The 57,117-nt window shown below is 50.0% G+C and carries 54 protein-coding genes and 2 pseudogenes (2 of these 56 only partly in view); 32 read left to right on the top strand and 24 right to left on the bottom strand.

Annotated features, from left to right (window positions below):
* Positions 1-4 carry the 5' end (the start) of a type II toxin-antitoxin system VapC family toxin gene (locus E3U44_RS01115; protein WP_134356275.1) on the bottom strand. 398 nt of this gene lie to the left of the window's left edge, so only the first 4 of its 402 coding nucleotides appear in the window; the start codon lies at positions 2-4; its stop codon lies beyond the left edge, outside the window.
* Entirely contained in the window at positions 1-270 is a 270-nt protein-coding gene (locus E3U44_RS01110) for an AbrB/MazE/SpoVT family DNA-binding domain-containing protein (RefSeq protein WP_134356274.1), read from the bottom strand. The genes E3U44_RS01115 and E3U44_RS01110 overlap by 4 nt, the downstream gene beginning before the upstream one ends.
* 308 nt (positions 271-578) lie before the next feature.
* On the opposite strand from E3U44_RS01110, the gene E3U44_RS01105 reads away from it, so the two are divergent.
* Complete coding sequence (locus E3U44_RS01105; RefSeq protein WP_134356273.1) at positions 579-842, top strand: type II toxin-antitoxin system ParD family antitoxin; 264 nt, start codon at positions 579-581, stop codon at positions 840-842.
* Positions 843-919: 77 nt separating this feature from the next.
* Here the strand turns inward: E3U44_RS01105 and E3U44_RS01100 are convergent, their stop codons facing one another.
* Positions 920-1,309, bottom strand: a complete 390-nt coding sequence (locus tag E3U44_RS01100; RefSeq protein WP_134356272.1) for a type II toxin-antitoxin system VapC family toxin — start codon at positions 1,307-1,309, stop codon at positions 920-922.
* Positions 1,309-1,533 carry a type II toxin-antitoxin system Phd/YefM family antitoxin gene (locus tag E3U44_RS01095; protein ID WP_134356271.1) on the bottom strand — a complete coding sequence of 75 codons (225 nt, stop codon included), beginning with the start codon at positions 1,531-1,533 and terminating at the stop codon, positions 1,309-1,311. The genes E3U44_RS01100 and E3U44_RS01095 overlap by 1 nt, the downstream gene beginning before the upstream one ends.
* 211 nt (positions 1,534-1,744) lie before the next feature.
* On the opposite strand from E3U44_RS01095, the gene E3U44_RS01090 reads away from it, so the two are divergent.
* Together E3U44_RS01090 and E3U44_RS01085 are read left to right on the top strand one after the other, a co-directional pair.
* A complete protein-coding gene (locus tag E3U44_RS01090) occupies positions 1,745-2,122 on the top strand; it encodes a YqaA family protein (RefSeq protein ID WP_338040771.1) in 378 nt (125 codons plus the stop codon).
* Between the two features lie 475 nt (positions 2,123-2,597).
* Entirely contained in the window at positions 2,598-2,894 is a 297-nt protein-coding gene (locus tag E3U44_RS01085; protein WP_166804978.1) for a PepSY domain-containing protein, read from the top strand.
* A gap of 58 nt (positions 2,895-2,952) precedes the next feature.
* Here E3U44_RS01085 and E3U44_RS01080 read toward each other — a convergent pair whose 3' ends face one another.
* The 4 genes from E3U44_RS01080 to E3U44_RS01065 form a co-directional block, all read right to left on the bottom strand.
* Positions 2,953-4,308 (bottom strand): MATE family efflux transporter, encoded by a 1,356-nt coding sequence (locus E3U44_RS01080; protein WP_134356268.1) that lies wholly within the window; start codon positions 4,306-4,308, stop codon positions 2,953-2,955.
* A gap of 172 nt (positions 4,309-4,480) precedes the next feature.
* On the bottom strand, positions 4,481-5,410 hold the full coding sequence (locus E3U44_RS01075; protein WP_134356267.1) for an OmpA family protein: 930 nt from the start codon (positions 5,408-5,410) through the stop codon (positions 4,481-4,483).
* Between the two features lie 542 nt (positions 5,411-5,952).
* Positions 5,953-6,336: a hypothetical protein gene (locus E3U44_RS01070; protein ID WP_134356266.1), complete on the bottom strand. Its 384-nt coding sequence runs from the start codon at positions 6,334-6,336 to the stop codon at positions 5,953-5,955.
* 179 nt (positions 6,337-6,515) lie between these two features.
* Positions 6,516-8,387, bottom strand: a complete 1,872-nt coding sequence (locus E3U44_RS01065; RefSeq protein WP_134356265.1) for a lytic transglycosylase domain-containing protein — start codon at positions 8,385-8,387, stop codon at positions 6,516-6,518.
* A gap of 362 nt (positions 8,388-8,749) precedes the next feature.
* On the opposite strand from E3U44_RS01065, the gene E3U44_RS01060 reads away from it, so the two are divergent.
* Positions 8,750-9,124: an exosortase system-associated protein, TIGR04073 family gene (locus E3U44_RS01060; RefSeq protein WP_134356264.1), complete on the top strand. Its 375-nt coding sequence runs from the start codon at positions 8,750-8,752 to the stop codon at positions 9,122-9,124.
* Positions 9,125-9,206: 82 nt separating this feature from the next.
* Here E3U44_RS01060 and E3U44_RS01055 read toward each other — a convergent pair whose 3' ends face one another.
* The 5 genes and pseudogenes from E3U44_RS01055 to E3U44_RS01035 form a co-directional block, all read right to left on the bottom strand.
* The gene (locus E3U44_RS01055; protein ID WP_134356263.1) at positions 9,207-9,848 is read right to left on the bottom strand and encodes an MT-A70 family methyltransferase; all 642 of its coding nucleotides are present in this window, start codon (positions 9,846-9,848) and stop codon (positions 9,207-9,209) included.
* 83 nt (positions 9,849-9,931) lie between these two features.
* Positions 9,932-11,017, bottom strand: a pseudogene (locus E3U44_RS01050) (ribonucleotide-diphosphate reductase subunit beta); the annotation flags it as partial.
* A gap of 251 nt (positions 11,018-11,268) precedes the next feature.
* Complete coding sequence (locus E3U44_RS01045; protein WP_134356261.1) at positions 11,269-14,145, bottom strand: ribonucleoside-diphosphate reductase subunit alpha; 2,877 nt, start codon at positions 14,143-14,145, stop codon at positions 11,269-11,271.
* 325 nt (positions 14,146-14,470) lie between these two features.
* Positions 14,471-14,938: a peroxiredoxin gene (locus E3U44_RS01040; RefSeq protein WP_134356260.1), complete on the bottom strand. Its 468-nt coding sequence runs from the start codon at positions 14,936-14,938 to the stop codon at positions 14,471-14,473.
* Positions 14,939-14,956: 18 nt separating this feature from the next.
* Entirely contained in the window at positions 14,957-15,490 is a 534-nt protein-coding gene (locus E3U44_RS01035; RefSeq protein WP_134356259.1) for a glycine cleavage system transcriptional repressor, read from the bottom strand.
* Positions 15,491-15,662: 172 nt separating this feature from the next.
* Between E3U44_RS01035 and dapA the strand changes: the two genes are divergently transcribed.
* Genes dapA through purC form a run of 3 tightly spaced genes read left to right on the top strand, consistent with a single transcriptional unit; the run spans position 15,663 to position 18,305 of the window.
* On the top strand, positions 15,663-16,541 hold the full coding sequence (dapA, locus tag E3U44_RS01030) for a 4-hydroxy-tetrahydrodipicolinate synthase (protein ID WP_134356258.1): 879 nt from the start codon (positions 15,663-15,665) through the stop codon (positions 16,539-16,541).
* 57 nt (positions 16,542-16,598) lie between these two features.
* The gene (bamC, locus tag E3U44_RS01025) at positions 16,599-17,576 is read left to right on the top strand and encodes an outer membrane protein assembly factor BamC (protein ID WP_240761849.1); all 978 of its coding nucleotides are present in this window, start codon (positions 16,599-16,601) and stop codon (positions 17,574-17,576) included.
* A gap of 12 nt (positions 17,577-17,588) precedes the next feature.
* Complete coding sequence (gene purC, locus E3U44_RS01020; RefSeq protein ID WP_134356256.1) at positions 17,589-18,305, top strand: phosphoribosylaminoimidazolesuccinocarboxamide synthase; 717 nt, start codon at positions 17,589-17,591, stop codon at positions 18,303-18,305.
* A gap of 48 nt (positions 18,306-18,353) precedes the next feature.
* Here purC and pyrC read toward each other — a convergent pair whose 3' ends face one another.
* On the bottom strand, positions 18,354-19,391 hold the full coding sequence (gene pyrC / locus E3U44_RS01015; protein WP_134356255.1) for a dihydroorotase: 1,038 nt from the start codon (positions 19,389-19,391) through the stop codon (positions 18,354-18,356).
* 363 nt (positions 19,392-19,754) lie between these two features.
* Between pyrC and E3U44_RS01010 the strand changes: the two genes are divergently transcribed.
* The 8 genes from E3U44_RS01010 (at position 19,755) to E3U44_RS00975 (ending at position 28,438) form a co-directional block, all read left to right on the top strand.
* The gene (locus E3U44_RS01010; RefSeq protein WP_134356254.1) at positions 19,755-21,503 is read left to right on the top strand and encodes an acetolactate synthase 3 large subunit; all 1,749 of its coding nucleotides are present in this window, start codon (positions 19,755-19,757) and stop codon (positions 21,501-21,503) included.
* A gap of 1 nt (position 21,504) precedes the next feature.
* On the top strand, positions 21,505-21,996 hold the full coding sequence (gene ilvN / locus E3U44_RS01005; RefSeq protein WP_134356253.1) for an acetolactate synthase small subunit: 492 nt from the start codon (positions 21,505-21,507) through the stop codon (positions 21,994-21,996).
* Positions 21,997-22,294: 298 nt separating this feature from the next.
* Positions 22,295-23,311, top strand: a complete 1,017-nt coding sequence (gene ilvC, locus E3U44_RS01000) for a ketol-acid reductoisomerase (RefSeq protein ID WP_134356252.1) — start codon at positions 22,295-22,297, stop codon at positions 23,309-23,311.
* A 5-nt stretch (positions 23,312-23,316) separates the two neighbouring features.
* Complete coding sequence (pssA, locus tag E3U44_RS00995; RefSeq protein WP_134356251.1) at positions 23,317-24,120, top strand: CDP-diacylglycerol--serine O-phosphatidyltransferase; 804 nt, start codon at positions 23,317-23,319, stop codon at positions 24,118-24,120.
* 243 nt (positions 24,121-24,363) lie between these two features.
* Positions 24,364-25,899: a 2-isopropylmalate synthase gene (locus tag E3U44_RS00990; RefSeq protein ID WP_134356250.1), complete on the top strand. Its 1,536-nt coding sequence runs from the start codon at positions 24,364-24,366 to the stop codon at positions 25,897-25,899.
* A gap of 10 nt (positions 25,900-25,909) precedes the next feature.
* Positions 25,910-26,602: a uracil-DNA glycosylase gene (locus E3U44_RS00985; RefSeq protein WP_134356249.1), complete on the top strand. Its 693-nt coding sequence runs from the start codon at positions 25,910-25,912 to the stop codon at positions 26,600-26,602.
* A gap of 45 nt (positions 26,603-26,647) precedes the next feature.
* Positions 26,648-27,133, top strand: coding sequence for a ribosomal protein S18-alanine N-acetyltransferase (rimI, locus tag E3U44_RS00980; protein WP_206054864.1), 486 nt, complete (start codon positions 26,648-26,650; stop codon positions 27,131-27,133).
* A gap of 36 nt (positions 27,134-27,169) precedes the next feature.
* Entirely contained in the window at positions 27,170-28,438 is a 1,269-nt protein-coding gene (locus E3U44_RS00975; RefSeq protein ID WP_134356248.1) for an MgtC/SapB family protein, read from the top strand.
* Here E3U44_RS00975 and E3U44_RS00970 read toward each other — a convergent pair.
* Entirely contained in the window at positions 28,430-28,954 is a 525-nt protein-coding gene (locus E3U44_RS00970; RefSeq protein WP_134356247.1) for an NUDIX hydrolase, read from the bottom strand. The two genes, E3U44_RS00975 and E3U44_RS00970, sit on opposite strands and share 9 nt — an antisense overlap.
* Positions 28,955-29,022: 68 nt before the next feature.
* Between E3U44_RS00970 and E3U44_RS00965 the strand changes: the two genes are divergently transcribed.
* Complete coding sequence (locus E3U44_RS00965; protein WP_134356246.1) at positions 29,023-29,844, top strand: sulfite exporter TauE/SafE family protein; 822 nt, start codon at positions 29,023-29,025, stop codon at positions 29,842-29,844.
* Here the strand turns inward: E3U44_RS00965 and E3U44_RS00960 are convergent.
* Positions 29,791-30,879, bottom strand: a complete 1,089-nt coding sequence (locus E3U44_RS00960; RefSeq protein WP_134356245.1) for a glycosyltransferase family 4 protein — start codon at positions 30,877-30,879, stop codon at positions 29,791-29,793. The genes E3U44_RS00965 and E3U44_RS00960 overlap by 54 nt on opposite strands.
* Before the next feature lie 656 nt (positions 30,880-31,535).
* Between E3U44_RS00960 and E3U44_RS00955 the strand changes: the two genes are divergently transcribed.
* From E3U44_RS00955 to E3U44_RS00935, 5 genes are all read left to right on the top strand, one after another.
* Entirely contained in the window at positions 31,536-33,467 is a 1,932-nt protein-coding gene (locus E3U44_RS00955; RefSeq protein WP_134356244.1) for a serine protein kinase, read from the top strand.
* A 63-nt stretch (positions 33,468-33,530) separates the two neighbouring features.
* Positions 33,531-34,712, top strand: coding sequence for a YeaH/YhbH family protein (locus E3U44_RS00950; RefSeq protein ID WP_134356243.1), 1,182 nt, complete (start codon positions 33,531-33,533; stop codon positions 34,710-34,712).
* A gap of 38 nt (positions 34,713-34,750) precedes the next feature.
* Positions 34,751-36,193 (top strand): SpoVR family protein, encoded by a 1,443-nt coding sequence (locus E3U44_RS00945; RefSeq protein WP_134356242.1) that lies wholly within the window; start codon positions 34,751-34,753, stop codon positions 36,191-36,193.
* Positions 36,194-36,994: 801 nt separating this feature from the next.
* Entirely contained in the window at positions 36,995-38,683 is a 1,689-nt protein-coding gene (locus tag E3U44_RS00940; RefSeq protein ID WP_134356241.1) for a multicopper oxidase domain-containing protein, read from the top strand.
* Between the two features lie 6 nt (positions 38,684-38,689).
* Entirely contained in the window at positions 38,690-39,733 is a 1,044-nt protein-coding gene (locus tag E3U44_RS00935; protein ID WP_134356240.1) for a cupredoxin domain-containing protein, read from the top strand.
* A gap of 133 nt (positions 39,734-39,866) precedes the next feature.
* Here E3U44_RS00935 and E3U44_RS00930 read toward each other — a convergent pair whose 3' ends face one another.
* Both E3U44_RS00930 and serB read right to left on the bottom strand, forming a co-directional pair.
* Positions 39,867-40,319, bottom strand: coding sequence for a CBS domain-containing protein (locus tag E3U44_RS00930; protein WP_134356239.1), 453 nt, complete (start codon positions 40,317-40,319; stop codon positions 39,867-39,869).
* A gap of 52 nt (positions 40,320-40,371) precedes the next feature.
* Positions 40,372-41,208 (bottom strand): phosphoserine phosphatase SerB, encoded by an 837-nt coding sequence (gene serB / locus E3U44_RS00925; RefSeq protein WP_134356238.1) that lies wholly within the window; start codon positions 41,206-41,208, stop codon positions 40,372-40,374.
* Between the two features lie 427 nt (positions 41,209-41,635).
* Between serB and E3U44_RS00920 the strand changes: the two genes are divergently transcribed.
* The 6 genes from E3U44_RS00920 to E3U44_RS00895 all read left to right on the top strand — a co-directional run bounded on the left by E3U44_RS00920 (position 41,636) and on the right by E3U44_RS00895 (position 46,871).
* Positions 41,636-42,412, top strand: coding sequence for a methane monooxygenase/ammonia monooxygenase subunit C (locus E3U44_RS00920; protein WP_134356237.1), 777 nt, complete (start codon positions 41,636-41,638; stop codon positions 42,410-42,412).
* Between the two features lie 352 nt (positions 42,413-42,764).
* Positions 42,765-43,508 carry a methane monooxygenase/ammonia monooxygenase subunit A gene (locus E3U44_RS00915; RefSeq protein WP_134356236.1) on the top strand — a complete coding sequence of 248 codons (744 nt, stop codon included), beginning with the start codon at positions 42,765-42,767 and terminating at the stop codon, positions 43,506-43,508.
* A gap of 48 nt (positions 43,509-43,556) precedes the next feature.
* Positions 43,557-44,804 carry a methane monooxygenase/ammonia monooxygenase subunit B gene (locus E3U44_RS00910; protein WP_134356235.1) on the top strand — a complete coding sequence of 416 codons (1,248 nt, stop codon included), beginning with the start codon at positions 43,557-43,559 and terminating at the stop codon, positions 44,802-44,804.
* A gap of 199 nt (positions 44,805-45,003) precedes the next feature.
* Entirely contained in the window at positions 45,004-45,564 is a 561-nt protein-coding gene (locus tag E3U44_RS00905; protein ID WP_134356234.1) for a hypothetical protein, read from the top strand.
* A gap of 280 nt (positions 45,565-45,844) precedes the next feature.
* Positions 45,845-46,354: a putative periplasmic lipoprotein gene (locus E3U44_RS00900; RefSeq protein WP_134356233.1), complete on the top strand. Its 510-nt coding sequence runs from the start codon at positions 45,845-45,847 to the stop codon at positions 46,352-46,354.
* Between the two features lie 85 nt (positions 46,355-46,439).
* Positions 46,440-46,871, top strand: coding sequence for a hypothetical protein (locus E3U44_RS00895; RefSeq protein ID WP_134356232.1), 432 nt, complete (start codon positions 46,440-46,442; stop codon positions 46,869-46,871).
* A gap of 73 nt (positions 46,872-46,944) precedes the next feature.
* Here E3U44_RS00895 and trpC read toward each other — a convergent pair whose 3' ends face one another.
* The 6 genes from trpC to rpe all read right to left on the bottom strand — a co-directional run bounded on the left by trpC (position 46,945) and on the right by rpe (position 52,641).
* Positions 46,945-47,754, bottom strand: a complete 810-nt coding sequence (gene trpC / locus E3U44_RS00890) for an indole-3-glycerol phosphate synthase TrpC (RefSeq protein WP_134356231.1) — start codon at positions 47,752-47,754, stop codon at positions 46,945-46,947.
* 49 nt (positions 47,755-47,803) lie between these two features.
* A complete protein-coding gene (gene trpD / locus E3U44_RS00885) occupies positions 47,804-48,820 on the bottom strand; it encodes an anthranilate phosphoribosyltransferase (protein ID WP_134356230.1) in 1,017 nt (338 codons plus the stop codon).
* A 57-nt stretch (positions 48,821-48,877) separates the two neighbouring features.
* Complete coding sequence (locus E3U44_RS00880) at positions 48,878-49,459, bottom strand: anthranilate synthase component II (protein ID WP_134356229.1); 582 nt, start codon at positions 49,457-49,459, stop codon at positions 48,878-48,880.
* Between the two features lie 9 nt (positions 49,460-49,468).
* Positions 49,469-50,947 (bottom strand): anthranilate synthase component I, encoded by a 1,479-nt coding sequence (trpE, locus tag E3U44_RS00875; RefSeq protein WP_134356228.1) that lies wholly within the window; start codon positions 50,945-50,947, stop codon positions 49,469-49,471.
* A gap of 114 nt (positions 50,948-51,061) precedes the next feature.
* The gene (locus E3U44_RS00870; protein ID WP_134356227.1) at positions 51,062-51,739 is read right to left on the bottom strand and encodes a phosphoglycolate phosphatase; all 678 of its coding nucleotides are present in this window, start codon (positions 51,737-51,739) and stop codon (positions 51,062-51,064) included.
* Positions 51,740-51,969: 230 nt separating this feature from the next.
* On the bottom strand, positions 51,970-52,641 hold the full coding sequence (gene rpe / locus E3U44_RS00865) for a ribulose-phosphate 3-epimerase (protein WP_134356226.1): 672 nt from the start codon (positions 52,639-52,641) through the stop codon (positions 51,970-51,972).
* A gap of 198 nt (positions 52,642-52,839) precedes the next feature.
* Here rpe and E3U44_RS00860 point away from each other — a divergent pair, with 198 nt between their 5' ends.
* The 5 genes and pseudogenes from E3U44_RS00860 to E3U44_RS00840 all read left to right on the top strand — a co-directional run.
* Positions 52,840-53,316, top strand: coding sequence for an SUF system Fe-S cluster assembly regulator (locus E3U44_RS00860; RefSeq protein ID WP_134356225.1), 477 nt, complete (start codon positions 52,840-52,842; stop codon positions 53,314-53,316).
* Between the two features lie 15 nt (positions 53,317-53,331).
* Entirely contained in the window at positions 53,332-54,780 is a 1,449-nt protein-coding gene (gene sufB, locus E3U44_RS00855; RefSeq protein ID WP_134356224.1) for a Fe-S cluster assembly protein SufB, read from the top strand.
* Between the two features lie 51 nt (positions 54,781-54,831).
* Positions 54,832-55,604: pseudogene (sufC, locus tag E3U44_RS00850) on the top strand (Fe-S cluster assembly ATPase SufC).
* Positions 55,601-56,941, top strand: a complete 1,341-nt coding sequence (gene sufD, locus E3U44_RS00845) for a Fe-S cluster assembly protein SufD (protein ID WP_134356223.1) — start codon at positions 55,601-55,603, stop codon at positions 56,939-56,941. Before sufC ends, sufD begins: the two are co-directional and overlap by 4 nt.
* Positions 56,938-57,117, top strand: the beginning of a protein-coding gene (locus E3U44_RS00840; protein ID WP_134356222.1) for a cysteine desulfurase. Its footprint extends 1,083 nt past the window's final position; 180 of the gene's 1,263 nt are visible here — the first part of the coding sequence; it begins with the start codon at positions 56,938-56,940; the stop codon falls past the right edge of the window. Before sufD ends, E3U44_RS00840 begins: the two co-directional genes overlap by 4 nt.

The following is a 57,117-nucleotide window of genomic DNA, read 5'->3' as shown; positions in this document are numbered from 1 at the left end:
TCATTTTAGGCCGGGGTCGTTGATGTCGGCATCGTAGCCACGCAGTAAGCGCATCAATTCATCGGTGGTCCTGCCGGTATTGAGCGTACCTCGCAGCTTGCCAAAGCGATCCTTGCGGTGTGTTGGTGCGGTATCTTCTGCCGGACGCACGATCACCTCGCCGTTCGGTCCCAATGAAAAATCGACCGCCGATCCGGGATGCAAGCCGAGATAGTCACGGATCTTCTTAGGTACCGTGACCTGGCCTTTACTGGTAAGTGTCGTTGCCATGGCAAATTCCCACAGGGTATTACTTAATTAAAAAATTGTAATACCTACAAGGTTACAGAGCAATCGATAGCCTTGGCTAAATGTCAGTTCGACATAAGGGAAGGGTTATTTCCGTTGCGCTGAATCGGGTATAGGATGAGTTTGTTCACAGGGTTATGTCGAACTGAGGTGCCATCCATATTTTGCCGGATACACTATGCTTAATCCGGCCTACGGCGCTTTTTGAAATGTCCCACGAGGCCATTTGCATCGAAATCCGAGAAGCTAGGATACAAGAGTTTGACCTTTGTTCTGTTTAAAGTTGAAAAATGGGAAAAAAGAAAACGACGGTTTACCTGGATGAAGATCTTCTGCGGGCGACCAAGGTCATCAAGAACGAAATGGCAAGCGGGCGCTACGGTTCCGCCAGTGAAGTCGTGCGCGATGCGCTGCGCTTGCTGGAAGAGAGGAGAAGCAAGCTGGACGCGCTGCGGGCATACTTAGGGCAAGGGGAGGCGCAGGCGCAGTGCGGTGAGTTTGTCGAAAACTATTCCATTGAGGCGGTAATCTCCGAGTTAGATCGGGAAATCTGATGTCCGGTTACAGGATTACACCACGGGCGAAAGCGGATTTGAAAAATATCGGGCGCTAGAGATGGAGAAAATGGAACTTATTGCCAGAACCGCTTGATAGGGTAAGCATCTAAGTGATTATCGGCGCTTAGGAGTGGCAGGTTTTCGGCTAGGCTTTGCGCAACCAGCAGCCTGTCGAAGGGGTCTCGGTGGTGAAAGGGAAGCCGTGCTAACTTCAATGCATGCCCTATTTCAATGGGTAGCAGGTGAATTCCATTTAATCTCAGTTCGCGGGGCAAGAGATCTTCAATGGGCTCCATGAACTCTAGACGCCCTAGGCTGGTTTTGATTGCTATTTCCCAGACGCTAGCCATACTCAGAAAAAGTTGGTTTTCTTCATCCAGAAAGAGGCGGCGTGCGGTTGGTGAAAGTCTGGGATCTTCCGTCAGGAGCCATAAAAAGACATGGGTATCTAGCAGAGTTCGCACTACATATAATCCTCGAGATCCTCAATGGGGGCATCGAAATCAGGATGGATGCGAATGAGTCCCCGCGCCCTTCCAAGGCGGCGTTTGGGCTTTTGTTCCTCGAACAAGACGAGCTTGGCGATAGGCTGATTGTCTTTGGCGATGACCACTTCTTCCCCCTCCAGGACCTTTTGGAGTAACTTTGAAAGATGGGTTTTGGCTTCGTGTATGTTAACTTGAATCATGCAGGGAACTTCACCAGACTGTGCTTAGTCATATTAGTTAGCTAATAGGGTTTCGTCAAGCCATTACCCGAGTTTTGGTGCTTCTTGGGTGTTGATGCGCTGCATCAAGAGGGATTTGACGGCCCCACGTCATAAAATTGAATCGGCGAGAATCCTTATATTGAATTTTCCAGTTCATTTAGATCTTTGGAGTCTCTTTGGGAGTAGCTTTTTGGCGGCAACGTTGCTGCCAGGAGGCTCAGAGGTGGTTTTTGCCTTATTGGCAGCACAAAATGTCCATTCTCCTTCGTTGTTGATTGGGGTAGCCACTCTCGGCAACACTTTGGGGGGCATGGTGACCCTGGGGATGGGCCGGCTCCTGGCGCGACGCTATCCCATGCGGGCGTTGGAGAAACCTTCCCACCAGCGGGCTTCCCGCTGGCTTCATAAATATGGCCCTCTCAGCTTACTTTGGTCTTGGGTCCCTGTGATTGGCGATCCGCTATGTTTTGTCGCCGGCTGGCTGCGCTTAAATTTTCTTCTGGCACTCGTTTTCATTACTATGGGGAAGTGTGCCCGCTATGCAGCGTTGTGGAGTGTGACAGGTTAAATGGATGGTGTTTGATGCCTGTTGTGTAGTGGGCAGCTACTCTCATTCAGATTAATTTCATGTTCAGGAATTATCTTCAGTGCTAAGGTCAATATTTCCCCCTCCCCCTAACCCCCTCCCTCCAAGGGAGGGGGGATAAGAAGGAGGCCTCTGTTCCGGAAATCGTTTAAATAAGAAAGCAGATAGATTTAGCCGCCCTCCGCCTCCCCTTCGTAGCTTGCAGAGAATCCAAAGTTGAAAATTAGTAAATTAAGAATAATGGGTGGGAAAGCCGGATGCAGGCATGGAGGGTGTTAATTATAGCGTTTTCCGAATAAACGAGATAGGAATATTGATTTAGCAGGACCTTAATTTTTCAATCTGACCGTATCTTTCCTCTAAGGGAAATGCTATGCCTATTAAGGGTATAAAGCTTCGCCCCATAGGGTGGAGCGTATTGCGATGTATGGCTGACTACTACAGGAGTAAGACCATAATGAAGGGCAATAAATTAACCTCCCTGGCTGCTTTCGTTGGTCTGGCAACCTTGGGTATGGGGTCCCAGTCCTATGGACAGCAATCTACCCGGGGGGCTGAAAATTTTCTCACCATAGAGCAAATCATTGAAAAGGTCCGAGCTGACTATCCTGGTGAAATCATTGAGGTTGAGCGAGAAAAAGAGGAAGGGAAAATGGTCTGGGAAGTCAAGGTTAAGGACAAGGATGGCAAGGAGTGGGAAATTTATTACGACGCTTCTACCGGTAAGAAGCTAAAATCAGAACCGGAATCCTAAATCGATTGGCCGGTCGGTTCAGGGAGCCGACCGGCTTGATTATTATTCCCCCTCAGCATCAAGGCTCAATCGTTGTCCATCGTCCTTGCCACACAGCCCACCCTTTGAATAGCGCCTTGGCATAGGTGGTGACGTTGATGGCCCACCAGATCCCAGAGGCTTCAAAGCCCAGGGGAAAAGCAAATAACCAAGCCAGTGGGACTCGAATCAGGTTGAAAGGGGTGCTGTACCAAAATACCGTCCGAGTATCGCCGGCGCCGGCGAGAATACCTTCACTCAAAGCTTCCCAGGCCAAAAAAAGTTGAGAGGCGGCCAGGATCACCGCATACTCCGTTGCCGCCCGATGAACGGCGATGTCGTCGGTAAAAAGGGCGGTCAGTGCTTCACCCGCAAAGAAAAATATTAGGGAAGCCGCGAGGCCCAGTAGGGTGGCGAGGGGCAGCGCCGTGTGGAAGGTTCGGCGGGCAAGATCGGGCCGGTGGGCTCCCAGGTACCGGCCGGCGAGAGAGGCGGCGCCGAGGGAGAGTCCATGGAAGAGGGGCCAAGTGCACCCCTCCAGGGCAGAAAAGCCAATCCCTAGAGTCGCGTTGACATGAGTCCCCAGTGGCGAGACGGAAGTTTTCAGCAGTCCCCAATAGACAATGGCAAAAAAGGCCGTTCCTAGCGCCATGGGGGTGCCGATGCGCATGATCCGGCGAAGCTGTCCTCGGGGTTTGAGATCTTCGAAGGTTAATCCTGTCATCCGCTTGAGCACTATCAAGCCAATGCCAACCCCAATGCCACGGGCAATATTGGAAGCTAGGGCGGCACCGATAATGCCAAGTCCCGCCTCATGGATGAGAAGGGGGGTCAAGAGGATATTCAGGCCGAGGGAGAGGGTATGGAGTAGCAATGGTGGTCGGGCCGAGCCCATGCTAATAAAAGTTTGGTCGACTAAGGGGGTCAGCACCAGGGGCAGTACCGTTAGAAAAAGGGTACGAAGATAGCGAGTGCAATCGATGGCTGATTGGCCCTCAAGACCCAAGGTATGGGTAATCATCGGTGCCCCCAGGGTCCCCAGGATCATTAAAAGCATGGTCAGGAGGAGGGCGCCGTAGATGGCTTCGCCGAGCAATGTTCGACGAGCTAGCGGATCGTTGGCACCCGTCGCCCGGGCGATAAGAGGACCCGCCCCTGCCGCAAACACCTCAAAGGTGGCATAGGTAAAAATAAGAACAAAGGCAGAGGAGCCGATGGCTGCTTGAGCCTCAACGGACACGTCTTGAATAAAGTATTGGTCAACGATCCGAAAACCGTTGGTGAGAAAAGCGAAAACAGCACTGGGAATGGCAAGAGCAAGAAGCGGTCGAAGACCGATAGGAGGAAGGAACTCTAGGGGCTGTTGCGCCGAGTCCGCGTGCTTTGCCACCGCCATGATTGTTTATCGTGACTAGGGAGTGGGTAGGGTGTAAGGAGAGATAACGTTACCACAACCTAACCCACGAACCAACTGAGAGAAGAATAAAAGGCTCCTTTTAAACAAAGATGAGGGCCAAAAAGCCCTCATCGATTGCTTAAGTAATTAAATCATCGCCATCAGCAGGAATTTATTCTGAACCTGCTCTTCTTTTGTGTAGTTCAACACGGCGATTCTGAGCTCGGCCTTCTTTGGTGCTATTGGTGGCAATGGGGCGTTTTTCCCCATATCCTACCGCTTTCAACCTCGACTGCTCGACGCCCTGGGAGACTAGGTAGTTCATGGCCGATTCAGCGCGCAATTGGGAAAGGCGCTGGTTATAGGCTGCACTGCCAATACTGTCGGTATAGCCCTCAATGATGACCTCAATATCGGGATTAGCTTGGAGAGATTCTGCAACCTGATTTAGGATTTTCTCCGCCTCTGGAGCAAGGGCAGCGGAATCAAATGCAAAATGGACTCCTTTGAGCACCACTGGTTGAGAGCAACCCATTTCGTCCACTTCAACGCCAGCCGGGGTATTGGGGCATTGATCGACATCATCAGGCACCCCATCGCCGTCGCTATCTTCGACCTCCTTTTCTAAGGAGCAGCCTGCGCTGTCTACCTCCACGCCTGCCGGGGTATCGGGGCATTGGTCCAGATAATCCGGTACCCCATCGCCATCACTGTCTAGGGGGCAGCCTGCATTGTCTACCTTCACCCCTACTGGAGTATCAGGACATTGGTCAAGATAGTCTGGGGCGCCATCATTGTCGCTGTCTACCGGGCAGCCCACCTGGTCTACTTCAGCGCCAGCAGGCGTACCGGGACATTGATCACTATCGTCTGGCACCCCATCCTTATCGCTATCTGGAATAAAGGGATTGGATCGGCAGATAACGCCGGTGACCACCCGGCCATCAGGCATTTGCTCTCCTGCAGCCTCCATGACAGCACAGGGTGGCCAGCCCTCATAGGGTGCATATAGGGGTTGATCGTTGGATTGTGCTGATGCGTAAGTGGTAAACAATATTGGCACAACCGTTGCAAAGGTTGCGATGATTTTTTTATTATTCATACTTTCCTCCCTTAACTTTTGTTGCCAAGAATCATTCAAAGCGTTACCTAATTGCTAAATTCTAGTCTAGTTCAAATAACATACATAGGCTATTCAATATCAATAACAAATTGTTATAGCTAAAACGTTAGCAGCGGGTGGAAAACTTCGAAGGAGTGCAGGGATGCACGGCATTCCCCTAGCGCACGCGGTTGTATTTTAAGTTTTAAGTTTTAAGTGCTAAGAAAAAAAGGCTTAAGCCTTGCCTCCTCGGGGGCAAGGCGCAGACTCATCCCCTTTATAGGGGGAATACAAAACCACCTGCTCTGCGGGTAGATTCTTTGTTTCATAGGCACTTACTTTATATCGTACTTTGATTAACGGGTATTAGCTCTCAACACTTAAAAACCTAAAGCTTAAAACTTAAAACTCAGGAGAAAGAGAGTTTAACGAACAACAGCGGATTTCGCGGCATTCAATCCATCCCTGAAGACTCCCCCAACCTTTTACTGCTGTGGCATGGAAGTGATGAGTGGTCCAAGGCCTGTAAAGAAGCTACCCAACTAGTCTGCTACTAAAGCTTCTATTTGCTGTTCAATTGTGGCCAAAGATTTTTTCATGACGGTGGCTATATCCAGGTAGGCTTGGCGGCACTTGGGTGTTGATTTGTCTTTTTCTTCTAAAAATGCCAGATATTGATCGGAAACTTCCTTTGGCAGCATGATCATGATGTCCGAGGTCATCTCAGCAGGATAACTATTCCGTGCCATTGCCTTTGAAAGCTGTTCCAGCGTTTCCCTAAACCGCTGCTCGAGTTTATCTCGCTCAGTTTTCAGGTGCATGAGCTTGGTTTCACGTCGCCATCGTAAATGATCGGCAATAATGGTTGTTACGGGTGCAATGCTTGCTATCAGGCCACCGATAAGAACCCCGATAAAAATATCCATGAGTACTCAATCCTATTCGATAAATCCCATTAAAAAAGAAGGGAAAATTTGATCTCAGGTAGATTTTGCAGCTAGTGGGCAAAAATAGTCGGCGTGTTTTATTATTTTTTAATTTTCAAAAAATTTATTGGGCATCACGCCACTTTCGTTTTCAAGGGAAGGCTTATTGCCAAGCTTTTTTATCTCCTCCTCTCTGGTGGAGATTGCAAGGAGGAGGCTTCTACACCAAAGCACTGGGCAACAGCCAATTCGTTACCTTGTTTGATGGTTTGATATTTGTCCCAGAAGAAAGCATCTATCCTGCGTAAGGACTTGGGTGTATTCGCCTTACGGTAACGACTCAGGTGTCTAGGCCCTCCATTATAGGCAGCGTAGGCCGCCCGGGCTAGGTTATGGAAATTATCTGTTTTTTTATGTTCGCCTTTTCTAATAGCGTAATCGACAAGATAATGCATCAAGATTTCGCCACCCGCTTTGGTGTTGTAGGCAATGTTCTCATTCAAACTGTTAACGTCGTAAAAACCTCGCCAAACATTTTGGTTGACCTGCATCAAACCTACGGAGCCGGCATGAGAGCGAAGCGGTTGGATGCTGTCTCCTTGCTTGATAAATTGGCGCCAACAGCTTTCTTGCCAAGCGGTAGCGAGCAGGAGCCAGCGATATAATGATTGAGTTTGGGGTTCTAATTGGCGCCTGTGGAGTAAATGGCTGGTGGTTTGATCCAAAAGTTGGTGGGCTATGGGTAAATAGGCATCAATATCGCGGGAGGTGGGTGCCCATTGGTTTAGCCGGGCAATCAGTGACCGATCAATGTCATTGGCAGCCCAAGCGCTTCGCCAAAACCACCGGCTTAAACCAAGATCTGGGTTTTCCTTGGGTAGGGATAGAGGGGGACCTAGCCCGAATGATCGACGTAGACTGGGATCGACTTCAAAACCGTAGGAGAGGGGATCCTGTTTCTCTTGGGGAGCAATTGTCCGTGCTAGCCGGCGCAGTCCGTCGGTGGAAATGTCAAGGCCGGAGAGAGGGCGAAGTTGATCGATGGTTTGTAGGGCATCGCTGGCGGTAATAAAGGTCAGGTAACGCAGGGCTCTTTCATTGGACATATTGAGGCTTAGGCGGCGCAATACCGGGGCCAAGCGCTTCCAGGTGCTTAGAAATAGAGCACGGATGGGATCAGGCGTTCCTGGAGTCGGAGAAGCGAGGGCCTTCCCGATATCATGACGGGCATCCAGCAAGATTTCCAGGAGAAGCAGTCGAAACTCTTCTAACTTACTTTCGGCCGCTGCGTGTTTGATGACAAAAGTGAGAAATGCATCCCAGTGTCGCCAGGCCGTTTCCCAGCGTTGTAATTCTTCAGGCGAGAGGGCAGGTTCGGGAGGTGGAGGTGTTTGGGGATAGCTGAGATTCGGGAGCGCAAAACGCAATGTGACCCTCATACCGGTCTGGGTCGTTTGTGCTTCGGTAAGCGTGAGCGAGTGAAGCGCGGTTTGAACCTGGGCTCGATCTTGCCGGGGTAAAATGAGGGGTAACAGGTTCCGTAGCTTTGCCAATAGGGGGTGAAGGTTAATCTGCACCTGGGAAAGCTTGGGGTGGACATATTTTTTGACTCCATCCCATAGCTTACCTGTGGTGAGATTTTTACCCCCTTGAAGATTGTAAATATTTGATTTAACGGTTCGGAAGTGGACTGTAGCCAATTGGGGCCCAAGCACGGGCTGTTGGAAGACCTCAATCATCCCTTGCCAATTTAGGAAGGGAATGCAGCGATTGCCGATAGGGGTTCCAATCTTAGCTTTTCCTTCACTAATCAGGCGAATATGTGGGCCCACACTGCTGATTTGAGGATTAAAAAGTACCAGAGAGTTGCATCTGCTACCCTCATCCCACATCTGTGCCGTATGCTGGGGGCCAGTATACACTTGCCTAAGGAGAATTTGACGGAGAAACTCGTTATGCAGTTGTAAGGGGACCTGGATTTCACGGGCATTGCTCCCCAGGGATAGCCCGAGCAGCCCAATCATAAGACCTGTAGCAAGCCATTTTTTCATTTGGATGGTTTGATGAAGGGAACAAGAATAATCAAGTTGCTATTTTAATGAATTTTTTTTCTAAACTTAAGCAGAATCCTGGGGTATCCTACTCCATGCTGCTATTGTTAGCTGGGCTGATTGCTGGTGTACGGCCTAAAATTTGCTATCTTTAGCATTTTATAGAAGGAATGTTCAGTCGCTCGGCAAAAGTTTTGAGGGGAGGTTTTTCTTGGCCCAGCCAGCAATATTTCTTCGTGCCCCCAGCGCCCGCTATGGGCAGAGCTGGAGGGGCAGTTGCGCAGAGCGAGACCGACCCTATTCTTCTTAAAACGTTTGCCTAGATACTAACTACCGCTAAGAGTTCGATAAAAGGAGTAAAAATGGTTAATAATAAAGCGCCTAACCCACTGGGGCTCATTATTTTATTGTCTTTTCTGGCCTTTGGTGCCACTTCGCCGGCTGTGGCGGAAGAAGGTTATGGAGAGAGGGTAGGGGAAAAACTGGGGCGTGGATTAGTCAATGTGGTAACTGGTTGGGTGGAAATCCCCAAAAATATGGTGAATACCAGCCAGGATAGTAATGTGGGTATTGGGGTCACCTGGGGATTGGTGAAAGGCATTGGCCATACCCTGGGGCGTACCCTCGTAGGGGCAGGGGAGTTAGCCACCTTTTTCGTGCCGACTTCTGAAATTATCCATCCTCCCTATATCTTTGAGGATTTTTATCGGGATACGACTTACGGCGTGGCCCAGTAAGTTTTGTTTGCCGGATGGGTACAAGGCGTCTTGTCTGGCCTGCGGGCTTCTTTGCTTGGTTATCGCATCGGTCCAATGGCCATTAAATTTCCTTTAGAGGGTGTTTTCGCAGGTCAGAGGGGATACGGCGGGTGTTGACCGAGCCCTTGTTAAACAAAACCGTTTGATTCCCCCATCCGTCCCATCCTAGCCGAGCACGTCGTGCAAACATTTCTAGATAGGGACCATCGGTTAATTGTTCGATGCGCTGATAGGTCTCATCCGGTTTGCGACTATGTTCCCGCCGTGGGGAAATGATCAGGCGGCGTACGTTGGAAGATTTCCGTTTGGGCTGGCCCTTTGTCGCCAACAAGCACATTTCCGGGTTGGCCCGGGTCCAGAAGCCTAAACCCGTAAAAAAATCCTTTTCGGAGAGTTGGCTGATCTGGGCTGACTTGTTGAGCTTCATCCAATAAAAGCCCACCGTTTTATAGGTGAATCCCCAGGCCTGGATCACTTCCATGGCCCGGGGAAGCAGCGGGTCGGTTACCCAAAGAAAGAGCAGGGCATCAGGGGTCGTCCATTCGTTAACGGGAATACGGCAGATTTCTTCAATGGACAGACAGTCATAATGGGCTTCCGCGCTGCGGCCAATGCCTTTTTTGGAATAGGTTTTAAATGTCCAAGGTGGATCGGCATAGATGACCCTATATTTTTTTGGGGGGGCGACCAAACCGGAAGCCATCTATTTCCTCCCAGAAATTGTGGTTTATACTTTTTATTTCAGAATAAATGAAATAGCAGGCTGAAGGCCCGTTAATGATTGAGTTAATCCCACTTTAAGGCACCCCCGGTTTGATATTCCGTCACCCGAGTTTCAAAGAAATTCTTTTCTTTTTTGAGGTCTAGGATCTCGGACATCCAGGGAAAGGGGTTGCTGGCGCCAGGATACTGTTCCGGCAGCCCGATTTGGGCGCAGCGGCGATTGGCAATAAATTTAAGGTATTCGTCAAACATGGGGGCATTCAGGCCTAGTACGCCACGGGGCATGGTGTCATAAGCGTATTGGGTTTCTAGACTCACGGCCTCTCGGATCATTTGGAGGGTTTCTTGTTTGAAGGAGTCGGTCCACAGATGAGGGTTTTCAATCTTGATCTGATTGATGACATCAATGCCGAAGTTCATGTGCATGGATTCATCGCGCATGATGTATTGGAATTGTTCAGCCGTGCCGGTCATTTTGTTGCGGCGGCCCATGGAGAGAATCTGGACGAAGCCTACATAAAAGAAGATGCCTTCGAAGATCACATAAAAGGCGATGAGTTCCCGCAATAATTTCTGATCATTTTCGTCGGTACCGGTGTGGAACTGGGGATCGGCCAAGTACTGAGTGAAGGGCAGGGCCCATTCGGCTTTACGGGCCACGGCCGGCACTTCCCGGTACATGTTGAAAATTTCCCCTTCGTCCAATCCCAGGGACTCCACGCAGTACTGGTAGGCATGGGTGTGCACCGCTTCCTCGAAAGCCTGACGCAGCAGGTACTGGCGGCATTCGGGATTAGTAATATGCCGGTAGACCGCCAATACCAGATTGTTGGCGACCAAGGAGTCGGCGGTGACGAAAAAACCGAGATTGCGTTTGATGATGGTGCGCTCATCTTCGGTTAATCCATCGGCGCTTTTCCATAAGGCAATATCCGCGTTCATGTTAATTTCTTGCGGCATCCAGTGGTTGGCGCAGCCATTGAGGTATTTTTCCCAGGCCCAGTGGTATTTAAAAGGCACTAGCTGGTTCAGATCCGCCCGGCAGTTGATGATGCGTTTATCATCCACCTGAATCCGGGCCGCACCCATTTCAATGTCTTCAATTCCCAGAACGCCGGTGCCGGCCTCGGCCCCAGCGGTCGTGGCTGTAGGGGAATCTGGATGGTCCGTCAGCAATGTTTCATTTGAGTTATCTTGTGTCTCCTCTATCTCCTCCCTCCCCTCATTGGAGTACGCGCTGATGGGAGGCAATTTTTGCGGTTTGGTTTTTTGGCTATCAACGCCTGTAAGTGGGTCATCCCAATTCAGCATCCTTGATCTCCTCATTATTAGCTAAAGTTTTTGACTACTCCCAATTCCCATAGCAAGTAGCGTGCGCTGCGCGCACGAAGAAGCTACGTCTACTGGCAAGCTTCACAGTCCGGGTCCAGGATAGAGCAAGCTTGGGCTTCTGCTTCCGGCTCTTGGGGGTAACCGGACTGGACCGCATTGAGTGTGTTGATCTGATCCGAGGTCATGGTGCTTTTCTCCACGTGGGTCGCGCCGAGGGAGCGCAGATAATAAGTCGTTTTGAGGCCCCGGACCCAGGCAAGCTTATAGAGATTGTCGAGTTTTTTACCGTTGGGCTCGGCCATATAAAGGTTGAGGCTCTGAGCCTGATCGAGCCACTTTTGGCGACGGGAGGCGGCTTCCACCAGCCAGCGGGGATCGATCTCAAAGGCGGTGGCATAGAGGGTTTTGAGATCTTCCGGTATGCGGTCGATGGGCTGGGCGCTGCCGTCAAAGTATTTCAGATCGTTAACCATCACTTCGTCCCATAAATCCCGGGCTTTAAGATCCTGGACCAGGTAGGGGTTAATCACCGTAAATTCGCCTGAGAGGTTGGATTTCACGAACAGATTTTGGTAAGTGGGCTCGATGGACTGGCTGACGCCGCAGATATTAGAAATCGTCGCTGTGGGCGCAATAGCCATGCAGTTGGAGTTACGCATGCCCACGGTTTTAACCTGTTCCCGCAGGCTGTCCCAGTCTAAGGTTTGGGTGCGGTCTTGTTGCAGGTAGCCGCCGCGGCCTTGTTCTAGCAAACCGATGGAATCAATGGGTAAAATCCCTTTGCTCCAGAGGGAACCTTCAAAAGTGCAGTACTTGCCCCGTTCCGCAGCGAGGTTGCTGGAGGCCTTGATAGCATAGTAGCTGATAGCCTCCATGGAACGGTCGGCAAACTCCACGGCGGCTTCCGCAGCATAGGGGAGGCGGAGTTTGTAGAGGGCATCCTGGAAGCCCATGAGGCCTAGACCTACGGGCCGATGGCGGAGGTTGGAACGCCGCGCCGTGGGCACGCTGTAATAATTATAATCGATGACATTGTCCAACATGCGCATGGCGGTGGTGATGGTTTTCTCCAGCTTGGGAAGGTTAAGGCCATTCTCATCCAGATGTTGGGGGAGATTGATTGACCCTAAGTTGCATACCGCTATTTCCTCATCTGAGGTATTCAAGGTGATCTCGGTGCACAAGTTTGAGGAATGGACCACGCCAGCATGCTGCTGGGGCGAGCGCAGGTTACAGGGGTCCTTAAAGGTGATCCAAGGATGTCCCGTCTCAAACAGCATGGAGAGCATTTTGCGCCACAGGTCCACGGCCCGTTGCTTTTTAAAGTTCTTGATTTCGCCGCAGGCCGCTTTTTCCTCGTAGCGAAGATAGGCTGCTTCAAAAGCTTGGCCCACCAGGTCATGGAGATCCGGGGTTTCATCGGGCGAAAAAAGAGTCCATTCCCCGTCTTCGGCCACCCGCTTCATGAACAGGTCCGGCACCCAGTTGGCGGTATTCATATCGTGGGTGCGGCGGCGGTCGTCGCCGGTATTCTTGCGCAACTCTAGGAATTCTTCGATATCAATATGCCAGGTTTCCAGATAGGCGCAGACCGCGCCCTTCCGCTTCCCTCCTTGGTTCACCGCCACTGCGGTATCATTGGCCACCTTTAAAAAGGGCACCACGCCCTGGGATTTGCCGTTGGTCCCTTTAATGTGGGCGCCCATCCCCCGAACCCGAGACCAATCGTTGCCCAACCCGCCCGCATATTTGGACAGCAGGGCATTGTCCTTGATGGCGCTGTAAATCCCATCCAGGTCATCGGACACTGTGGTCAAATAACAGGAGGAGAGCTGAGGCCGCAGGGAACCTGAGTTGAACAGGGTGGGGGTGCTGCTCATAAAATCAAAGGAGGACAGCAGCTCATAAAACTCAATGGCCCGTTCTTCCCGTTCAATTTCGTTGATCGCCAGCCCCATGGCCACCCGCATAAAAAAGGCCTGGGGCAATTCAAAGCGAATCCCCCCCGAGTGGATAAAATAGCGGTCATAGAGGGTCTGCAGACCTAGGTAGGTGAACTCAAAGTCCCGTTCTGGCCGTAAGGCCTGACCTAGACGGGTCAGATCGTATTGGGTTAATCGTGTGTCAATCAGTTGTAAATCAGCGCCTTGCTTGATATAGGCGGCAAAGTATTCCGGATAGCGCTCCGCCATTTCCCCTTGAGTGGCATGGGTTTCAGCGCCATGGATAAAGGAAAGAGCTTCTCGGCGCAGGCTGTCCAGCAATAGGCGAGCGGCCACGTAGCTGTAATGGGGCTCTTTCTCGATGAAGGTGCGGGCGCTCATGATGAGTGCCCTTTCCACATCCTGTTCGGCGACCCCGTCAAAGAGGTTACGCAAGGTCTCGTTGAGAACCGCCTGGGGCTGGGTTTCAGGCAATGCCTGGCAGGCTTCTTCTCCAATTCGAGTCAGCCGGGCTTTATCCAAGGGTACGACACGGCCGTCAGCTAAGGTCACCTGGAGAGGAGGTTCGGCAGCCTTTTTCTTCGTCTTGGCCGCGGCTTGGGCCCTTTCCCGGGTTCTTTCCTCCCGGTATAGCACGTAGGCCCGTGCTATTTTGTGGTATCCCCCCCGCATCAGGGCCAGCTCCACCTGATCCTGAATGTCTTCGATGTGGACGGTGCCGCCCGTTTCCAAACGGCGGGTGCAGGCTTCCACCACTTGGGCCGTCAGAGCTTCTACCGTCTGATGGATGCGTTTGCTCGTGGCGGCGCTGCTGCCCTCCACTGCCAGGAAGGCTTTAGTCATGGCGACGGCGATCTTGCTGGGATCAAAGCCGGTAACTTTGCCGTTGCGGCGAATCACTCGATATTGACCGGGAGCCGTGGTCCTGAGGGAAGGGTCGAGGGTTTCAGAATCAGGAGTCTGCTCCCGGTCATGGAGAATGGCGGACGATTCTGTTTTCATGGCAGACTCTTGCTTATACTAAATAGAGGTTTTGGGTTATTTTTTAGCCAGTGCATAACCACAAGAAACTGTGGTCGATTCCCTTTTGAGACACAACATAGGGTGTTTTTTAGGGAAGCGCAAGAGGGAATTGAGGGGGCTTTGCAGGGTTCCTTGTGGATAAGTGGCGCAACAGCCGATGGGATGGGTATTCCTAAAAAAGGGTTAAATTTTGACGGCCATTGGCAAGAAGGAAGATGAGCGGGTTTTGCAGCAAAAAACGCCCCTCTCTATCCTCTTGTGAGCGGAAAAGGTTGGTGATAATTCGAGGGGATGAGTTTCCCTTTCAGAGGGATTTAACCGCCGCGAGCACTTCTGCCACGTGCCCCTCCACCTTTACCTTACGCCACTCTTTTCGCAGAACTCCTTCTTTATCAATGAGAAAGGTGCTGCGTTCTATCCCTTTGACATCCTTGCCAAACATTTTCTTGGGTTTGATCACGTCAAACCGTTGGCAAACTGTTTCGTTTGGGTCTGATAGAAGTTCGAAAGGAAAATCCTGTTTTGCCTTAAAGTTTTCATGGGATTTCAGAGTATCCCGAGAAAGGCCAAGGATGACCGTATCGAGACGCTCGAATTCTGCATGGAAATCCTGGAAATCTTGTCCTTCCCGGGTACAACCCGGGGTGTCGTCCTTGGGGTAAAAATAAAGGACCACATTCTGACCTTGTAAGTGTGATAGCTTTACGGTTTGCCCTGAGGTGGCAGAGAGTTCAAAATCAGGGACTGTTTTTCCTACAGTGACTTCGCTCATGGAAATTCGCCTCAGATATCAGCGGCCTCGGATAGGTTCTAAGATCGCATCTAAGTTTAAATTATCACACAATTCCATAAACTGCTCTCTTAGAATCGCGATAGATAAATCAACGGGTAAGTGTATAATGAAGCTTACCGAAAATAAAGGTGCTCCGGTGTGGAGTGCTGGGTAGCGACGGGTGCTGAGCTCTTCAATGGTAATATTGCGGCTGGCAAAGAAATAGGCAAGTTCATGGACAATGTTGGGTTGGTCCAGGGATATGGCCTCTACGGCATAGGGCATAAGTTTGTGGTTGCTGGGACGGGATTCGGTGCGCTTGCTGAGCACAGCCAAGTCGAGGCGTTGCTTCAAGGCAGGGAGCATTGCTTCTAGCTTGGCCACAGCGCTCCAACTGCCAGAGGCGATTAGCAATATGGCGAATTCCGCTCCGAGTAGGACCATTCGGCTGTCTTCGATGTGGCAACCGCTATCGAGTATGGTTCCACTTAATTCTTTCAACAGACCGGGCCGGTCGCGTCCTATCGCCGAGATCACCAAATGTTGCTGCATCGCGTTTTCTATCTTGCCCATTCAGAGGAATAGGGCAATTAGCTTAGCCGATTACGCTGCACTCGTCACCGATCGAGCTTGTTTGTCGGCGAATGGCGACAGAGCCTTGTCATTCATAAAGACCGTGCGTACTATGCGCGATTAATCACTTATCATTTATGGGAATAGCACTATGTTTCATGGCAGCATGGTTGCTTTAGTTACACCGATGCATCCCGACGGCACCCTAGACTGGGAGAGCTTACGTCGGTTGGTTGGTTTCCATATAGAAAACAGTACTGATGCTATTGTGGCGGTAGGGACTACCGGCGAATCGCCTACCCTAGATGTGAAGGAGCATATCCGGGTTATCCGCGAGGTAGTGGATCAGGCCCATGGGCGGGTGCCGGTAATCGCGGGAACAGGCGCGAATTGTACCCGTGAAGCTGAGGAACTTACCCGCGCAGCTTTAGAGGCTGGTGCTGATGCTTGTTTATTGGTGACTCCTTATTACAATAGGCCGACCCAGGAAGGTTTATATCTCCATTTTAAAGCGATTGCCGAGGCCGTTCCTATTCCCCAGATCCTTTATAATGTGCCTAGCCGGACGGCTTGTGATTTATTGCCGGAGACGGTAGCCCGTTTAGCGGGTATCTCCAATATTATTGGCATCAAGGAAGCCACGGGAGATGTGGCCCGGGGGCGCCAGATTCTAGAACTGTGCGGTGAAAAACTTGATCTCTATAGTGGGGATGATGATGTCGCCATGGAGTACATGCTAATGGGAGGCCGGGGAACCATTTCAGTCACCGCTAATGTGATACCTAAGGTAGTCCATGAACTGTGTACCGCGGCGCTACGGCAGGATCGAGAAGCTGCGGAGGTCATCAATGCTAGGCTGGACCCCTTCTATACTGTTCTGTTCTCTGAAGCGAATCCAATTCCTGTAAAATGGGCTTTATATGAGATGGGTCTTATTGCTGAAGGTATCCGTTTACCTTTGACCGTTTTGTCTGAATATTATCGTGAACCGCTACGACAAGCGTTGCGCCAAGCGCAGATTCTACAGTGAAGTTATAAATTACTGACTATGTGTCTAAGCATATGGAGATGTATCGCTCTTTTGGGCGTGGTCACTGTGGCGTTTGGTGGCTGCAGTGCCTTTTCTGCACTAGATGAAGTGGTGCCAGATAATACTAAGGAGTACCGCAAGGCTGAAACCTTACCGCCTTTAGATATTCCCCCTGATCTGAGCGCGGATGCCATTCGTGATGATGTGATGGATGACAGTGGCGGTACGGCGACTTATTTAGAATATCAGGAACAAGCCCGTAACCCGCTGATGGATATCTATGGGATTGAGGCAGATAGGAAACCCCGCTTGGAAGGGGAGGGGGAGCGACAGCGATTAGTGGTGCCGGGAAATCAGGAGCAGGTGTGGGAGCGGGTACGCAACTTTTGGCTTGAAAATGGCCTAGAAATCAAAGCGGAGGATATCCGCATTGGTTTTATGGATGCTATCGGGCCTTCTGAGCAGGACAATTACCGGATACGGATTGAGCGGGGAGAAATGCCCCAGTCTACCGTTGTTTTTTTAAAGCAGCATACGGCTACACCTGATCCCAGGCAGGAAGAAACCATACTTCGGAAATTAGCTGAGTATCTAGGAGCACTGCATGCCCAGGATCTAGCCCGGGTTGAGAAGGGGGGGCAGCAAACTGTTGCCAGCGCTAGCCGCGTTAGCATGCTTGATGGGGGCGCGGCTATGCAGATGGCCCAAGATTTTTCTCGCGCTTGGCACCGGTTGGGATTAGTGCTGGATCGCAAAGGTTTTGCGGTAGAAGATCGGAACCGTTCCCGAGGTATTTATTATATCCGTTATGAGGATCCTTTTAGGCAGCAACAGGAAGAGGATTCGGGATGGCTCTCGAAGTTGGCCTTTTGGGAGACAACGGGAGAGGAAGATGAGCAAGGCCGCTATCAGATTAAGCTGATCTCAGATGGCGCCGTCACCCGGGTGATTATCCTGGATGCGGAAGGGCAGCGTGACGAGTCAGAAACAGCCAAGCGCTTATTATCCTTGTTAGGTGAGCAGTTGACTGAATAAAAAGGGAAATTCATGTCAACAGAGAAACAATCTGAACTATATTCGGGCAAGGCTAAGACAGTTTATACGACAGCTGACCCTGCCCGGTTGATTTTGCATTTTCGTGATGACACTTCAGCCTTTGATGGCCAGAAGATTGAGCAATTCAGCCGCAAGGGAGAAATCAATAACAAGTTTAACGCCTTTATTATGGAAAAGTTGGCGGCGGCGGGTATTCCGACCCATTTTGAGCGTCTTCTGAGCGCGCAAGAATCACTGGTTAAGCATTTAGAGATGTTTCCCATTGAATGTGTGGTGCGCAATATTTCCACGGGCAGCCTGTGCCGGCGGTTGGGGGTGCAAGAGGGGCTAGATTTAGAGCCGCCTGTGTTTGAATTCTTTCTTAAAAATGATGCGCTCCACGATCCGATGATTAACGAGTATCATATCTGCACGTTCGGTTGGGCCTCCATGGAGCAGGTCGAACGGATGAAAGAATATACCTTTAAAATCAATGGTATTTTAAAGTCATTGTTCTTGGATGCAGGCTTGCTGTTAGTCGATTACAAGCTAGAGTTCGGGGATTTCCGGGGTCAGGTCGTATTAGGTGACGAGTTTACCCTCGATGGTTGCCGCCTGTGGGATGTGAAAACTCGGGAGAAAATGGATAAGGACCGCTTTCGTCAGGGGTTAGGGGGCGTTGTCGAAGCCTATGAAGAGGTGGCTCGGCGCTTGGGTACGCCCTTGTGAGCCTGGAGGTGGAACCCCTTTGCCTCTTTTGGGAGAACGATATTCCGCTTACTCAGCGAGTTGCCAGCTTACCGTTGCCCCCGCCCGTAGGGGGATCAATACTTCATCGCCAAAAGGTAGCTTCTCGGGTACCCGCCAAGGGGCTTTGAGAAGCGTTACCGTATCTTGATTGCGGGGTAGACCATAAAAATCGGCGCCGTGAAAGCTGGCAAAGGCCTCTAATTGTGCTAAAGCGCCGACCCCTTCGAAAACTTCGGCATAAAGTTCCAAGGCCGCGTGGCTACTATAAATTCCAGCACAGCCACAAGCTGTTTCCTTTGCTGTTTTGGTATGGGGGGCGCTATCTGTGCCCAGAAAGAATTTGGGGTTGCCGCTGGTGGCGGCGGCGACTAAGGCTTGGCGATGTCTTTCCCGTTTGAGTACCGGCAGGCAATAATGATGGGGTTGAATGCCTCCTGCTAACATGGCATTGCGGTTCAGCAACAGATGATGGGGAGTGATGGTCGCGGCGATGTTTTTTTGTGCCCCGTTGATAAAGTCCACTGCCTCTGCCGTGGTAATATGTTCTAACACTATCCGCAAGGCCGGGAAGTCATGGAGTAAAGGAATAAGATGGCGTTTGATAAAGACCTGTTCTCGGTCAAAGATGTCGACGCTAGGGTCAGTGACTTCACCGTGGATCAACAAGGGGAGCCCCTGCTCTTGCAAAGCTTCCAATACGGCATAGCGTTGGCGTAAGTTGGTCACCCCGGAATCGGCATTGGTAGTCGCTCCTGCTGGATATAGCTTAACGGCATAGATATGACCACTGTTTCGAGCGCGGGCAATTTCCTCAGGTGTGGTATTATCAGTAAGATAGAGGGTCATTAAGGGTTCAAAACCGAGATCTGGGGGCCGTGCGGCAAGGATACGTTCCCGGTAGGCTAAAGCTTGTGGGGTAGAGGTGATAGGTGGCCGCAGGTTAGGCATGATGATGGCCCGGGCGAAACACCGGGCTGTGGCCGGAATAAGATCAGCAAGAACCTTTCCGTCCCGTAAATGCAGGTGCCAATCGTCAGGGCGCGTTAATTGTAATGTCATGGTCATGTTTCTAGTATGCCATAACATTAAGGATTCAAGGACAGGCTGGGATTCTGTCTTGACCCAAAGCAGGGATCTAGTTACTGTGTTTTGTTAATTTTATTTAAGTATTATCCAGATAAGCGTGTAAAGCCTTATCCATTCGGGTGGGGAGATAAGCGCAAACCGCTGGCTGGCGGGGTTAGCCTGCGGAGCGAGCGGAACGGGGGCGCCAGTATCCGTTGGCGTCGAGGGATGGCGTGATGAAACAGGAAGGTTTTTGGGGTGGCCCAAGAACCCTCGTCCTGGGTGTAGCGAAGGGCGGGGAGTGTCAGCAACGGGTCCTGTTCGCGGGCGAATTAACTTAGTCAATTTAGAGGGGTTTCTGCCGTGGATCTCTTGAGTGGTGCCGAGATCCTTGTCCGGTGTTTAAAAGATGAAGGTGTGGAATACATCTTCGGCTATCCGGGCGGTGCCGTATTACATATTTATGATGCGCTTTATCAGCAAGACCAGGTTAAGCATGTATTAGTGCGCCACGAACAGGGGGCGACTCATGCCGCTGATGGTTATGCCCGTGCCACAGGCAAAGCCGGTGTGGTGCTGGTCACCTCCGGTCCTGGGGCGACCAATGCGGTAACGGGTATTGCCACGGCCTATATGGATTCCATTCCCATGGTTGTGCTTACCGGCCAGGTGCCACGAGCGGCGATTGGCAGTGATGCTTTCCAGGAAGTGGATTCCGTCGGCATTACGCGCCCCTGTGTCAAGCATAATTTCTTGGTCAAAGACCTTAATGACCTGACTTTAACGATTAGAAAAGCCTTTTATATTGCCACCACGGGTCGCCCGGGTCCGGTAGTCGTTGATATCCCTAAGGATGTGACCGATCCTAATATCAAGATACCCTATCACTACCCAGAGCAGCTCACTTTGCGCTCTTATCACCACCCGGTGGCTGTAGAGACACCGGAGCAAGTTAAAAAGGCTATCGATCTTATCTTATCTGCTCGCCGTCCTATGATTTACACGGGGGGTGGTGTGATTCTGAGTAATGCGGCCGAAGCGCTGACGGAGTTTGCTCGCTTGCTTGGCTATCCGGTTACCAATACTTTGATGGGCTTGGGAGGATATCCCGGTACTGATCCCCAATTTGTAGGGATGTTGGGGATGCACGGGACTTATGAAGCCAATATGGGGATGCACGAATGTGATGTATTGATCGCTATTGGCGCCCGTTTTGACGACCGGGTAACGGGTAATTTGGAGCAATTCTGTCCCTACGCCAAGATTATCCATGTGGATATCGACCCTTCCAGTATTTCCAAGAATGTCCAAGTTCACGTTCCTATTGTGGGGGATGTGGGCCTGGTGCTAAAGGAGATGATCGCCCACTTAAATAGCGCTGATAGGAAGCCCGATCGAGAAGCTTTGGAGAGGTGGTGGTCCCAGATTGAGGAGTGGAAGAGCCACCGTTGTCTCCATTACCAGCAAAGCGGCGAGCTTATTAAACCTCAGTATATTGTTGAGAAACTTTATGAGGCGACTCGGGGGGAAGCCTATATTACCTCTGACGTTGGGCAGCACCAGATGTGGGCGGCTCAGTTTTATAAGTTTGACAAACCGAGGCGTTGGATCAATTCTGGGGGATTGGGAACTATGGGGTTCGGTTTGCCGGCGGCGATGGGTGTGCAGTTGGCTTATCCCGATTCTCCCGTGATTTGTATTACTGGCGAAGCCAGTATCCAGATGTGTATCCAAGAGCTTTCCACCTGCATGCAGTACTCTTTGCCCATCAAAATTGTGAATCTCAACAACCGCTATATGGGCATGGTGCGCCAGTGGCAGGAGTTTTTCTATGATCGTCGCTATTCCCACTCCTATATGGATGCTTTACCTGATTTTGGGAAGTTAGCTGAGGCCTATGGCCATATAGGGATGCAGATAGAAAAACCGGGTGATGTGGAAGCAGCCTTGAAGGAGGCGTTTGCCCTCCAGGATCGTTTGGTGTTTCTGGACTTTATTACTGACCCGACAGAGAATGTATACCCCATGATTGCTCAAGGTAAAGGGCATCACGAAATGCATTTAGGCCCTGAATGCGCGGTACCCCAATCACTGGAAAGAGAATGGGCCTAGCATGCGTCATATTATTTCTTTATTAATGGAAAATGAATCCGGCGCTTTATCCCGGGTTGCGGGTTTATTTTCTGCCCGTGGCTATAATATTGAATCTCTGACAGTTGCCCCCACGGAAGATCCCTCCTTGTCGCGCATGACATTGGTCACCTCCGGTTCAGATGAGATCATCGAACAAATATTGAAGCAGCTGAATAAATTGATTGATGTGGTTAAGCTGGAGGATCTGACTCAAGGGGCTCATATTGAGCGGGAGTTAATGCTCATCAAGGTGGAGGCTGCCACCGGGAGCGAGAGGGATGAGGTTAAGCGCCTAAGTGATATTTTCCGTGGCCGCATTATTGATGTCGCTGACAATACCTATACGATTGAACTGACGGGTAGTGGGGATAAGCAGGACGCTTTTATTCAGGCGCTTAAAGAATTTCAGATTTTGGAAACCGTCCGCTCTGGAGCCATGGGAATTGCCCGTGGTGTAAAAGGGCTGCAATAATAAGTGGCCTATGGCGGGTCGCGGGTCGTTGGGTTCTATGCAAAAGATAAAAGGCCCGTATTTGTTTCCTTCCTTGTTTTCTAAGCCACGATTAAACATTTTTATCCTCCCCTGGCTGCAATTATGTTTACTAAAGATTAATAACTGATCGCCAGCTGAATTCGAGAGTTTATCCAAATACCGCGGGAAATTATTCCATCCCAGGGGATAGCAAAGACAAAAGCCGGTGGCCCTTACTCCTTAGGTGTTTTTGGCTATGGGACTGAATTTCAAAAAATAATGTTGCGACGAGGAAGTAATGAATATCTACTATGATAAAGACTGTGATCTATCCTTAATCCAGGGCATGCGGGTGGCTATTATCGGTTATGGCTCCCAAGGACATGCTCACGCCAATAATCTTAAGGATTCGGGTGTGGATGTGGTGGTCGGTCTACGTTCCGGTTCCACCTCCGTTGCCAAAGCCGAAAATGCGGGTTTGACCGTTCTGTCTATTGAGGCGGCAATTAAAGAAGCGGATCTGGTGATGGTTTTGGCGCCCGATGAACATCAGCCAAAGCTCTATGAGGAAAATATTGAGCCCCACCTGAAGCAAGGAGCTACTCTTGCCTTTGCCCATGGTTTTAATATTCACTTTAGGCAAATTGAGCCACGAACTGATCTCGATGTGGTAATGATTGCTCCTAAGGGGCCTGGCCATCTGGTGCGATCTACCTATACCCAAGGGGGGGGAGTGCCCTCTTTGATTGCAGTGCACCAAGATGTTTCTACTAAGGCAAAGGATGTCGCTTTATCCTATGCCTCGGCCAATGGCGGCGGACGGGCTGGAGTTATCGAGACCACCTTTAGGGATGAGACTGAAACCGACCTCTTTGGCGAACAGGCTGTTCTTTGTGGGGGAGTCACAGCGCTAGTGCAAGCGGGTTTCGAGACTCTGGTAGAAGCCGGATATGCTCCTGAAATGGCCTATTTCGAATGCCTCCATGAACTCAAGCTTATTGTCGATCTTATGTACGAAGGCGGCATTGCCAATATGCGTTATTCTATCTCCAATACCGCTGAATATGGCGATTTTACCCGCGGCCCCCGGGTCATCGGCGATGAGACCCAAGCCGAGATGCGTCGTATTCTAGGTGAGATTCAAAGTGGTGAATTTGCCCGGGAGTTCATTTTAGAGAACCAAGCAGGTGCCCCTACTCTTAAGGCAAAGCGGCGTCTAGGGCAGGAGCACCCTATTGAACTAGTCGGTGAAAGGCTGCGATCCATGATGCCGTGGATCGGGGAAAGCCGCATTGTGGACCAGAGCAAAAATTAATTGTAGTGAATTCTGAGCAGAAACCTCTCTTAGCTGCGGGGGCCGGCAACAGCCGGCGCCGCAGGGGGATTTATCTCCTCCCCAATTTGCTTACTACGGCAGGCCTATTTGCGGGTTTTTATGCCATTGTTGCCGCTATGAATGGCCGTTTTGAAGCGGCGGCGGTAGCTATCTTTGTCGCGCTACTAATGGATGGTGTGGATGGGCGCATTGCCCGTTTGACTAACACCCAGAGCGCTTTTGGAGCAGAGTACGATAGCCTGGCAGATATGGTCTCTTTCGGATTAGGGCCGGCGCTGGTTATCTATGAATGGACTCTCCATAGCCTTGGCAAACTCGGGTGGTTGGCCGCCTTCCTTTATGCGGCTTGTGCTGCTCTCCGGCTAGCCCGTTTTAATACTCAGGTGGGGATTGCTGATAAGCGTTATTTCCAGGGCTTGGCCAGCCCTTCTGCGGCTGCTTGTTTAGCAGGTTTGGTGTGGTTTGCCGTGGATGCTGGCATCGCGGGTGCAACTCTCCTGCTTCCTGCTTGGGTGCTAACCATCCTGACGGCTGCTTTTATGGTCAGTAACATCCGCTACTATAGTTTCAAGGGTTTGGATAGTCGGGAAAAGGTCCCCTTTGTGGCTATATTGCTGGTCGTGTTGATCTTTGTTTTGATATCGACCGATCCGCCTAAGGTATTATTTATTGCCTTTTTGTTGTATGCCTTGTCGGGACCCGTGGTGACTTTGATCCAGCTTCGCCAGCACCGGCTACAGCGTCGTGTTCCGTTGGGTTCTACTAAAATAGACGATGACGAAAAATAGGCATTGGCATTTGCCAATAATCCCTATATAGTAATGTTATGTTCGTCATGACGCTGTTCACTTATCCTTTCAACTACCCCCTCCTGGGGCTTCCTGGCCTGTACCTGGCTGCTTTGGCCCTGCTGCTGCCCTGCTAGGGGCAGGAAAATAATCAACTCAACAATTCAACCAGCAGTCTCGCCGACGGAGATTCAAGTTCCGGCGGTGTTTCAACGCCGTATATAGTGAGTGGAGCAGCCAGTAATGAAAGATAAATTGATCATTTTTGATACTACCTTGCGGGATGGCGAACAAAGCCCCGGTGCATCCATGACTCGGGAAGAAAAGGTGCGTATCGCTAAAGCCCTGGAGCGTATGGGGGTGGATGTCATTGAGGCGGGTTTTCCCGTGGCTAGTCAGGGTGATTTTGAGGCGGTACAGGCGGTAGTCAAGGCGGTGCGTGAGAGCACGGTGTGCGGTCTGGCTCGAGCTTTAGGAGCAGATATCGATCGGGCTGGTGAAGTTTTGGCTGGGGCTGAAGCGGCCCGGATTCACACTTTCATTGCGACCTCGCCTATCCATATGAAAATGAAGCTCCGGATGGAACCAGACCAAGTCCTAGAACATGCTGTGAAAGCGGTAAAACGGGCGAGAAAATATACCGACGATGTGGAGTTTTCCCCCGAAGATGCAGGGCGTTCGGATATTGAATTTCTATGCCGGATCTTGGAAGCTGTGATTGCTGCCGGTGCTCGGACTGTTAACATTCCTGACACAGTAGGCTACAATCTCCCAGATCAGTTTGGTCAACTTATCCGCACCCTCCTTGAGCGAGTGCCAAACTCAGACCAGGCTATTTTCTCAGTCCATTGCCATAATGATCTAGGATTGGCGGTGGCCAACTCTTTGGCTGCCGTAATGAACGGTGCTCGCCAGGTAGAGTGTACCATCAATGGGCTTGGGGAGCGGGCTGGCAATGCTGCCCTGGAGGAGGTGGTCATGGCCGTTAGAACTCGCCAGGACTTCTTTCCCTGCGACACTAATATCGATACCACCCAGATCGTTCCCACCTCCCGTTTAGTCTCGGGGATTACCGGTTTTCCTGTGCAGCCGAATAAAGCCATTGTGGGAGCGAATGCCTTTGCCCACGAATCCGGCATCCATCAGGATGGCGTGCTCAAGGAACGTCAGACCTATGAGATTATTAGTCCGGAAGATGTGGGCTGGCATGCCAATCGCATGGTTCTTGGCAAGCATTCTGGACGCAATGCGTTCCGGTCTCGTTTGCGAGAACTGGGCATTGAGCTAGAGACGGAAGAGGAATTAAATGCGACTTTTCAGCGTTTCAAGGAGTTGGCGGATAAAAAGCATGAAATTTACGATGATGATCTCCAAGCGCTGGTAACCGATACTAATTTGGCTGCTGAAAACGAGCGTTTCAAACTCTTATGGCTCAAGGTGGCCTCTGAAACAGGAGAAACTGCCACGGCTGCTGTGGCCTTAAATGTAGATAGTATAGAGCAGCAAGCGACTGCCCTGGGTAGTGGGCCAGTGGATGCGGCTTATAAAGCTATCGATTCTATTCTCCAGAGCAATACGGAATTATTGCTTTACTCGGTGAATAGTATTACTGGTGGTACCGATGCCCAGGGAGAAGTGACCGTTCGGCTGAAAAAAAATGGGCGTATTGCCAATGGGCAAGGGGCGGATACCGACATCGTGGTGGCCTCGGCCAAAGCGTATGTTAATGCCCTCAATAAGATCCTGTACCCGGTAGAGCGCGCTTACCCTCAGGTTTGAGGCGGACGCTATGGACTCACGCCATCGGCGTTATCTAGAGGTGATGGGAATCCAACTTTGGCGGCAGCGCCAACCCGCAAATGCTGAAAGAGCACCGACCATGGAAGTTGGTGGAATGCCTGGGGAGAGTATGCCTGCTGAAATCGCACCGGGATGGGAAGAACTTGCCGCTCGCGTTGCCGGCTGCACGGCTTGTTCATTGCACTGTAGCCGGACTCAAACCGTATTTGGAGTGGGGGATCGGGAGGCCAAATGGTTGATTGTGGGGGAAGCGCCAGGAGCTGATGAAGATCGCCAGGGGGAGCCTTTTGTAGGTCGCGCGGGGCAATTGCTCAATGCCATGCTAGAGGCGCTAGGGCTCCAACGGGGGCAGGTCTACATTGCCAATATCCTCAAATGTCGCCCACCCAAGAATCGGGATCCCTTACCCGAAGAGGTCGCCAGTTGTGAACCTTACCTTCGGCACCAAATGGCCTTATTACAGCCCCGAATTATCCTCGCGGTAGGGCGGGTGGCGGGGCAAAATCTTCTCAAGACTTCGGCACCCTTGGGGCGCCTGCGCGGAATCGTGCACCAATACCCAGATACCACAATCCCTTTGGTTGTGACCTATCATCCTGCTTATCTGCTGCGCTCGCCACGGGAAAAACGACGGGCTTGGCAGGATCTGCGATTGGCGCTTAAAGTGTACCGGGAACTTTGATAATGCCTTTGGTGTTATCAAATATTATCAAAGGTAGATTAAAGGGTGGCGAAATTGTTGCAAAAGTTACTAAGTAGACTGCGGGGATTTGCGCCCCGGCCTATGAGGGATGCCGATCTGAAGGTGGTCGGGGCAATTGAGCGGGCGGCTTGTGCCTTTCCCTGGACCGAGGGTACCTTTACCGACTGCCTCCAGGCTGGCTATGATGCTTGGGTCTATGAGCGGGATGGCGAGATTTATGGTTATGGCGTTGTCGCGGTGAGGGCCGGTGAAGCTCATGTGCTGAATATTTGCGTTCATCCTGACCATCAACACCAAGGTTGTGGACGGTATATCTTACGCCACCTTTTAAAGATCTCCAGGGAGCGGGGGGCAAGTACAGTCTTCCTGGAGGTGCGTCCTTCCAATTATCCAGCGCTAGGTCTCTACCATAAATTTGGTTTTAATGAGGTCGGTACCCGCAAAGGCTATTATCCGGCCCATAAAGGGCGTGAAGATGCACTTTTGCTGGCCTTGCAACTGGCTGATTAGTTCTCGTGCCCTTTGATTGTTGGCAGGGGGTAGCCCATGGAGCTCTTTGAGCAGTTGGGGTTGGCCCTTGCATTAGGTTTGCTGGTAGGGTTGGAGCGGGGATGGCAGGAGCGCCATGCGGAAGAGGGGACCCGGATCGCTGGACTCCGCACCTTTGGATTAATTAGCCTGTTAGGGGGGTTATGTGCCCTTTTGGCTGAGCAAGCGGGGTCTATTCTGCTGGGGTTTACCTTTTTAGCCTTCGCTTTATTGGTGTTTGTTTCCTACTTTGACAGTGTCAGGCGAAGTGGCGATCGGGGAATGACCACGGTTGTTGCGACTTTGGTGACCTTTGCCTTAGGCGCTTTGACTGTGATGGGCTATGAGAGCGTTGCGGCAGCAGTGGCTGTGGTGGTCACCGTACTCTTGGGCCTTAAGCCCGTTTTGCATGGCTGGATAGCGCGGCTGCGCCAGGAAGAACTGTATGCGGTTTATAAGCTCTTGCTTATCTCTGTAGTATTGTTGCCGGTATTACCCAATCAAGGATTTGGCCCTTGGCAAGCGCTCAATCCCTATGAAATTTGGTGGATGGTGGTTTTGATTGCCGGGGTGTCTTTTATGGGTTACTTTGCTGTCCGCATTGGAGGAGCAGGCCGAGGCGTACTTGTGACTGCCTTGTCTGCGGGGTTAGTGTCTTCGACTGCTTTGACCTTGAATTTTTCCCGAGTCGCCCGCGCAAATCCCCAAGGCCAGCGTTTACTGGGAGCAGGGATCGCGTTTGCCGCTGCGACCATGTTTCCGCGGCTCTTGCTGGTGGTGGGCATTATCTACCCTCCCGTGGCGGTTGATTTACTCTTCCCCCTGGGCTTGATGAGTATCATCATCTTTGGGGGAGGGTACTGGCTTTGGCGGGGAGCTAAACGCCAGACTACCCCCCATCTTGCACTGGAAAATCCCTGTGATTTGGGGATGGCGGTGAAATTTGGTGGTTTATTGGCGTTGGTGATGTTGGCTTCACGGGCCTTGAAGGAATGGTTTGGGGATATTGGACTCTATGTGGTGGCTGGAATCTCAGGCCTCAGTGATGTGGATGCTATTTCCCTTACTTTAGCCCGGATGGCTCAAGATGAGGCTAATGCTCTAATAGTTGCCGCCATAGGGATTTTTTTAGCTGCGGTGGTGAACACCTTGGTGAAAGGCGGGCTTGCTTGGGGCATAGGAGGGGCGCGTTTCGGGTTGCCTGTCTTAGGGGTTTTTTTGCTCTCCGTCGTTACGGGGGGGGGCAGCCTGTTGTTTTGGGATGGCAGTATCCCTGGGCTAGAATAAGCCTAATACTCCCGCAGCTCGAAATAAGATAACCAATGTTTTGGCATCCTTGATCTGTCCCCTATGGGCCCACTTTAGGGCTTTGGCAAAGGGAAGCCAATGAACTTCCAGATATTCCTCAGGCTGAGGAGCGCAAGAGGTAAAAGTCAACTGTTGAGCGAGATAAAGGTGCAAGACCTCATCGCAAAAGCCTGGGGTACTATAAATAGCGCCGAGCTCGTGCCAATGACTGGCAAGGACTCCGGCTTCTTCTTTAAGTTCTCGCTGGGCGGCGGTGCATGGAGCTTCGCCCGGATCTAGCTTACCTGCAGGGACTTCCCAGATAAAACCGCCGGTGGCGTGCCGATATTGGCGAAGAAGGCAGATTTGCTGTTTGTCATCGATAGCTGCCACCACCGTGCCACCTGGGTGGCGGACGATCTCTAAACTGATCTGCTGGCCATTGGGTAATGTGACCATCTCAAGACCAAGATCGACAATGCGACCGTGGTAAAGGGGGGTCCGTTGATTTGGCACGGGGTTAAATTCTCCAATCTCAAGATAATCTGATATTAACTTGAATACCATTACAAAATCGACAAGCCATGAGCGATTTGATGACCTATTTGGCTTTGGGAGCCCTGGTGGGGAGCTTGGCGGGTTTACTTGGAATCGGGGGGGGGCTGGTGATTGTTGCCGTCCTAGTGCATGTGTTCTCGGCCCAGGGGATTAGCGATGAGCTTAGCATGCACATGGCTATTGGCACCTCCCAGGCCACTATTGTGCTCACCTCGATGACTGCGATCTGGGCTCATCACCGCCGGAAGGGCGTATTGTGGCTAATCATGGCAGCAATGGCGCCGGGGATTGTGCTCGGCGCACTGTTGGGCGCAGTCATTGCCGATGCCCTTTCTGGGCAACTCCTTAAAGGGTTATTCGGTGGTTTTGCCTTATTGATTGCATGGCAAATGGGGATGGGGTTTCGCCCAACGGCAGTCCATCCCCTACCGCGACGCTGGATTCTGGCACTAGTCGGTGTGGTCATTGGGGGAGTCTCCGCGCTTTTTGGGATTGGGGGGGGGAGTTTTACGGTGCCCTACCTCTCTTGGCATGGTATTCCCATGCGGAACGCGGTGGGGACGGCAAGTGCTTGTGGTTTTCCCCTCGCAGCCGGTGGTACTTGTGGGTTTATCTGGATGGGATGGGATAAGTTGGGGCTACCTGCTTGGAGCAGCGGTTATGTGTATTGGCCAGCTGCTGTGGGTGTCGTGGCGACTAGTATGTTGTTTGCCCCCCTAGGGGCAAGGCTTGCCCATAGAGTGGCTTCGATAACTCTAAAAAGGATATTTGCCATTTGTCTTGGATACCTGGGGTTAAATATGTTGCTTGAGCTGATGGGAGCCACTTTTTTGTTCAATGGGCGGTGAAGTTGGGGAAGTCTCGCGATCTTCCCCATCCCGTTGATAGGAAATCGGGGCGAGGTTATTCAAGAATTGCTGGGTAATCACAGGCCAGGTAAATTTTTCTGCATAGACCCTGCATTGGTGGGGATCTAAAGACAGGGCAGAGAGGGCGGCAGCGGCCAGATCTTCATTGAGATAGCCCGTCTCGCCATTGATAACCACATCAATGGGGCCGGGAACGGGGTACGCGGCTACGGGAACGCCGCAGGCCATAGCTTCCAGCATGACCAGGCCGAAAGTATCAGTGCGGCTGGGAAAGACAAGAACATCGGCAGCGGCAAAATGGGAGGCCAGTTCTTTCCCTTTTTGGACCCCTGTGAACACTACTTCTGGATATTCCTTACTGAGCTTATCAAGCTGGGGGCCATCCCCCACCACGATTTTGGTTCCCGGTAGCTGTAATCTTAAAAAGGCACGGATGTTTTTTTCTACCGCGACCCGCCCTACATACATAAATAGAGGGCGGGAGTGTTTAAGAAAATTTTTATCCCGGGGGTAAAACAAGTGGGTATCAACAGCCCGAGGCCATAGCACTAGGTTTCTAAATCTTTTGGAGAAAAGTTCTCTTTGGAGGGAATGAGTGGCGACCATTGTGCGGGTGCTAGCCCCATGAAACCAACGGAGATAGCGGTAACCTACCCCCAGGGGAAGACCGGTGCGTAATTTAATATATTCTGGAAAGCGGGTATGGAAGGAGGTGGTAAAGGGATGACCGTGGCGGAGGCACCATTTTCGGGCTGCTAAGCCTAAGGGGCCTTCAGTGGCAATATGGATGGCTTGCGGCTGCAGTTCCTCAATTAAAGCGGGCAGTTTGCTACTCCCATTGAGGGCTAAAGAGATTTCAGGGTAGGTGGGACAGGGGAGGGTTCGAAACCGATCCGGGCCAATCACAAAGGTGGAGTGCCCTGCCTGTTCAAGTTCGTTTTGAGTTCGGGAAAGAGTGGTAACCACTCCATTGGTTTGAGGGCGCCAAGCGTCGCTTACGATGAGTATCCGCACCAAATCCTCGCTGACTAGAAAAATAATCTCGGTTTTGACTTTAGGGGATAAGTGTGACTAGGCAGTTAATTTTTGATGAATTTTTTGTGATCAACCGAGGTAAAAAGGGCTCCGTCCCTTAGAAGTACCCTTGGTTATAAAACTACTGTTTGGTAGATTATATTTTTGTGAGTTGTTTAAGCTTTATTTGTTGGTTTAAAGCATATCTAGGCAGGATCTCACAAGGACGAACCGAGAATGGCTGCAAATCACCGGGATGGGTATTCGTTGTGGAATAAGGCTTGGCTTGTCCATGCGAGCAAGCGGTTGATGGTGTATTTGTCAGTCACGACTTTCATTTGCTCTGGTGCAGTATGTGCGCTAGTTCCTTCAAGCAACACGCGACTGTTTTCCCTCTCCCCTTCAGTTTTTTAGAGACTATACTGAAGGTACAGGCTCCCGCTTTTGTGCGAGGGGATCTTTCACGATTGCTGATGTTTTCGAAAAAGAGTTTAAAACAGCAGTCGTACCTTAAAACCCAAAAACAACTCCTTGATTTATTAAGTTCTTTAGCATTTTTGCGGGCGGAGACTTGGAACTCTGGGGGGACTGTTGTGTCTTTACTTTAGCGGTTGTTGTGGTGCCCTAATTTGGTATTTCCGGCGAGGAGGTGGAGTGTGGTCGATACAAAAAACGGATTTACTGAGATTATTAAAAAAGACCGAGCAAAGCGAGAACGTCAGGAATGGCGTGGAACGTTTATTGATTATTTAGAAAAAGTCAAAAAGGATCCTACTATTGCGAGGCTAGCTCATTCTCGGGTTTATGACATGATCATGCGGGAGGGGGCGGAGGACATCCATGCTTTGGGCGATCCTCATGTCAAGCGCCTCTATGGCGATGAGCCGGTGAAAGTCTATGACTTTTTCAAGGACGAATTCTTTGGTATCGAGCGGACCTTAGCCCAACTAGTACGTTATTTCCATTCGGCGTCCCTGCATGGGGAAGAAAGCCGCCAGGTACTCTATTTGATGGGGCCTGTGGGAGCCGGTAAGAGCTCTCTTATCGAGCATTTGCACCGGGGATTAGAGAAGGCAGAGCCCATTTATGCCATCGACGGCTGTCCGATGCGTGAGGAACCGTTGCATCTTCTACCGCGCCATTTACGAAAAGAATTTGAGAAGATGCTCGATGTCCATATTGAGGGCGATTTGTGCCCTGTATGCCGTTTTCGTCTCAAAGAAGAGTTTGATGGCCGTTATGAAGACGTACCGGTCATTACCGCAGACTTTTCCAAGCGGGATCGCCGGGGTATTGGTGTGGTACCGCCGGTAGATCCCAATAACCAGGATACTTCAGTGCTCATTGGCTCAGAGGATATCTCCAAACTGGACATCTACTCCGAAGGCGATCCTCGAGTGCTAGACCTAAATGGCGCTTTTAATGTGGGCAACCGAGGTGTGGTGGAATTCATCGAGGTCTTTAAAAACGAGACTGAGTATCTGCATTCTATGATTACGGCCACCCAGGAGAAGTTTGTCCCGGCTCCTGGTCGCCACGGTACCGTGTATGTGGATACCTGTATCGTTGCCCACTCCAATGAAGCTGAGTGGCAGAAATTCAAAGCCGACCATACTAACGAGGCTATTCTCGACCGGATTGTAGTCATTAAGGTTCCTTATAATCTGCGTCTGTCAGAGGAAATCAAAATCTATGAGAAGCTTTTGCGCCACTCTGATTTCCGGGCCCATATTGCTCCTCATACGCTCGAATTAGCCTCCATGTTTGCTATTCTTTCCCGATTAGAGCCTACCCCTAAATGTGACTTGATGACCAAACTGCGGCTCTATAATGGCGAGGAGGTTGTAGAGAAAGGAACTACTCTCAAGATTAATGCCAAGGAACTTCAGGAGGCTGCTTCCCGAGAAGGAATGTTTGGCATTTCAACCCGCTTCATCACCAAGGCCCTGGATAATGCACTGGCCGATAGTGAGGAGGGGATTAACCCCATCAACGTCCGTGAGGCCTTGATCACCATGGTCAAGCAATCGGAGCTGGCGGACGATGTTCGGAAGCACTATCTGGAACTGCTCCAAGACACCTTACATAAGGTTTATCTTGAGGTTTTGGAAAAGGAAATCACTAAAGCTTTTGTTTACTCCTATGAAGAACAAGCAGAGACCTTATTCCAGAATTACTTGGATCATGCTGAGGCTTATGTGAATAAGACCCGGGTTAAGGATCGGGATACACGGGAAGAATTACAGCCTGACGAGAATTTCTTAAAATCGGTGGAGGAGCAAATCGCTATTGTAGGCAGTGCTGCCGAGGGTTTTCGGCAGGAAGTGATTGCTTTTCTCTGGGCGGCTACCCGCCGTGGTGAAAAGATAAGTTATCAGTCATACGAACCCTTAAAGGAAGCCATTGAGAAAAAACTGACCAGTTCGGTGCGGGATATAAGCCGTATTATTACCAAATCCCGGACCCGGGATGAGGAGCAGACCAAGAAATATGATGATTTGCTCAAAAATCTCCTTGAGCGGGGCTACAACGAATATTCGGCAGAGGTGGTGTTGAAATATGCCGCCAATAACCTGTGGAAAGATTAAAGAGGAGAGTTGGATATAGCAATGTCTGAACTATGTACAGAATATGCCTGAGCGATGAATATTATGACTACAGTGTTCCGTCCTTATTCTCAATCTGATGCTTTACGTTCGGACCGCAGCGCCAGAGATCGGTTACGGCACCGGCAGAAGGTGCGGAGAGCCATCCGTGATAATGTGGCTGATATTGTGGCTGAGGAGTCCATTATTGGTCAAAGCCGCGATCGTATTGTCAAAGTTCCCATTCGAGGCATTCGGGAATACCGTTTTGTTTATGGACGGAATACGCCGGGAGTAGGCACAGGCCAGGGAGATTCGGAGCCTGGCCAAACTGTGGGCGAAGCGTCTCAGGGGGATGGGGGGCCGGGCCATGCCGGTGACCGTCCAGGCATGGATTATTATGAGACTGAGATCACTCTGGAAGAGTTGATCGAGATTATGTTTGAGGATCTAGAACTGCCAGACTTGGAACGTAAGCGTTTCCGTGAAGTATTATCGGAGCGTACCAGCAAGCGAAAAGGCTTCCGTCGTGTCGGTGTTCGGGTCCATATGGATAAGCGGCGCACAGCTAAGGCTCGGGTTAGGCGGCGCTTGGCAAGTAATAAGGCCAGTGGGACCAGCGAGCCAGAACGGCGGTTCCCCTTCCATCGTGATGATATGCGCTATCACCGGCTACGGGAGGATTTGCGCCCCCAGTCCAATGCCGTAGTGCTCTGTATTATGGATACCTCTGGTTCTATGGATACATTAAAGAAGTATCTGGCACGGAGCTTTTTCTTTTTACTCTACCAGTTTGTCCGCTCCCGTTACGCTCATGTGGATGTGGTTTTCATCGCCCATCACACTAAAGCCCGGGAAGTGACGGAGGAGGAGTTTTTTCATAAGGGTGAATCCGGCGGCACTTTTATCTCTTCAGGCTACCACAAAGCGTTAGAGGTGATTCAGAATCGCTATCACCCTTCCTTATGGAATATTTATGCTTTTCATTGCTCAGATGGTGACAATTTTGATAGCGATAATGTTGCCACCTTAAAAGCTGCCGAAGAACTGTGCCAGGCCTGTAATTTATTTGGCTATGGCGAGATCAAACCCCGACCTTCGGGTTTCTATGAGGGGACTATGTTAGATTTATTCCGAAACGTTAGGGCTGATAATTTCCAGCCTGTGTTAATCCAACGCAAGGAAGATATTTGGCCTAGTTTTAGGCAGCTATTATCCCGAGAGCGGGAGAACAGTGAATATGAATAAATTTTATTCAATAAAGTGAAAATGCTGGGGTAAATAGTATGGCCAGTCATTGGACGATTAAGGATCTAGAATATTGGGATGCCAAAATTCGTGAAAAAGTCGAGGAGTTTGGGCTGTCTTGCTTTCCTCAGGAATTTGAAGTGTGTGACCATGCCCAAATGCTGGGCTATATGGCCTACTCGGGTATGCCTGCCCATTATCCCCACTGGTCCTATGGCAAAGCCTACGAGAAGCTTCAGACCCTTTACGAGCATGGAGTGAGCGGACTACCCTATGAAATGGTTATCAACTCAAATCCTGCATTAGCCTATTTAGTGCGGGAGAATTCTCTGTGCTTGCAGATTCTGACTATTGCCCATGTCTATGGCCATAACGATTTTTTTAAAAATAACTTTACTTTTAGGGATACCCAACCTGAACTGACTCTTTCTAACTTCAAACTTCGTGCTGATCGGGTACGGGATTATATTGAAGATCCTTCCATTGGTCTTGATAAGGTAGAGGCAGTGCTTGATGCGGCCCATGCTTTATCCCTACAGTGCCGCAGAAACCAAGCGATACGCAAGCTGAGTCCCGAAGAGCAAAGGGAGCAGGTGCTAGCTGCTGCCCATCCTGCTCCTGATCCCTATGGAGAATTGCATAAACAGCCTGAGTACGTAGAGCCCGATCTGAATCATTTTCCCTTGTTTCCGGAAGAGGATATCTTACTCTTTATCCGGGATAACAATCCCTACCTTGCTAACTGGGAGCGGGATTTGCTCACTATTGTACATGAGCAGGCACGCTATTTTATCCCTCAGATAGAAACTAAGATCATGAACGAGGGTTGGGCCAGTTATTGGCACCATAAAATTATGAATAGTTTGGATTTACCCCAGGATCTCTATCTTGAATTCTTAGTTCATCACAATCAGGTGGTGCGCCCCCATCCTGGTGATATTAATCCCTATTATTTAGGTTTTAAAATTTGGCATGATATTTACCGTCGCTGCGAGGTCCCCTCTCCAGAAGAAAGGGAACGCTACGGTGAACCCCAATTGGGGGGCCATGAGAAAATCTTTCAGGTTCGCGAAGTCGATAGGGATACCTCTTTCTTGCGCCGTTTCCTGACCGAGGCATTGATGCGCGAGATGGACATGTTTGAATACCAGCCCAAGGGGGAGGATCTGGTGGTTAGTAAGATCTCTGATGAGGAACATTGGCGTGAGGTCAAAGAAACCTTACTAAAGAATGTGGGCATGGGGGGGATCCCTGTTATTCGGATCGAGGATGCCGATTATGGGCATAACCGACAGCTTTATCTTAAACATCAGCATGATGGACGTGACCTCCAGGCAGAATATGCTGAGAGGACACTCGCCCATCTCTACCAGCTTTGGGAACGGGATGTGTGGCTAGAAACTCAGCTTAATGATAGGAAAGTCCGCCTGGGTTATGGGGAGGATGGCTTTGTACAAAAAACCCTAGGCCGTTTTCGTTGATCCCAAACTATGGGCTTGTCATGAGGTATGATCCTCACTATACTACGCCACTTTAAATTCCCGCCTGGCCGAGATGCGGGGACATAAATAACTTGAAAAAGGAGATTATATAATGGGAGCGATCCTAGAATTAACAGATAAAATATTCACCCCCGTCGGATTTGTCGTGACCATAGCGCTCATCGCTGGGATTTACTACTTTGTTCGCTGGATCATGAAGGACTAGGATCTAAAAATTTGGTGCGCACGTAAAAAGGGGAGTTGCAAAGGGTAGTCACTTTTGTTTCCTTTTGTTACTGGCTAAGTTTCTAAAATTTAAGTGTGCACTTTGTTTATTGTGGGTTAAGTCTAAAGGTTAATTTCTTAACCGGATAAATAGGCTTAATCCCATGTAGGAGACGCAGAGGCGAAAAGGAATTGACGGGGGCTATATTAACCGTAGTGTCTTTGCGTCTCCCCACTCGCTAGAAAAAATTCCTTGTTAGGAATTTTCCAAAGTTTTGGTGCTGTTGCGCCTCTTCGCTCGTTCCTGCTCTTCCCTTCCTCGCAATAAAATTATGATTAAGGTTCGTGCTGGAAGCTATTGCGCAAGCCTAGTAGTGTTAAGTAACCCCATGCTTTAGTCACTGTAATAACACTCACAAGTTAAGCCTAAACAGAAAATTCCTTGTTTGTTACTAGGGAACTAAGTAGGATTAGCGGCAACTAATATAACTAATTTTTAGCTGAGATGCAGGTTTGGATATTAGGGTTCGAACTGCTGCTAATTATCGAGTTGAACCTTTAATAAAGGTTGTGTGTATGCAAATGATAAGTATACGTCAAGCTTTCTTAGCCACCGTGATAGGACTGGGGGGCGTTGCTTTCTTGCTTCCCTCTGTCGTGCAATCGGCTCCCTATCAACGACCTCCGGCGGCTGAAAGCTTCAGTCTGGCTGAATTGGACAACGAGCCGATTTGTCCTGAGGTAGATCCCGTCTGGCGAGAGCCTCAGGTAATTGATGGGGTGGCGGTGAAAGCTTCGCCTCTTTGCAATCCGGATAACCCGGCGGATATCGCGGCCTTCGTAAAAGGTACGAACAACGTCTCCCATGACACCATTATGGAGACCCAGCTCGCGATGGACGCTGTGACCAAAGGTAAGGACCGGGATGGGGACGGCGACCCGGATGTGATTCATGTTCGGCTGGAAGTGGCTGAGTTAAACGGATTCTCACCAGATTTCCCGGCGCCTATTCCCGCTTACTCTGTTGCGCCGGGCGTCCAACCTGGATTCTGGGTTTTTGCCCCCAAGACCCGGGGCATGTCCACTCTTAATTTCGAGAGTCTGCAGGCCAATTACTATCTGCGGGCCCCGTCCCCCACTCTCCGTGTTGAGCAGGGGGATACGATAAAAGTTACTCTTGAAAACACCCACTATTTGCCCCATACCATCCATTTTCATGGGGTTGATCATCCCTTTATCGATGCAGCAGGCGAAGGGAATGATGGGGTTCCCCAGACCAGTGAATTGCCTGTGATGCCTGGAGAGAGTCGTACCTACGAAATGACTCCCCGGCATGCGGGGACTATGCTTTACCATTGCCATGTTCAACCCCATTCCCATATTGGGATGGGATTAGTAGGGATAATGGCGGTGGAAGAAAATCGCCCCAATAACTGGGTTCAGACCTTGAATGTGGGAGGAGGACAAGTGCGCCATCCCTCGGTGGCGATAAAAGAATCCTTTGATCGAGAATATGATCTTCTTTATCAGAGTGTCGATCAGACGTTGGCAGATAAGATTAAAATCGCCAATGATGCCCGCTTGATCGCCCAGGCCATTAACCGCGATTACAACATAACTGAAGAGCCAACCAACTATTTTCTGCTTAATGGACGTTCTTTTCCCTATACCATTCGAGAATCGCTGGTAGTGGTAAAACCTGATGAGCAGGTGAAGCTTCGGATGGCGAATGCAGGCCAAGATCCTGTTTATGTGCATAGCCATGGCCATAAGATGACTATTACCGCCTATGATGGCGCGCCCCATAACCCGGAGGCCTGGATCACCCGGGACGTCTATACCGTGGGGCCAGCCCAGCGCCTCGATTTAACTTTGAATACCTCTATTGATGGCTTGCACAGCTATGGGGAAGGGATTTGGCTGTTGCATGATCACACGGAGAGGGCGGTCACCACCGATGGGGTAAATCCCGGCGGGGACGTAACCAACATTGTCTATGAATCGTTTCTCAGCGAAAATGGCTTGCCACTGGGCAGGGGAGTTGATCTCAAACCCTACTTTAGTAAGGAATTCTATCAAAGGGAAGTGCCGGTATGGGCGAGCTTCGACCAAGAAAACTTGTTTGGCGATGTTAACAAGGCACCTGCCCAACTGCAGCTTCAGCCAGTCTTGGTTTCTTTCGGGATAGGTGTGCTGCTCGGCGGTATTGTCATTGGGGTTCGCCTAATTAGGATTTTTAGGCGGCGCCGTCCCCAGGAGGTGTAAGTAGAAATGGTTGGATATCAATGGCTCATTTTTAGTGCGGCACTTATGTTTTCCCTTGGTGTCGCCGCGGTAGAATCGGCTGACAGCCCAGAGCAGAGCAAGCCGCCATCCGAAGCGGCTGCGCCGGAACATCACCATCATCATGAGCACCCGGGGGATGCGGATGCTCAAGATAAAGGGCAGCCTACGCCGGATTCGAAGGCAAAAAATTCGGCCCAGGAGGCTCAGGCTGAAAGAAAAACGGAGGCTGAAGGAGAAGCAGCGGCAACTGAAGAGCCGGAGCATCACCACCACCATGAGCATCCGGCAGAGGCAGCAGAGGTAAAAGTCAAGCCGTCTTCTGAGGAAGAAGAGGCTCACATTCATCATGAATTTAAGCATGAACACCACATGATGGATATGGATGCTGAGGGCATGGTCATGAATGAAAATACGGATAACTTGCCCCGTGATTGCCCTCAGCTTGCCGGTGATGTGGAAATTACAGTGCGAGCAGGGACTAAGTATGCTAAAGAGTTTCCAGGAACAGTGTTTGGTTTTGACCAACATGAATGGAAAGTCGAACCCTGTACGCGCATTACAGTCACCTTTATTAATGAGGACAAGGTTCGCCACCAATGGATGGTTCACATGTTGCCCAAGTACATCTATCCTCAGGGAATGTTTCACCTTGAGGTGGCAGGGCCGGGTCGTCGAACGGGTACCTTTATCGTGCCAAGCGTGGAAAAAACCTATTTTGTCCACTGCGATATTGCCCAACACACGGAAAAAGGCATGAAGGCCCAACTAAAAGTAGGGAGTGGCGATCAAGATTTCCCCAGCATTCCCGGGCTTACAGCGCCAAACTATCCGGATCCCTATGAAACGGAAACCAGTTGGAGCACGATAGGCTCCTCCTTGGGCGCAGGTTTGGCAGGCCTAGGGCTGGCGATTGTGGGTCTGGGGCGTTTCAAGCGTAAGGCTGTGGCAAAAACAAAGGAAGCCGCGCAGCAACAACAGGTTTCTAAGCCGGAAGCCAAGCCGCGTAAGTGGTGGTCGTTTGGCAAGTAAGTAAAGCCCAGGGGTCATTTCACGCCCTCGAGCAATTTCTCTTGTTTGCCGGCGTACCTTGTACCAAATTCCTAGAGAGTTAGTGACAGGGTACGTCGGCAAGTTGCTTTCCATATCATAAGGTTGAACTAGATTAAGGCTTACTCCGCAAGCGAGCTTCTTGTTCTATTTCATGTTTTATCAGCTTAACGAGATCGGTAAGCCCCTCGGCAAGCAATGCCAGGACATCATCAACCGTCAGAATCCCCTCTAGGCCACCTTTCTCGTTGACCACGGGCATCCGCCGGATACCTTGATACCTCATCTGCTGTAGGGTGTCCCAAAGGTCCGCTTTCTCAGGTATGGTGATTACAGGGCTCATGACATCCCTCACCGTGACAGCATCTGGGGATACCTCCTCGGCTAAGATTTCAACAACGAGATCGCGATCAGTCACAATGCCGATAGGGATATTCTGTTCCCTTTGCTGTTCTACTATAAGTACATCTCCCACATGGTGCCGACGCATCAGCTGCGCGACCTCTAAAATAGAGGTGTCCTGAGAGGCCACAATAACCTCGCGATTGCAATATTGTCCCACTGACATGGGCATCTCCTTCTACGGGATCGAACAATGGACAGCAGGTTTCCATCATTTATCAAAATAAAAAGGGTAACACTCCATCCAGAGCACTATGGTTAAGGGCGACGTGGGCTTCTGCCTGTACTTTGGGTTTAGCATGGTAAGCCACACTAAGGCCTGCAACTCTCAACATTTCCAAATCATTGGCTCCATCGCCGATAGCCACTGTCTGTCTTGTCTCGATATCTAATTCCTTGCACAGCCTCTGCAAAAATCTGGCCTTAGCAGTCGCTCCCACGATACTGCCTACTACAGTGCCGGTCAGCCGATTATTTTTAATTTCTAGCTGATTTGCTAGCGTATAGTCCAAATTGTATTCTTGCTTTAAACGCTCGGTAAAATAAGTAAACCCCCCAGAGACTAAGGCGATTTTAAGACCGCGTTGTCTCAGTGTAGCAAGCAAGGCTTCTCCCCCTGGGTTGACGGCAAGCCGCTTTTCATAGATTTCGGCAAGGACGTTGGCGGGGACTCCCCTCAATAGCGCTACCCGTTGGATGAGAGAAGTTTCAAAGTTGATTTCACCTCGCATAGCGGCGGCAGTGATCCTGCTAACCTGTGTTTCTTTGCCAAAGAAGGCCGCAATTTCATTGATGCATTCAATATTAATAAAGGTGGAGTCCATGTCGGTGACTAGAAGGCGTACCTGCTCAGGGTGGTAGCCCTCCGGAAGGAGATTAATATCCACACCCTCATAAGTTGACCGTAGCCTCGCTAAAGTTTGAGGGGAAAACGGTTGCCTGCCATAAAGCCGATAACCTTGTCCTTGGGGGTGAAGTTCGGTATGAGTTTGTTGAGCAATTTGATTAGCCAGATCCAGAGTTAACTGCGGCCCTTGAAGAATAAGGGTAGACATGGGTGAGAATTCTCGCTGAAATTTTTATAGACGCAGCTAAATCATAACATTCCCAGAGGGGGATAAAGACCGATAATAGGGGCCTTAAGTGCTTCAAAAGGTTTTTTTTATGGGGATTAACCTTACTTCTTGTAGGTAAAATCTAGGGAAGATACAATACCGGACTTATTGAAAAGGCTATTGAGCTTTTCTGAATGCATCTCATGAAAATAAGCATAAAAAATTCGTATTTATTATTGCTTGACACACACTTTGGGGATGCTACACTCCATTTCTAAAGGACTTATTGTAACGATAAGGGATTTTACTCTTCCCTCGAAAAACCAGTTCAAAGAGGGGGAGAGAGGTGAGAGCCAGTCACCAGTGATGTCTAAGACTGGGATGGCTTCTCAATCGAAATAGTTCAGTCAAATAGGAGGCTATCAATATGGCTGCAACTAGTAGAGCTGTTGCGGGAGTAGCTGAAGAGGAATCCCTCTTTGCCTGGAAAGGTATGTGGGGGGCCGTCGCGGCATTCTTTATCTTCTACATCGGTGTACGTTGGTATGAAGGCGTTTACGGATGGAAGTACGGGTTGGATTCCTTTACTCCGGAATTCGAAAAGTATTGGATGAATCTGCTGTACATTGAGCTCGTTGTTGAAGCGTTAGCGACTGCGGGCTTAGTGGCTTACCTGATCAAGACCCGGGATCGCAATATAGAGGCTGTTCAACCCCGTGAGGAACTGCGCCGTTACTGCACCCTGTATATGTGGTGGGTGGTTTATGGCGTTGGTCTGTTCTGGGGTGCAAGCTTCTTTACCGAGCAGGATGGTACCTGGCATCAGACGGTGGTCCGGGATACGGACTTCACTCCTAGCCACATTATCGAGTTCTACATGAGTTACCCGATCTACGTTATGGTAGGCTTGGGTTCCTTTGTGTATGCCAAGACTCGTATTCCTTACTTTGCTAAGGGCTGGTCTGTGCCTTACCTGATGTTGGTGTTTGGACCCTTTATGATCTTCCCGAATGTGGGCCTGAATGAGTGGGGTCACACCTTCTGGTTCATGGAGGAGTTGTTTGTTGCACCGCTGCATTGGGGTTTTGTGTTCTTTGCTTGGTTTATCCTGGCGATGTTCGGCGTATTCTTGCAGGTCCAAGGCCGCATGCGCGAGCTAATTGGCCAGTCGCTCCAGCAAAGCCCGGATTACTCCCGTAGCTGATCGCTTGTGTTAATGAGTTTTCAGTTAAAGTGTTAAATGGGGCGGCCGCAATCCAACAATTAATTGAGGGTTCGCGGCCGCCTTTTTATATACCTTCTGTATTAAACCCTGGGCAGGAAGGAGTTCTGCCAAGATTGAAAAGAGGGTAAGGGAGCTTTAATTAAGAACGATTGACGGATATGTCTCCTTGTTGAGGATGGGAAAAGTGGAACCCCAAAACAAAGCAACCTTAACGAGTGGCGATAAGAACAGGCAGCAGGGAAGCAGGCCTTAGGAATTCACGGATCTACGGACCGGTGAATGAATAATCATAACAGATATCAAATAAAAACCCTATTTTAGGAGGGCAGATATGAGTGCACTTGCGTCTGCGGTTCGTACACCGGAGGAAGCTGCAAAGATCTCTAGAACGCTTGATTTGTTAGCGTTAGGAGCGTTCTTCGGTATTTTTCTCGCTTCGTACCATGTTCACTGTATGCTTCTGTTTGGCGACTGGGATTTCTGGACTGACTGGAAAGACCGGCGCATGTGGGTCACGGTGGCTCCCATCGTGGCGATTGCTTACCCTGCCGCCATGCAGGCATTTTTCTGGGAAAGATTCCGTCTTCCCTTTGGCGCCACCATCGTGACGCTCGGGGTGCTAGCCGGTGAGTGGGCTAACCGTTACTTTAACTTCTACGGTTTTACCTACTTCCCCATTAACTTCGTTTGGCCGGCCGTTCTAGTCCCCATGGCCTTGTTCTTGGATGCCGTTCTCGTGCTGACCAAGAGCTATGGTTTGACCGCCATCGTGGGTGGGTTGTTCTACGGCTTGTTGCTTTATCCTGCAAACTGGCCGCTGTTAGCCCAGTACCATGTTCCCGTGGAATACAATGGCTTGGTTATGTCCATCGCCGACATCATGGGGTATCACTATGTTCGGACGGGTACTCCTGAATATATCCGGATGGTCGAGAAAGGTACCCTGAGAACATTTGGTAAAGACGTCGTTCCGGTATCGGCATTCTTCTCAGGCTTTGTTTGCATGGTCATGTACTTTACGTGGCACTTTGTCGGCCGCTGGTTCTCCAGAGATTACAACGTCCAACAAGTGTAAGTTTTGGAAGATAATAATTCTAAAATCCTAAACAGAGAGACGGAGAACATGAAAGGTAATATAATGAATCGAGCCAGAAAATGGCTAGCCATCGGCTTTGCCACCGTGGTGGCATCGAGCGTCTTCTACGTTCCTACAGTAGCCGCCCACGGTGAAAAGTCACAGGCCGCCTTCCTGCGGATGCGGACCATCCATTGGTATGACCTTAAATGGTCCAAGGACCAGATTGCAGTCAACGAAACCTACACCATGAGCGGCAAATTCCGTGTTTTCGAGGATTGGCCGGAAGCGGTGCGTCATCCCCATGTGTCCTTTTTGAATGTCGGTCAACCTGGACCGGTGTCCACTCGGATGTCTTCTTACATCAATGACGTGTTCGTGCCCCGTTCAGTGGGTATCGAGCTCGGCGGCGATTATAGCTTTTCGGTGGAACTCAAAGGCCGTCGTCCGGGAACTTGGCACGTCCATACCATGATGAACATCGAGGGGGGCGGTCCACTTATCGGTCCCGGCAAATATATAACCATTACGGGTAATATTGAGGACTTTGAAAACCCCATCACCGACCTGACGGGTAACACCGTTGACATAGAAAGGTTGGGTCTAGGCACCGTCGTTGGTTGGCACGTGTTCTGGTATGTTTTGGGTATCGCTTGGATGTGGTGGTGGGCTCGCCGTCCCATGTTTTTACCTCGCTACATGAGAGTAGAAGCAGGGGAGGCCAATGATCTCATCACCGATACAGACAAGAAGGTAACCCTGGGTGTAATGGTCGGCGTCCTCGTCATCGTTCTGTATGGCTATCAGAGCGCCGAAAGTAAGCATCCCGTTACTGTGCCTTTGCAGGCTGGTCTGCTAGGTGAGATTGAACCGCTACCGGTCGATTACGATAGGATGGTGTCGGTCGATGTGCTCAAGGCTAACTATCGGGTGCCGGGCCGGACTATCTCAATGAAGCTTGAAATCACTAACCATACCGATGGAGTTATTTCCATAGGCGAGTTTGCCACCGGTGGTATTCGCTTCTTGAACCCTGATGTGGTTGTAGATGACACGGATTATCCGGATAATCTATTGGCACCGGAAGGGCTAGAAGTGAGCCAGCAGGATATTGCTCCGGGTGAAACGGTAGTGGTCGAAGTCTCCGGTACCGATGCAGCTTGGGAAGTCGAGCGTATGGCTGACGTTATCTACGATCCGGATAGCCGGTTTGGTGGACTGTTGTTCTTTGTCGACGCCGAAGGGAACAGACTGCCGATCCCTGTTGGCGGGGCGTTAATCCCAATCTTTGTCTAAAGAATGGTCACTCTTGGCGCGCGTGTAGTCAAAGATGCGTAATATGAGTTAAGCTATTCGTAATTGATAAGCCGACCCTTCACTCCATATTGGAGTGAAGGGTCGGCCTATTCTTATCTATCTCTGTAGCTCAGACACTAAAGCTCTGAAGTTGCATTTCATGCCAATCCCTCAAAGCTAAATTAAAGGGTATTAGCTAATGAAGAGAGTACTATTTAGCTGCTTTGCATTATTTGGATTATTGTTAGCCAGCACCTCTGCCATGGCCCATGGAGGGGGCGGAATCGAGGCGGATAAGTGTGTTGTTAATATCGGTAATTATCGGATGCACTTTACCGCTTACCAGCCACAAACCATTGGCGGGGAAGAGTTATGCTGGGATTTGCCGACCGCCGGAAATTCCATTTTGGTTTTTGACTTGGTGGAAAGGGTATTGCGTGATCGGCCTGTGGAAGTTCGGGTTGTGGAAGAGCAGGAAACCGCTTCGGGTCCGTCAAATTACAAAACCATAGTGGAGCGACCTGTTCAGAGGTACCCGAAAGGGACTATCGAGCTTGAGGCTGCTTTTGCTAATCCAGGAGAATACACTGCAGTGGTTACCCTGGGGGGTGATCAGCCGTTGGTGTTCAAAGCGCCAATTCGGGTTGCTCTTCAAGGAGAGCAGACCGTTCAGTGGATTGGTGCTATTGCTTTTGCTGCTGTTGTTATAGGGTTAATGGTTTGGTTTGCCCGCCGCGGTAAAAAGGAAGCGAGCGCCTAGCATCAGCATCGTCTAAATCATATTTATAATAGCTGGATTCCTAAATTCATAGGGGAGATCCCCGGCATTCAATTATATAAGTAATTGAATGCCGGGGGAAAAAGGAATGTGCTGCTATCTTGTAAGGCAATATCAAACTAAATAGAGCTGAGCGGGCAGTTGATATCTAATGCTTGTTATGTTGTGATGATACAATTGATCTAGACAAAGAAAAATTGCGCTAGCAACCTTTTGGCTTAATAGGCTATCTAATACTAATCAATAGAAATAAGGAGCTTAGATGAAACGGTTTCCCTTGATGTTGTTTATGGCGTTTCTTGCCTTAGTATTGGCGGCTTGTCAGTCGGGTGGCCCAGGTGCAGAGGATTTTGGCCTTGCAGGAACCTGGGAGGCGGAGCTTGGGACCGAGAAGCAGAATGGTGGAACCCTGAAAACTAAGGGAGAAGTCACCTTTTCTGGTAATACTTATAAATACTCTTGGTATAAAAAACTAATCGATGAAGATGGTTCTGCAGTTTATGATTGGTCGGAAACTTCAAGAGAAACCGGAAGCGTTTCTGTGTCGCCTGATTATATGGAGTGGACGGCGAATTCCTACGGTACAGCGGAATATAATGAAGGGACACAGAGTTGGAGCGCTGTTGATATGAAATCAACTACCAATGATTATGCCATCTATTATACTGTTGAAGGCGATAAGCTCACTTTAAAAGAGGACTATAATCTTGATGGCGACTTTGATGACGTGATAGGTATGCCTGAAACGGTTATCTATACTAAAAAGGAATGAATCTTGTCGCATAGGGCATACCTGCCTGAGGGGGCGGGTATGCCCGGCTTAAGTTAGGGCTTGTTTCTTCTTTGAGGTATTTTTTATGAACGGCAAACAACCCCATCTAGAACAGCGTCGTCCAGGGACGATCTTCCTATCTTTTTTTCTTGCTATTGCTTCGGGTACCGCTTTGGTGAGCTATCTTTCCACGGTTACCGGCGTTAGAAAACTCTCCCTTGAACAGCAAATGATGCTTGAGACTCTGACATGGTCAGAAATAGGGGTGACTTTGTTTATTAATATTGCGATCTTGGCTGCAGCCCTGCTCCTCTATTTGCACCGCCGATTGGCTCTTTATTTTTTTCTTGGGGCTATTGGGGCCAGCTTGGGGAAACTTGGATTGACGGCCTTTAATAAAGGATCCTTAGTCGCCATTTTTTCATCAGAATTAGGCGGGGGAGCATTGATCCTCGGCATATTGGTTGGAGCCTGCGCCTACACTTGGCGACTGGGTCGCTCAGGGCTTTTGGATTAAAAGGACTGTATAAATCCCAATGGGAAAGGGATAAAGTCACAATTTAACATAAATTTCCTGCGGCTATTAGGGGTTATTCCTCTGGGAATGGGAATAGTTCTGCCAGTTTCTCGCCGGGCTCTTCTGCTTTCATAAAAGTTTCGCCCACAAGAAAGGCATAGACCCCGGCTTCCTTCATCCTCATTACATCTGCGGCACTGTGAATACCGCTTTCAGTGACTACTAGGCGATTAGAAGGTATTTGAGCAAGCAGGCCAAGAGTGGTTTCTAACTTTGTCTCAAAGTTTTTTAAATTGCGGTTATTAATGCCGATGAGTAGTGTGTTTAGGGCTAGGGCCCGCTCAAGTTCTTCGGCATTATGTACTTCTACAAGCGTGTCCATGTTCAGGTGCTCGGCGAGTTGTGAGAGTTCCAGCATTAAAGCGTCGCCTAGGGCCGCTGCAATCAGTAGAATACAGTCGGCGCCTGTTACCCGAGCTTCATAGACCTGATAGGGATCAATGATAAAATCTTTTCTTAACACGGGTAATTCACAAGCATCTCGGGCTAGGCGGAGGTCTGCTTCGCTGCCCTGAAAGAAACTGAGATCGGTGAGTACTGACAGGCAAGTTGCCCCCCCCTCTTCATAGCTACGGGCAATTGCTGCCGGATCAAAGGTCTCGCGCAGAAGCCCCTTACTAGGGGAAGCCTTTTTGATTTCAGCAATAACGGCGAATTGCTGGGCATTTACCTTTTGAGTGATAGCGTTAACAAAGCCACGTACTGGAGGTGCCCCCTCTACTTGTTGGCTGAGTTCCCGGATTGAAAGCTGTTGAGCCCGTGCGGTAATCTCCTCGGCTTTCCGTCGCAAGATCTTCTGTAAGATATCGGGGGCCTCGTTCATCTTTCAACTATCTCCCTTTTTTCGAGATTATTTTTATTGTTATTGTTAGCTAATCAGTCTGGGTAAATGCAATTAAGGCGGCCAATTTCTCTTGAGCTTTGCCTTCGGATAGAACCTTTAACGCTTTGTTTATTCCTTTTTCCAGGGTTGGGGTGAGATCTGCTGCATAAATGGCGGCCCCTGCATTCAAAGCCACAATATCCCGGGCTGGGCCGGGGTGATTAGCCAAGGCTGAACGTAAAACGTCAAGACTCTCTTGAGCATTGTTAACCGCTAGGCACTCGATTGAAACCCGTTCAAAGCCAAACTGTTCAGGGGTGATCTTATAGCTTTTGACGGTGCCATTCCTCAATTCAGCGATCTGGGTCGCTGCTCCAATACTGATTTCATCCAAGCCATCTTCAGCGTGTACGATGAGCACATGCTGGCTACCTAAACGCTGTAAGACCCAGGCTAGAGGTTCAAGCCATTCCTCGCTAAAAACCCCGACTACTTGATTGGGGAGATCGGCAGGGTTAGTGAGGGGACCCAAGAGGTTAAAGAGGGTGCGGATTCCCATTTCTCGCCGTGGGGCTATGGTGTATTTCATGGCACCGTGGTGTCGAGGGGCAAACAAAAAGCCTACGCCTAATTCTTCAATGCAACGGGTCACTTGTGCGGGTGTAATCTCAATTTTAACCCCAGCAGCTTCAAGAATATCAGCGCTGCCACATTGGCTAGAGACGGAACGGTTGCCATGTTTGGCCACTTTCCCTCCTGCTGCGGCAACAACAAAAGCACTAGCGGTTGAAATATTGAAAGTATTGGCACCGTCTCCCCCCGTCCCGCAGGTATCCACAAGGTGGGCCCCTGTGACCTTTACCTTAGTGGCTAATTTGCGCATCACTTTGGCAGCGGCGGCAATCTCTTCCACCGTTTCTCCTTTCATCCGAAGCCCAATGAGTAGGCCGCCAATCTGTGCGGGGGTTGCCTGACCAGTCATGATCAGGTTCATAACCGATGCCATCTCTTCACTGGTAAGATCGCGCCCTGCAGTGATAGTACGAAGGGCAGTCTGAATATCCATAGGGTGTTTCTTGTAAATTCTGAGAATAGAGAGATTTTTTAAGACTCTGAGGAAAATTCAGGTGTATTTGAGAAAGTTGAGAAGCAAATCATGCCCCTGCTGGGTAAGAATTGATTCGGGGTGAAATTGTACCCCTTCGATGGCAAGTTCCCGATGGTGGATCCCCATGATCTCGTCTAATTCTCCTGTATCAGTTTCAGTCCAGGCAGTAACTTCCAAACATGAAGGGAGACTAGCCTGGTCGATGACTAGAGAATGATAGCGGGTAGCTTCAAAGGGATTCTCAAGGCCTTGAAACACCCCTTTATGATTGTGATGTACCCTTGAGGTTTTACCATGCATGATAGTTTTGGCATGCACTATCTGGCCGCCAAAGGCTTGGCCGATACACTGGTGACCAAGGCATACCCCTAATATAGGGAGCTTGCCAGCGAAGTGGCGGATAATTTCAAGGGAAATACCCGCTTCGTTAGGGGTGCAAGGGCCCGGAGAGATTACAAGACGTTTTGGGTGTAATCGCTTTATTTCTGCAATACTGATTTGATCATTACGAAAAACGCAGACTTCTTCACCCAATTCGCCTAAATATTGGACTAAATTGTAGGTAAATGAATCATAGTTGTCGAGCATGAATAACATACTCATCTCCTAGCGGAAAGAACCATCAAGACCGGCTTCAGCCAAAGCCACTGCTCGGAAAATGGCCCGGCCTTTATTCATGGTTTCATTCCACTCGCTCTGGGGCACCGAATCATAGACAATTCCCGCGCCTGCTTGAATATGAAGGGTTTGATCTTTAATCACTGCGGTGCGAATGGCAATGGCGGTATCCATATTACCCGACCATGCTAAGTAGCCCACTGCACCTGCATAGATTCCACGCCTAGTAGGTTCTAATTCGTCGATGATCTCCATGGCCCGAACTTTGGGGGCACCAGAAACCGTACCGGCAGGAAAGGTCGCCCGTAAAACATCCATGGCTGAGAGCCCCGGTTTGAGCTGCCCCGTCACATTGGAGACGATGTGCATTACGTGGGAGTAGCGTTCAATGAACATTTTTTCGGTTACGTTGACACTACCAATTTTGGCGACCCGGCCGACGTCGTTTCGGCCTAGATCAATGAGCATCCAATGTTCTGCAAGCTCCTTAGGATCCGCCAGTAATTCCTCCTCCAGTGCGCGATCTTCTTCTTCTGTTGCGCCCCGGTGTCGGGTTCCGGCGATGGGACGTACCGTCACCACACCCTCCTCTAGGCGTACCAGGATCTCCGGAGAGGAGCCGACGACATGGAAGTCATGGAGATCCAAATAAAACATATAGGGGGATGGATTGAGGCAACGGAGTGCTCGATAGAGGTTTAGGGGGGAAGAGGCAAAGGGTACTGAGAGGCGCTGGGATAGCACTACTTGCATTACATCACCGTCGGTAATGTATTGGCGTGCCTTGCTGACTGCTGTCTTAAAGCCTTCCTCGGTAAACCCGGAGATAAAATCATCTTCGACCACCACCCGAGGAGCCTCAATGGGGTGACGGCTGAGAACGCCTACCCGAAGGCGCTCTTCAAGGGCATCTAGGCGTCGTTGTCCTTCCCCATAACCTTCTGGGCCGACATGAACAATGAGGTAGAGTTTGCCGCTGAGATTGTCAAAGATAACAATTTCTTCGGATACGAGTAACAGGATATCCGGTGTTCCCAAGAAATCGGGCTTATTCCCGTGGACAAGCTTGGGCTCAATATAGCGGATAGTATCGTAACCAAAGTACCCCACCAGTCCACCCGTAAAACGAGGCAAAGTATCGATTGCTGGAACTTTAAAACGCTGTTTAAAGGCTTCTATCCAAGCCAGTGGATCATCCGTGCGGTACGTTTCTTCGATGCGGTGGTTGGTTTCCACCACCACCTCTTGATTTCGCACCTTGACCACAGTGCGGCAAGGTAGACCGATAAACGAATATCGGCCCCATTTTTCCCCGCCGTGGACCGATTCAAATAAATAGGAATAGGGGCCATTAGCTAACTTAAGATAAGTGCTGAGAGGTGTGTCCAAGTCGGCCAAAACCTCTCGCACAAGAGGAATGTGATTATAACCTTGGGCGGCGAGCTGTTTAAATTGTTCAAGTTCCATGGTTTACTTCCAGAATTAAAGAGATGACTAGCCGGGTTTAGTGGGAGTTAACACCACCATCGTCTTTTTTCCCGCCATAGGCCTCTTGTCTGGAAGTGAGTCATAGTGTATTCCCTAGGCCGCCTCGCTTAATAGGCTTTTGATTTCAATTAAGGAATCGATGACACCATCCGGATGGCTGTCAGCGATATCTACGCCATGATTATAACCATAGCTTAGGCAGACGATCTGGAAACCGGCTGCCCTTGCTGCTTTCACATCGCTGATGGAATCCCCAATCATGAGCGCCTTCTCAGGGGCAATGCCGAAAAAACTAGCGGCATGGAGTAACGGTGCAGGATGGGGTTTTTTCTCTGGCAATGTGTCGCCGCTTACAATTATCTCAAAATGGTCAATTATTCCTAGATCTCTAAGCAGAGGATAGGTAAATTGGGCTGCTTTATTAGTGACGCTGCCTAAGCGATATCCTTGAGATTTTAGCCAGATTAATCCCTCGCTTACCCCAGGATATAGGCAGCTGCGCTTGCTTGTGTTTTCCTGGTAGAGGGCTAGAAAAATAGGTTTAGCCTTTTGATATAAAGCCTCCTCCGGCTCCCCTTCTAAGTTATCGAGTAGGGCCCGTTTAATCAGCCGCTCTACGCCGTTCCCTACCCACTGTCGAACTTTGGTTTCACCCCGGGGAGGCAGGCCTAGCTGCCTCATCATGGTATCGGTGCAGAAGGCGAGATCAGGCACGCTGTCCACCAAAGTACCATCCACATCGATAAGCACCATCTCTGGTTTTTTCAACATTCTTATGACTATCGTTTTGCTTTATTCAATACTTCGGACAGTTTTGGGCGAGCTTGCTACCAACAATCAGAGACTTACCGAATTAAATGTAACTTAAGGAGAGTCCTAACTTGCATTTTATTCGTCTGGGAATGGCAACTCATTGATCATTCTGAGTAAAAACTGTCCGAACCCTTGTTTATTAAAAGTAAGATTTTAATGATACTGTCCTATATTTATACCGCAGCCCTTCATTTTACCTTGGCTAGCTCGGCACGCATCTCACCAATGGTGGCTTTGTAATTTTCGCTTTGGAAAATGGCCGAACCTGCCACGAAAGTATCTGCCCCCGCTGCCGCGATTTGCCGAATATTATCGACCTTAACGCCGCCATCAATTTCAAGGCGAATCGGGTGACCACTAGTGTCAATTATCCGACGAGCTTGCTGTAACTTATCGAGTGCCGAGGGGATGAATTTCTGGCCGCCGAACCCTGGATTAACCGACATGATAAGCACCATGTCCACTTTGTCTAGGACGTATTGAAGATAATCGAGGGAAGTGGCTGGGTTGAATACTAAGCCAGCTTTACAGCCCTCATCGCGGATAAGCTGAAGGGTCCGGTCGATATGGTCGGAGGCTTCCGGATGAAAAGTGATATAATTGGCGCCCGCCTTGGCAAAATCAGGCACGATTCGATCAACAGGTTTCACCATCAGGTGAACATCGATATCGGCGGTGATACCATGTTTGCGCAGCGCTTCGCAGATGAGAGGACCGATTGTCAGATTGGGAACATAATGGTTATCCATCACATCGAAGTGCACTATGTCAGCACCCGCGTCCAATACGGCAGTCACTTCTTCCCCCAGACGAGCAAAATCCGCCGATAGGATAGAAGGAGCAATTTTATAATCAGCCATGGTCATTACCTCTTAAACTATTAGCTATTCCGATCCAAATGGCTTTCAGTTTGGTAAAGCTGTGCACTTTACCCCATTATTAGTTATTTTTCAGCTTGCTTTTTGATAAGGGAGCCTCATAGTTAATACTTTACTAAATTACTTGGTTTTGAACTTAATCGGGACTATAATAGTCCTAAATTGGAACGGAGGCTCTACATGCTCCGCATGAGTAAGATGACCGATTACGGTATTGTGCTAATGACACGTTTGGCGGCGGCTTCCAAGGGTCAGCATACCGCCGCTGATTTATCCGCTCAGGTGGAAATGCCTTTGCCGACCGTCAGTAAAATCCTTAAACAATTGGCCCGAGCCCAGTTATTGGTATCATCGCGGGGGGCCCAGGGGGGTTATAGTTTAGCAAGACCGCCTGAGACAATCTCAGTAGCAGAAATCATTACCACCCTAGAGGGACCTATCGGTTTAACTGAGTGCATTAGTACACCAGGGGAATGTGGGCAGGAGTCCCATTGTTCCACCCGTGTCCACTGGGAGCGGATTAATCAAGCGGTCTATGGGGCCTTAAATGAGATTAAATTGTCTGACATGGTTCAGCCGATGGGGGTGTATCCCATCCAGTTTCATCAATTGACTAGACGTTCGGTGCCACTGAGTACAGGTAATACGACCAGATAACCGCGGGAGCAGACTATGAGTAAATCAACCCTTCAGGTTGAAAATCTTGTTCATCGGGAATATCGGGCTGGCTTTATCACCGATATCGAAGCGGACACTATACCTCCCGGCCTCAATGAGGACGTTATTCGCCTCCTCTCTGGCAAGAAAAATGAGCCGGAGTTTATGTTGGAGTGGCGCCTCAAGGCCTACCGCCATTGGTTGGAGATGAAAGAGCCAAAATGGGCTCATGTCCACTATCCACCCGTGGACTATCAATCTATTGTTTATTATTCCGCGCCCAAATCAAAGAAAGATGGTCCCAAGAGCTTAGATGAAGTTGATCCCAAATTACTGGAAACCTATGAGAAACTAGGCGTGCCCCTCCATGAGCGGGCCCGGCTCGCGGGCGTGGCTGTGGATGCGGTATTCGACAGTGTCTCTGTAGCAACCACCTTCAAGGAGAAACTGGCTGAAGCGGGAGTGATTTTTTGCTCTTTTTCCGAAGCGGTGCAGAAATATCCTGAGTTGGTAGAAAAATATCTCGGCACGGTGGTACCCTACCGAGATAACTTCTACGCCGCTTTAAATTCAGCCGTTTTTAGCGATGGCTCCTTTGTTTATGTGCCCAAGGGCGTTCGTTGCCCCTTAGAATTATCCACCTACTTCCGTATCAATGCCGCTCAAACTGGCCAGTTTGAGCGCACCCTGATCGTTGCTGATGAAGGAGCATCTGTTAGTTATTTAGAAGGCTGTACCGCGCCGATGCGGGATGAGAACCAACTCCATGCTGCGGTGGTGGAGCTTGTCGCTCTAGACAACGCCGAGATCAAGTACTCCACAGTGCAAAATTGGTATCCCGGCGATGAGGAGGGCCGTGGCGGAATCTATAACTTCGTGACTAAACGAGGTGCTTGCCGGGGAGCCCACTCCAAGATCTCCTGGACCCAGGTGGAGACCGGTTCGGCCATTACCTGGAAGTATCCTAGCGTTATCTTGCAAGGAGATCACTCAGTGGGTGAATTCTATTCAGTGGCACTCACTAATAATTTCCAGCAAGCGGATACGGGCACCAAAATGATCCATATGGGGCGCAATACCCGCAGCACCATCATTTCTAAAGGGATTTCTGCCGGGCGAGGACAAAATACCTACCGAGGCTTGGTGCGGGTTATGCCCACTGCTGTTGGCGCCCGTAACTATACCCAGTGTGATTCCCTACTTCTAGGAGATCGATGCGGCGCCCATACCTTTCCTTACATTGAGGTAAAACACCCTTCAGCACAGGTGGAACATGAGGCATCGACCTCCAAGATCAGCGAAGATCAACTGTTCTATTGTAAACAGCGGGGAATCTCCGCGGAAGATGCTGTCTCTATGATCGTCAATGGTTTTTGTAAGGAAGTGTTTAAGGAATTGCCCATGGAGTTCGCAGTAGAAGCCCAGAACCTACTGGGGGTGAGCTTGGAAGGGGCAGTCGGCTAACGCTTACCCACCTATTGATGGCATCGACAACAAAGTGATAGAGGTTTTTAAATGTTAACCATCAGCAACCTGCATGCCAGTGTGGATGGCAAACCCATCCTCCGGGGTATTAATTTAAATGTGAATCCCGGTGAGGTGCACGCCATTATGGGACCGAACGGCTCGGGGAAGAGTACCCTGGCCAGTGTTCTGGCAGGGCGGGAGGATTACGAGGCCACAGCAGGGGAGATCCTTTATCAGGATCAGAATTTATTGGATCTGGCTCCCGAAGAGCGCGCCCGCGCAGGAATCTTCTTGGCTTTCCAGTATCCCGTGGAGATCCCCGGCGTGAGCAATGTGTATTTGTTGAAGGCGGCTTTGAATTCCGTGCGCAAGCATCGTGGACTAGATGAACTGGATGCCATGGACTTTTTGGCTCTGGTGCGGGAAAAAATGAAGCTGGTCAAGATGAATGAAAGCTTCCTGCAGCGGGCAGTTAATGAAGGTTTCTCGGGGGGGAAAAGAAGCGTAACGAAATCTTACAGATGGCTATTTTGGAGCCCACATTGACCATTTTGGACGAGACTGACTCGGGATTGGATATTGATGCCCTCAGGATCGTCGCCGATGGAGTTAATGCCCTACGGAGTCCCGAGAGAGGACTTATCTTGGTGACCCATTATCAACGTCTCCTCAATTACATTGTGCCGGATTATGTCCATGTGCTCTCCCAAGGGCGCATTGTAAAATCTGGGGATAAGGAACTTGCGCTGGAGTTGGAGGAGAAAGGGTACGGTTGGATTGAACAAGATAACAACCCAGTGACAGGAGCAGCCTCCCTATGAATGGGGTAAGTGAAGCTTGGCGGTCCTATCTTGATTCCCATGCCCGTTTGGAACCCGAGCTAGTCGGGGCAGCGCAACCCTGGCTTCGAGAATTACGCCAGCAGGCTTTGGGGCAATTCCTCTCCATGGGCTTTCCTGGCCCTAAAAATGAGGACTGGAAGTATACCCGAGTCCGGGCGCTTGCGGAGACCGCATTTACTCCAGTAGTTTCTTCGCCGGTAGCGGTCCGCTTGGATGAATGTCAGGGGTATTTTTTGCCCGATATGCCTTGCTTTCGCTTGGTATTCGTCGATGGCCGTTTTGTCCCGGGGTTATCGGAGATTGAGGAACTCCCCCAGGGTACAGTGGTAGGGAGTTTAGCTGACGGCCTCAATCAGGAGGCGGAAAGTTTACGGAGTGTACTCGCCGGTTATGCGGATCATCATCAGCCTTTCACGGCACTTAACACCGCTTTCATGACTGACGGTGCTTACCTTTATTTGCCTGCTAGGACGGTGCTGACCAAGCCGGTACATCTCCTCTTTATTACCACCGGGCGAAGTGAAGCGGTGGTGACCCACCCCCGTAACCTTATGGTTCTCGGACCGGAGAGTGGGCTGACAGTTATTGAACACTATGCTGGGTTAAATGATGGGGTGTATTTCACCAATGGGGTCACCGAAGTGGTTATGGAAAAGGGTGCCCACCTTGAACACATTAAGCTGCAGGAGGAAGCGGCTAAAAGCTTCCATATTGCGACGGTGCAAGTGCAGCAAGAACAAGATACTCAATTCCTCTCCCGCAATTTGGCCTTAGGTGGCCGGTTGGTGCGTAACGATATCAATAGCGTATTGGGGGGCGAGGGTGCCGGGTGTGTCTTAGAGGGGCTCTATGCTGTGGATGGTGAACGTCACGTGGATAACCATACGCGAATTGACCACAAGCAACCCCAGACCATTAGTCAGGAATACTATAAGGGGATTTTGGGCGGTAAGTCACGGGCAGTCTTTAACGGTAAAGTGATTGTTCACCCTAACGCGCAAAAGGTGGATGCCCGCCAGGCCAACCGCAACCTGTTGTTGTCTGAAGGGGCTGAAGTGGATACCAAGCCAGAACTAGAGATCTATGCTGATGATGTCAAGTGTGCCCACGGCGCCACCATAGGGCAATTAGATAAGGATCAAGTTTTCTATCTTCGTTCCCGGGGCATAGAGGAGAAAGACGCCCGTCAGCTGCTGACCCATGCTTTTGCCGAGGAAATTGTGAAGCGCATTGAATTGATCCCTATTCGAGATCGCGTTGAGCATCAATTAGGTCTCTGGCTTTCCGAGGAACAGCGCAAGGAGGGGGGATTATGACCATTGGAAATATCGCCACTAAAGTGCCCACAGCGGGTAGACTTTTTGATATTGAGCAGGTGCGTGCTGATTTCCCCATTTTGCAGCAGCACGTACATGGCAAGCCGCTAGTTTACCTAGACAATGCGGCTACGGCGCAAAAACCTAGACAAGTTATTGAGTCCATCGGCCACTAT

Source organism: Nitrosococcus wardiae, from assembly GCF_004421105.1.
GTDB classification, from domain to species: domain Bacteria; phylum Pseudomonadota; class Gammaproteobacteria; order Nitrosococcales; family Nitrosococcaceae; genus Nitrosococcus; species Nitrosococcus wardiae.
This window is presented reverse-complemented; position numbering and strand designations above follow the sequence as displayed.

What these genes read in the sequence shown, in the direction of transcription:
- E3U44_RS00860 (WP_134356225.1), top strand. Translation starts at nt 52,840, where the DNA reads ATGCTCCGCATGAGTAAGATGACCGATTACGGTATTGTGCTAATGACA.
- E3U44_RS01035 (WP_134356259.1), bottom strand. Translation starts at nt 15,490, where the DNA reads ATGCAGCAACATTTGGTGATCTCGGCGATAGGACGCGACCGGCCCGGT.
- E3U44_RS01040 (WP_134356260.1), bottom strand. Translation starts at nt 14,938, where the DNA reads ATGAGCGAAGTCACTGTAGGAAAAACAGTCCCTGATTTTGAACTCTCT.
- E3U44_RS00990 (WP_134356250.1), top strand. Translation starts at nt 24,364, where the DNA reads ATGAAAGATAAATTGATCATTTTTGATACTACCTTGCGGGATGGCGAA.
- E3U44_RS01095 (WP_134356271.1), bottom strand. Translation starts at nt 1,533, where the DNA reads ATGATTCAAGTTAACATACACGAAGCCAAAACCCATCTTTCAAAGTTA.
- E3U44_RS00880 (WP_134356229.1), bottom strand. Translation starts at nt 49,459, where the DNA reads ATGTTATTCATGCTCGACAACTATGATTCATTTACCTACAATTTAGTC.
- E3U44_RS00945 (WP_134356242.1), top strand. Translation starts at nt 34,751, where the DNA reads ATGGCCAGTCATTGGACGATTAAGGATCTAGAATATTGGGATGCCAAA.
- E3U44_RS01075 (WP_134356267.1), bottom strand. Translation starts at nt 5,410, where the DNA reads ATGAATAATAAAAAAATCATCGCAACCTTTGCAACGGTTGTGCCAATA.
- E3U44_RS00940 (WP_134356241.1), top strand. Translation starts at nt 36,995, where the DNA reads ATGCAAATGATAAGTATACGTCAAGCTTTCTTAGCCACCGTGATAGGA.
- E3U44_RS01060 (WP_134356264.1), top strand. Translation starts at nt 8,750, where the DNA reads ATGGTTAATAATAAAGCGCCTAACCCACTGGGGCTCATTATTTTATTG.
- E3U44_RS00905 (WP_134356234.1), top strand. Translation starts at nt 45,004, where the DNA reads ATGAAGAGAGTACTATTTAGCTGCTTTGCATTATTTGGATTATTGTTA.
- serB (WP_134356238.1), bottom strand. Translation starts at nt 41,208, where the DNA reads ATGTCTACCCTTATTCTTCAAGGGCCGCAGTTAACTCTGGATCTGGCT.
- E3U44_RS00935 (WP_134356240.1), top strand. Translation starts at nt 38,690, where the DNA reads ATGGTTGGATATCAATGGCTCATTTTTAGTGCGGCACTTATGTTTTCC.
- E3U44_RS00950 (WP_134356243.1), top strand. Translation starts at nt 33,531, where the DNA reads ATGACTACAGTGTTCCGTCCTTATTCTCAATCTGATGCTTTACGTTCG.
- E3U44_RS00870 (WP_134356227.1), bottom strand. Translation starts at nt 51,739, where the DNA reads ATGTTGAAAAAACCAGAGATGGTGCTTATCGATGTGGATGGTACTTTG.
- ilvN (WP_134356253.1), top strand. Translation starts at nt 21,505, where the DNA reads ATGCGTCATATTATTTCTTTATTAATGGAAAATGAATCCGGCGCTTTA.
- E3U44_RS00930 (WP_134356239.1), bottom strand. Translation starts at nt 40,319, where the DNA reads ATGTCAGTGGGACAATATTGCAATCGCGAGGTTATTGTGGCCTCTCAG.
- dapA (WP_134356258.1), top strand. Translation starts at nt 15,663, where the DNA reads ATGTTTCATGGCAGCATGGTTGCTTTAGTTACACCGATGCATCCCGAC.
- E3U44_RS01045 (WP_134356261.1), bottom strand. Translation starts at nt 14,145, where the DNA reads ATGAAAACAGAATCGTCCGCCATTCTCCATGACCGGGAGCAGACTCCT.
- purC (WP_134356256.1), top strand. Translation starts at nt 17,589, where the DNA reads ATGTCAACAGAGAAACAATCTGAACTATATTCGGGCAAGGCTAAGACA.
- pyrC (WP_134356255.1), bottom strand. Translation starts at nt 19,391, where the DNA reads ATGACCATGACATTACAATTAACGCGCCCTGACGATTGGCACCTGCAT.
- E3U44_RS00900 (WP_134356233.1), top strand. Translation starts at nt 45,845, where the DNA reads ATGAAACGGTTTCCCTTGATGTTGTTTATGGCGTTTCTTGCCTTAGTA.
- E3U44_RS00975 (WP_134356248.1), top strand. Translation starts at nt 27,170, where the DNA reads ATGGAGCTCTTTGAGCAGTTGGGGTTGGCCCTTGCATTAGGTTTGCTG.
- E3U44_RS00965 (WP_134356246.1), top strand. Translation starts at nt 29,023, where the DNA reads ATGAGCGATTTGATGACCTATTTGGCTTTGGGAGCCCTGGTGGGGAGC.
- trpE (WP_134356228.1), bottom strand. Translation starts at nt 50,947, where the DNA reads ATGGAACTTGAACAATTTAAACAGCTCGCCGCCCAAGGTTATAATCAC.
- ilvC (WP_134356252.1), top strand. Translation starts at nt 22,295, where the DNA reads ATGAATATCTACTATGATAAAGACTGTGATCTATCCTTAATCCAGGGC.
- sufB (WP_134356224.1), top strand. Translation starts at nt 53,332, where the DNA reads ATGAGTAAATCAACCCTTCAGGTTGAAAATCTTGTTCATCGGGAATAT.
- sufD (WP_134356223.1), top strand. Translation starts at nt 55,601, where the DNA reads ATGAATGGGGTAAGTGAAGCTTGGCGGTCCTATCTTGATTCCCATGCC.
- rpe (WP_134356226.1), bottom strand. Translation starts at nt 52,641, where the DNA reads ATGGCTGATTATAAAATTGCTCCTTCTATCCTATCGGCGGATTTTGCT.
- trpC (WP_134356231.1), bottom strand. Translation starts at nt 47,754, where the DNA reads ATGAACGAGGCCCCCGATATCTTACAGAAGATCTTGCGACGGAAAGCC.
- E3U44_RS01080 (WP_134356268.1), bottom strand. Translation starts at nt 4,308, where the DNA reads ATGGCGGTGGCAAAGCACGCGGACTCGGCGCAACAGCCCCTAGAGTTC.
- E3U44_RS01105 (WP_134356273.1), top strand. Translation starts at nt 579, where the DNA reads ATGGGAAAAAAGAAAACGACGGTTTACCTGGATGAAGATCTTCTGCGG.
- E3U44_RS00985 (WP_134356249.1), top strand. Translation starts at nt 25,910, where the DNA reads ATGGACTCACGCCATCGGCGTTATCTAGAGGTGATGGGAATCCAACTT.
- E3U44_RS00910 (WP_134356235.1), top strand. Translation starts at nt 43,557, where the DNA reads ATGAAAGGTAATATAATGAATCGAGCCAGAAAATGGCTAGCCATCGGC.
- E3U44_RS00920 (WP_134356237.1), top strand. Translation starts at nt 41,636, where the DNA reads ATGGCTGCAACTAGTAGAGCTGTTGCGGGAGTAGCTGAAGAGGAATCC.
- E3U44_RS00915 (WP_134356236.1), top strand. Translation starts at nt 42,765, where the DNA reads ATGAGTGCACTTGCGTCTGCGGTTCGTACACCGGAGGAAGCTGCAAAG.
- E3U44_RS01065 (WP_134356265.1), bottom strand. Translation starts at nt 8,387, where the DNA reads ATGAAAAAATGGCTTGCTACAGGTCTTATGATTGGGCTGCTCGGGCTA.
- E3U44_RS01110 (WP_134356274.1), bottom strand. Translation starts at nt 270, where the DNA reads ATGGCAACGACACTTACCAGTAAAGGCCAGGTCACGGTACCTAAGAAG.
- E3U44_RS01070 (WP_134356266.1), bottom strand. Translation starts at nt 6,336, where the DNA reads ATGGATATTTTTATCGGGGTTCTTATCGGTGGCCTGATAGCAAGCATT.
- E3U44_RS01085 (WP_166804978.1), top strand. Translation starts at nt 2,598, where the DNA reads ATGAAGGGCAATAAATTAACCTCCCTGGCTGCTTTCGTTGGTCTGGCA.
- trpD (WP_134356230.1), bottom strand. Translation starts at nt 48,820, where the DNA reads ATGGATATTCAGACTGCCCTTCGTACTATCACTGCAGGGCGCGATCTT.
- E3U44_RS01055 (WP_134356263.1), bottom strand. Translation starts at nt 9,848, where the DNA reads ATGGCTTCCGGTTTGGTCGCCCCCCCAAAAAAATATAGGGTCATCTAT.
- E3U44_RS00895 (WP_134356232.1), top strand. Translation starts at nt 46,440, where the DNA reads ATGAACGGCAAACAACCCCATCTAGAACAGCGTCGTCCAGGGACGATC.